We start from the raw sequence: 45,571 nt of genomic DNA, 5'->3' as shown, positions 1-45,571 counted from the left end.
GGCTGAAAACTATCTTGCCGCTCTCAAACTCGTCGCAGTCCGCCTCTGGTTACGCGATAATGAGTCTACGGCCTAGCGCCGCGACGGTGGGATCGCTCACCTGGCTCACCTCGCAGGTCTATTTTCAGGAGAAGAGGCTGATCCTGGTCGTCGGCCTAGTGGCTTTGATCGCGCTTGTCTTGCTGGATCGCCTCCAGGGGGCAAGGACGGATCAGCCAGGAAGCGGGTGGTTCAGAGCCTATTTATCGCTCGTTCCGTGCTTTTTCTTCCTTGTCTATGTCTACCTCGAAAATGTTTTCGGCTATTTCGATTGGGCAGCGATGTTCATGCATGTCGACGCCGGAGTTCTCACCCCCAGTGTCGTTCTTGAGTATTTGATGAATACTGGAAGCACGATCCTGATCATTGCCGCCGGTCTTTTCGGTCTTGGCGCACTGAAGGCGCGCGGCACGCTGACAAGAGGATTGGACGTTGCCTTGATGGCATTCTTCCTGGCGGCAAACCCGATGCTGACACGTCCGATCGCGGCAGCGATCCATCCCAACCCGCTGCATGATTTCCTGTCCAAGCAGTTCGTCGATGTCACTTCTTTGACAAAGCCGGCTGAAACAGCGTCGGCGACCGCCGCGCCAAAGAACCTCATTCATATTTTCATTGAGAGCGCCGAGCGCACCTACATGAACGAGGCGGAGTTCGGCGACGTCATGGGTCCGCTGCTCGAATTCGACAGGCGTGGCGTTTCGGCGACCAACATGGTGCAACTTGCCTATACCAACAACTCCATCTCAGGGATGGTCGCTGCGAACTGTGGAACGCCGCTGCTGATATCGTTCTTCACGACGCGCCAGTACCTGGAGGAGAATTCGCAATTCCTGCCAGGACTGACCTGCCTGGGCGACGTTCTGAAGGCGCGGGGCTATCAGCAGAACTTTATTACCGGTTGGCCGCTCAACTTCACCGGTCAGGGCACATTCTATTCCACCCATGGCTACTCATCGCTTTTTGGGGGATCCGAAGTGGTGGCCGCCATCGCGGGGCGCGGCAACGCTTTTGGCGCCGACGACGCCGAAGTTCTGGATATGAGCTTCGGCGTCTTGCGCCGAGTGCAGCGGGACGGCAAACCGTTCTCGCTCACGATCGCCGTCAGCGGCGGGCATGCGATGGACGGCTACCTGACCGACAAATGCATCGGCAAGACGGGACTTCCTCCGCAGACCCCCAACATTCTCCATGCCGTGAAATGCACGAACATGCTCATCGCGGACTTCATTCACAAAGCCGAAGCCGCGGGTCTGATGAGGAACACTGTCCTGGCCTTGCAAAGCGACCACCTCAGCGCGCCGAGCACGGTAACGGATCGCTTGAACAATTATGAACGCCGCAACTTCTTCTCGCTGTCGGGCGATGGCATTCCTTCCAAAACCTATACCGGGCTTGCGGGCACGATTGACATATTTCCCACCATTCTTGACGCGCTGGGGGTGCCGCTCTCGAATGACCAGGCTGCCCTTGGCGTTTCGCTGCTTGGGGATCGACCGACGCTGAGCCGGGCACTTGGACAGGACCAGTTCGATGACGCTATCTATGCCGAGGATGTGCTCGTCAGGTCATTCTGGCAGTTGAAACCGACACGGACCGCCGTGGCGTCCGAGGCTGAGTCGCGTTAATGCGCGCCTGCGTTTGTTCGCCGCTAGATAGCGCCTACCTGGCCGAGGCCTCAACCCGATCAAGGCGATCGCCGAGACAAGAGTTCTGCTCTGTCGCGCTTCTCGGATGTCTGTCAAAATCATGCTGTCCAAGAATCGGTAGAAAATAACCAATCCAATGAGCGAAGACCTTCCCATCCTCTCTCCCGCCGAAGCCCGCGTGCTCGGCTGCCTGATCGAGAAGAAGGAGCTGACGCCGGACGTCTATCCGCTGACGCTCAACGCGGCACTTGCCGCGGCCAACCAGAAGACGGCGCGCGAGCCTGTCATGGCGCTGGAACAGACGGAGGTGCACAGGGCGTTGAAGCTGCTGGAGCAGAAAGGACTGGTCCGGCAGATGTTCGGTTCGCGCGTCGAGCGCTACGAGCATCAGATGGCGCAGCGTTTCTCACTGACCACGCCGCAGACCGCGTTGCTCGGTCTGCTCTTGCTGCGCGGACCGCAGACGGCACATGAACTCCTGGCGCGAGCTGAGCGCATGGCGCGGTTTTCATCGATCGAAGACCTGCGCGGGGAACTCGACATGCTGATCGGCCGCCGGCCGCCATTGGTCCAGGAAATCCCACGCGGGCCGGGCCAGCGCGAGGACCGCTACGTGCATCTGCTCGCCGGTCCAGTGGATGTTGCCGCTCTCTCGGCTCAGCGCAGTGCGCCGGCCGCGCCTGCCTCCGATCTGGAAGCGAGGTTGGAGGCGCTGGAGCAGGAAGTCGCGGCCCTTCGCGCCCGGCTTGATGCGCTGGGCGGTTGAGGCCGCCAATCCGAGACCCCACGAGAGTCCCTTGAGGGGAGATTGGATGCTGCGACCACTTTCGCCAATCTCCGATGCAGAAACGCCGGCCCTGGAGCCGGCGTTTGTCACTTCAGGCCAAGCCCTTCAGCCAAGCCTGGCGTCGAGCGAAACCTTGATCGCGCCAAGCGCTTGAGAGACCGGGCATTCGGCCTTGGCCTTCTCGGCCAATTCCTTGAACTTCGCCGCATCGATGCCGGGCACTTTGCCGACCAGGGTGATGGCGCTGCCGGTGATGCCGGTGCCGGGAACCAGCGTGACCACGGCCTTGGCGTCGAGTTCTTGCGCCGGCGTGCCGTTTTCGGCGAGGAAATGCGAGAGCTGCATGGCGTAGCAGCCGGCATGGGCGGCCGCGATCAGTTCTTCCGGATTGGTGCCGGATTTGCCGCTTTCGTCCTCGAAGCGCGCCTTGAACGAATAGGGCGTACCCTTCAGGGTCCCGCTCTGCGTGTCGAGCGTGCCCTTGCCCTCTTTCAAATTGCCTTTCCAGACGGCGTTTGCGGTGCGGTCCATGAAGTCCTCCTGGGTTGTCGTGAACTTGTCCTGGGTGAGCCAGCGTCCGGCCAACTATAGCGCGCACGTGGGCGAAGACCACTGCGCTGTTTGGACCACGGCACGGTGACGGCCATTTCGGCCTAAAAAAATACCATGCAAAAATGTCGGCCTCCATGCGGGCCGGCCGTCCTGCGGGCGGCCACGGGATTTGTGGCCGGATGGAGGTTGACATGGACAATCTGTTTTTCGCGCTGTGGAAGAGGCCGGGCCACGGGCCTGAGCGACAGGAGGACTTCTGGCTGGACCCGCCGGCGTCCGGCCTCGGCAGGCTGCTGGCGGCGCTTGCCATCATCACGGTCGCGGCATGCCTTCTCGACCATGCGGCAACGGTCGCGGGCAAGGCTGACATGGTTGTCGCCGCAGCCTATGGTTTGTCACAAGAAGGGAGCTCGAAATGAAATATGTCTGCCTGGTCTATGGTGAGGAAAAAGACCTCCATGCGCTGACCGCCGAGGGTGCCGCCAAGCTCGATGCCGACTCGCTGGCCTATGACAGGTCATTGGATCAACAAGGCAAGCTGATCATCGCGCAGGCACTGCAATCGGTGAAGACGTCGAAGACCGTACGGCGGCGCAAGGGCAAGCAGCTGATCACCGACGGCCCGTTCGCAGAAACGAAGGAGCAGTTGCTCGGGTTCGTCATGATCGAAGCGAAGGATCTCGACGAGGCGCTGGACATCGCCGGCGAGATTCCGCTGGCCGAAATCGGCACGATCGAGGTGCGCGCGATCTACAACGTGCCGGGGTCATAATTCCCTGTCATGCGTTGCGCTCCCTTATAAACCTGGGCGTTCGGTTGAGCGAAGGTCCCGTCTTGCCGGGGCTCAATTCTTGCGTGTTGAAGCAAGCCACGAGTTCTCCTATCGTCGCCCAAGACTTTGGGGGATTTGGACATGCCTTTCCTGATTGCTGTCCTTGGCGTGCTCGGAGCGGCGGCATTGTGGTGGTACCGGATGAAGGCGATGAACGACGCCGCGCGCGAGGTCGCCGAAGTCGTCGGGCGCGTTCAAGGCAACATCCGGCGCAAGAAGCTGCGCAAGCAGGCCGCGCTTTCGCCGCTGACGGCGATCGATGATCCGGTGGTGGCGGCAGCGACGCTGATCACCGCGATCGTTTCGGAAGACGGCCCTGTTCTGCCGCGGCGCGAGGCCGTCATTCGCGAGGTGATTTCGCAGATCGCAGCCGGGCCGAAGAAGACCGACGAGGCGGTTGTCTATGCCAAGTGGGCCGCGACCCAGATAGACGACACCACCATCGTCATCGACAAGCTGGCGCCCTTCCTGCGCGAACGCCTCGACCCGAACGAACGGGACGATCTCTTGCAAATGCTGAACCGGGTGGCTCAGGGCGGAGAGCAGAGCCTGAAGATACCCGACCAGCGCATGCTGCGGCTGCGCCAGAAGCTTGGTTTTGAAGTGAACTGAGATCGCCAGCCTCGGCGATCGGCGCGAAACTCCCGCTGCATCCTCATCCCATGGCGGAGCAAGGAGCGAAGCGACGCGGCGCAGCCCACAGGCCGCGACGTCAAGTCAGCGAGACGATCAGATCGCCTCGCCCTTCAGCAGGCGCGGCGTGCCCGCGGATAGTCCCGATGCCTGGCGGATGAAGAACTCCTTCAGCCGCGGCATACGCTCGACGAGACCGAGGCCGATGTCGCGGACGGTGCGCAGCGGGGTGATGTCGTTGGAAAACAGCCGGTTCAGCACATCGGTCGTGATGCCCATCTGCACCGTGTCGAAACGGCGCCATTGCTGATAGCGTTCCAGCACGTCGAGCGCGCCGATGTCCTGGCCGAGCCGGTCGGCCTCGACGATCACCTCGGCAAGGGCGGCCACATCCTTGAAGCCGAGATTGAGCCCCTGGCCGGCGATCGGATGGATGCCGTGGGCGGCATCGCCGGCAAGCGCGATGCGCGGTGCCACGAAGGCGCGCGCGATGGTGAGACCAAGCGGCCAGGCGCGCGGCTTGTCGGCGACGCGGATTTCTCCAAGTTTCAGCCCAAAACGTTGTTCAAGTTCGTGTTCGAAGACGAGATCGTCGCCTTCGACGAGCGTTTTCGCATCTTCCGCCCGTTCGACCCAGACGATCGAAGAGCGGTTGGTGCCGTCCTCGTCGGGTATCAGCGGCAGCGTGGCGAACGGGCCGGCGGGCAGGAAATGCTCTTCGGCGCGGCCGTTGTGCGGGCGTTCATGGGCCACGGTGCAGACGATGCCGGACTGACCGTATTCCCACTTGACCGTCTTGATGCCGGCCATGTCGCGCAGTTTCGAATTGACACCATCGGCGGCAACCAGCAACCGCGCCGCCAACGTGGCGCCGTCCGCCAGATGCACTGACATGCCGGCTCCATTGGTCTCAAAACCTTGCACCGCCACGCCTTCGATGATGTCGATGCCGAGCTGTTCGGCTTTGGCCCGCAAGGCGCCGTTCAACGCCCTGTTGGCGACCATATGCGCGAAAGGCTCACCCGGCGCCACCTCGCCGCCGAAGGTCAGGAAGACCGGGCGCACCGGATCGGCGCTGCGTGAATCGGTGATGATCATCTCAGTGATCGCCTGCGCCTTCGGCGCGATCTCGGCCCAGACGCCGAGCTGGTCGAGCATGCGGCAGGCCGCCGCGGCGATGGCGGAAGCGCGGCCATCCCTTTGCCAGGAACCGGCGGGCGCCGCGTCGACCAGCGCCACGGCGAGGCCCGGGCGAGCCTGTTTCAGCGAGACCGCGGCGGCCAGGCCGACATAGCCGGCACCCGCGACGAGAACATCGATCCTGGATCTGGCCTTGGCGTCCGCCTTGCGTTCCATTGTCTTGGCTCCTTGCGCGCCTACGGGGCTTGCGCCCTTGACGGCTCGTTCTTCCTGTCGGAAACCGCCATAGCAATTTTGCGGCGAGGTCACAAAACATGACGGCGGCGATCGACGAGCTTCTGCGCATTCTCGACCTCGAGAAGCTGGAACACAATCTGTATCGTGGTCGCAGCCCCCAGGTGGAGTGGCAGCGCGTGTTCGGCGGCCAGACCATCGCGCAGGCGCTGGTGGCGGCGCAGCGAACGGTGGAGCCCGACCGTTTCGTGCATTCGCTGCATGGCTATTTCATGCGCCCGGGCGACATCAAGGTGCCGATCATCTACGAGGTCGATCGCATCCGCGACGGCGGTTCCTTCACCACGCGGAGGGTGCTGGCAATCCAGCACGGACAGGCGATCTTTTCGCTGGAAGCCTCGTTCCAGGTCGACGAGAAGGGGCTCGAGCACCAGTTCGCGCTACCTGACGACGTGCCGCCGCCGGAAGGGCTGAAGACGCAGCGCCAGCTGCTCGAAACGGCCGACCGGGTGCCGGAGGCGGTTCGCCGTTTCTGGGCGCGCGAGCGGCCGCTTGAGTTGCGGCCGGTCAACCTCCAGCACTATGAAAGCCGCGACAAGCTGCCGCCCCGGCAGAATGTCTGGATCCGCCTTGCCGGGCCGGTTCCCGACGACCGCGCGCTGCAGTCGGTGCTGCTCGCCTATCTCTCCGACATGACGCTGCTCGACACCTCGACCTTCGCCCATGGGCGCGGCCTGTTCGACCCCGACATCCAGGCCGCCAGCCTCGACCATTCGATGTGGTTCCATCGGCCGCATTCGCTCGACGGCTGGCTGCTTTATGCGCAGGACAGCCCCTCGAGTTCGGGATCGCGCGGTTTCAGCCGCGGCACGCTCTATGCCCGTGACGGCACGCTGATCGCCTCGATGGCACAGGAAGGGTTGATCCGGCTCAAGCGTTGAGCATTCGCGAGTCTTGTTTGAGCAAGATTCTTTGCGAAAGCCGATTCCATTTTTCCTGATCATGCTCAAAGCCGGCAAATTAGGCAATTTCACAAAATTGCTTAAATTTTAAGCATGCGGCATGCCGCACATGCATACAGCAATTGGCGGCGGGCGCTCCATTCCCTTTGTTTCCAATAGGTTAACGCCCTGCTTCGGCACTTGGCACGGAGCTTGAATCCTTGGGGGCACTCTCCGGCTCTTTGGGATCGGTGAAGTCGTGCAAACGCGGGGCACCGCAACAGCAAAGGGTGAACCTATGAAAATCGTGATGGCAATCATCAAGCCGTTCAAGCTGGACGAGGTACGCGAAGCGCTTACCGCCGTCGGCATCCAGGGCCTGACCGTCACCGAAGTCAAAGGCTACGGGCGTCAGAAGGGGCATACGGAAATCTATCGGGGGGCGGAATACGCGGTCTCTTTCCTGCCGAAGATCAAGATCGAGGTCGCGGTCGCGGCCGACATGGTCGACAAGGCCGTCGAAGCCATCACAGCCGCTGCCAAGACCGGCCAGATCGGCGACGGCAAGATCTTCGTTTTCGGCATCGACCAGGCGGTGCGCATCCGCACCGGCGAAACAGACAGCGACGCGCTCTGAGCGGCGAACACGTATTCCAATGGAGAGTTCAATGAATATTCCTTCCACCTTGAAGACGACGGGACGGGCGGCCCTTCTGGGCACGCTCGCTCTCGCAGCGCTGGGCAGCGTCGCCGCCTTCGCGCAGGAAGCCGCACCCGCTGCCGCTGCCGCGGCACCTGCCGCCGCGCCCACCCCGGTGCTCGATACCGGCAACACCGCCTGGATGCTGACCTCCACGGCGCTGGTGCTGATGATGACCATCCCGGGCCTAGCGCTGTTCTACGGCGGCATGGTGCGCAAGAAGAACGTGCTCGCCACCGTCATGCAGAGTTTCGCCATCACCTGCCTGGTGACGGTGCTATGGTTCATGTTCGGCTATTCGCTGGCCTTTTCCGACGGCGGCGGCATGAATGCCTATCTCGGCGGCACCTCGAAATTCTTCCACCACGGCATCACCACCGCCAGCCTGTGGCTGCCGGGTGTGGCCAACATCCCTGAATTCGTCTTCTCGATGTTTCAGATGACGTTCGCTATCATCACGCCGGCGCTGATTGCCGGCGCCTTCGCCGAACGCTTCAAGTTCTCGGCACTGCTGATCTTCATGGCACTGTGGCTGCTGATCGTCTATGTGCCGATCGCGCATTGGGTCTGGGGTGGCGGCTTCCTCGGTACGGCTGGCGTGCTCGACTTCGCCGGCGGCACGGTCGTTCACATCAATGCCGGTGTCGCGGGCCTCGTCTGTGCACTGGTTCTCGGCAAGCGCGAAGGCTATGGCACCACCAACATGGCGCCGCACAACCTCGTCTATTCGGTCATCGGCGCATCGCTGCTGTGGGTCGGCTGGTTCGGCTTCAACGCCGGTTCGGAACTGGCGGCCGACGGCCTTGCCGGTGCCGCCATGCTCAACACCCAGGTTGCCACCGCCGCCGCGGCACTGGCCTGGATGTTCGCCGAATGGATCATCGCCAAGAAGCCTTCCGTGCTCGGCATCATCTCGGGCGCCGTCGCGGGCCTCGTCGCGGTGACGCCGGCTTCCGGTTTCGTCAACCCGACCGGCGCCTTCATCGTCGGCATCGTCGCCGGCGTCGTCTGCTACCTCTCGGCGGTCAAGGTGAAGCACATGTTCGGCTATGACGACTCGCTCGATGCCTTCGGCGTGCATGGCGTCGGCGGCGTGGTCGGCGCCCTGCTGACCGGCGTGCTTGCTGACCCGGCGATCAACAGCCTCTCGTCGGGCGCTTCTCTCGGCAAGCAGATCTACGGTGTCGCCGTCACCATTGTCTGGACGGCGGTTGCCACCTTCGTCATCCTCTACGTCGTCAAGGCGCTGGTCGGCCTGCGTCCGACGACCCAGGAAGAAGTCGAAGGCCTCGACATCTCCCAGCATGGCGAAGTGGTGCCGTAAGGCATCCTTGCCAACGGGCCGGCGGAACCCTCCTCCCGCCGGCCCCATGTTTGCCGCGCAATTCCGGAGGGAAAACCGCGAAGCCCTTCTGCTGGAATTGCTTTGAAAGCATCCCGTCGTGATGCTCCCGCAAGGAGGTCACGCCTTGAGGCCCGGATCGCTCCGGGCCTCTTTTTTTGCAAATTCGTTCTCGCTTCGTCCGAGTCCGCGCAATCACGTTCGCGTGAAGAAGCTTTTCGAGGAAACATCGACCGCTCTGTCGCCGAACTCAGGAGGCGATCGTCGTTCTGACGCTCGTGATTTTGAAACAGGGAAGGAATTTTCTCATGAACCTCAAGAATATCTGCCTCGGGGCACTCGCACTTTCCATGGTCAGCGGCTTTGCATTTGCCGGCGCACTGGACGAGCCGGACAACATGGCGCCGTTCTTCACCGATTCCAGCATGAAGACCATGAAGCCGATGGAGGAATTCAAGGCGGCTTTCATGGCCATGCCGAAGGAGAAGCAGGACGCCATGATGAAGGAATGCCAGGACGCTGCGATGAGCAAGCCGCACGCCGAGTTCTGCGCCAATGTGAAGATGCTCGGCGGCGCCAGCAAGTAGCACGCTGCCCAGCCCAACGAATGGATGGCGGGCCAGGGCGCCCGCCATTTTTCTTATGGTGCGGTCACTGGTAGATGTCGGTGCCAAAAGGACGGCCCCCACGGTCTTATAGTTAATGCGCCCTTAACCTTCCCACGCCTAGTCTGGCATCCGAATCTGCCGGAGTGCGTCATGCGCTGCGGCCAGGCAATCACTGACGGGGAAGAGCATGCGTTCAGGGGCTTCAGCACCGCTCGCGCTGACCGATACGGGGCACGGCATCCAGGCATTCGCGCGGCGCCAGGTCGGCCGTCTGGTCGGCACCGGCCTGTTCGCGTTCACGGCCTTCGCCGTCGCCAGCCTCGCGACCTGGAACGTCGCCGATCCAAGCTTCTCGCATGCCACCGCCAACATCGTCACCAACGCCATGGGCTATGCCGGCGCGGTGTTCTCCGACCTCGCCATGCAGTTCTTCGGCCTTGCCGCGGTCGCCGCGCTGGTTCCGGCAGTGATCTGGGGATACCTCCTGTTTTCGGCGCGCGGCGTCGACCGGCTGCCCAGGCGCGGGCTGTGCTGGTTCGGTTTCGCGCTGCTCGCCGCCGCCATCGCCGGCTGCATCGTTCCGCCCAAGACCTGGCCGCTGCCCACCGGCCTCGGCGGCGTCTTCGGCGACATGGTGCTAAAGATCCCCGGTGTCCTAATCGGCGGCTATCCAACCGGGCTGGTGGCCAGCGTGCTCGCCATAGTGCTGGCTGCGCCCGCGCTCTGGCTGTTCGCCCATGGCGCGGCGCTGCTCGGGCGCAAGAACGGCTTCGCCGTGATGGAAGAACCGGCCGCCGCGGACCCGCGCGAGGACGAGCTTCTGTTCGACAATGACGAGGACGAGGGCGACGAGGGCATACTGGCGCTCGGCGCAATCACCCATTGGTGGCTTTCTTTCCGCGCGTGGATGCATCGCCGCGCGGTGCGCCGCAGGCAGGAGCGCGACGAGTTCGAACCGGAGATGGAGCCGCGCGCCAGCGCCTGGCGCCGGGCCGCCGAACGCGTCGAGTCGGCCGAGTTCGCCGAGCAGCGCATGAGCCATGACGGCCGCGCCCGTGTCGAACCGGAATTCTTCGCCGCCATGGTCAACGACCGCAGCGTCTCCGTCGACCCGGACGACGACGATGTCTTCGGCCGCGACGACGCGGATATGGATTTCGATGACGAGCCCGTCGCGCAGCGGCGTGCTCCCACGGCCAAGGTCCAGCAGTTCCGTTCCGATGCCGCCACCCGGGTGGAGGCGCCGGCGGCGCGACCGGTACCGGGCGCCCGCGTCCAGCGCGAGGCGCAAACCTCGCTGATCGGCTCCGACACGTTCGAAATGCCGTCGCTGCATTTCCTGTCCGAACCGAAGAATGTCGCGCGCGACCCAAGTCTTTCCAAGGACGCGCTGGAACAGAATGCGCGCCTGCTCGAAGGCGTGCTGGAGGATTTCGGCGTCAAGGGCGAGATCATTGCCGTTCGCCCGGGTCCGGTCGTCACCCTTTACGAACTCGAACCCGCACCGGGCATCAAGTCGTCGCGCGTCATCGGCCTTTCCGACGACATCGCCCGTTCGATGAGCGCGATCGCCTGCCGCGTCGCCGTGGTGCCGGGCCGCAACGCCATCGGCATCGAACTGCCCAACGCCAAGCGCGAAACGGTTTACCTCCGCGAGATCATGGCCAGCCGCGACTTCGAGACGACCAAGGCCAAGCTGGCGCTGGCACTGGGCAAGACCATCAATGGCGAAGCCGTCATCGTCGACATCGCCAAGATGCCGCACGTGCTGGTCGCCGGCACCACCGGTTCGGGCAAGTCGGTCGCCATCAACACCATGATCCTGTCGCTGCTCTACCGTCTCACCCCGCAGGAGTGCCGGCTGATCATGATCGATCCGAAAATGCTCGAACTCTCCGTCTATGACGGCATTCCACATCTGCTGACGCCCGTGGTCACCGACCCGAAGAAGGCGGTGGTGGCGCTGAAATGGACCGTGCGCGAGATGGAGGACCGCTACCGCAAGATGTCCAAGGTCGGCGTGCGCAACATCGACGGCTTCAACGCACGCGTGCAGCAGGCCGAGAAGAAGGGCGAAAAGATCTCGCGCACTGTGCAGACCGGCTTCGACCGCCAGACAGGCGAGGCGATCTACGAGACCGAGGATCTCGATCTCGAGCCGATGCCCTATATCGTCGTCATCATCGACGAAATGGCCGACCTGATGATGGTCGCCGGCAAGGACATCGAAGGCGCGGTGCAGCGCCTGGCGCAAATGGCGCGCGCCGCCGGCATCCACGTCATCATGGCCACGCAACGTCCCTCGGTCGACGTCATCACCGGCACCATCAAGGCCAACTTCCCGACCCGCATCTCCTTCCAGGTGACGTCCAAGATCGACAGCCGCACCATTTTGGGCGAGCAGGGCGCCGAGCAGCTGCTCGGCATGGGCGACATGCTCTACATGGCCGGCGGCGGCCGCATCCAGCGTGTGCACGGGCCGTTCGTCTCCGATGACGAGGTCGAGAAGATCGTCGGGCACCTGAAGCTGCAGGGCGTGCCGGAATATCTCGACGCCATCACCGAGGACGACGGCGAGGACGACGACGAGTCGTCCGGCAAGGGCGGTTCGGGCGGCGGCGGCGGCGGTGGCAATTTCGAGGATTCCGACGACCCTTACGATCAGGCGGTTTCGGTGGTGCTGCGCGACGGCAAGGCCTCGACCAGCTACATCCAGCGGCGTCTGGGCATCGGCTATAACAGAGCCGCCTCGATTATCGAGAAGATGGAAAAGGAAGGCATTGTCGGCCCGGCCAACCATGCCGGAAAACGCGAAATCCTGGTGCCGACAGAAGACGACAAGTTCTGATAGCGCAGAGTTCGCGGCAACTTTGAACCTTCTGGCGCGTTCACCGACTGAGCAGCGATCGCCTCGCCAAACTTCAGCCCAACTGGGGGTTCACGACAGCGACCAAATCAGGAACCGGACGAGAGTGACCGATATGAAAAACGATCTTTCAGCGCTCAGCAATTTTGCCCCGACACGCCGCCAGTTGCTTGGCCTCGGCCTGGTCTTCGCGGGTGCCGCCGCCCTTAACGTGGTGCCCGGATTCGAGTTGCTGGCCTCGGCGCAGGCGGCCGTGCCCGCGGCGGCACAGAAGATCGCCGACCATTTCTCGGCGGTCAAATCGATGAGCGGCGAATTCGTCCAGTTCGGCCCCAAGGGCGAGCAGACCGGCGGAAAATTCTTCCTGGAACGGCCAGGCAAGATCCGCTTCAACTATGACGGGTCCTCGAATTTCCGGGTGATTTCCGACGGCAGATCGGTCGCCATACTCAACAAGAAACTGAACACGTCGGACCTTTATCCGCTGTCGAAGACGCCGCTGAAACTGCTGCTCGACGATCGCATCGACCTCTCCGGCAACCGCGTCAAGAGCGTCAAGGAAGAAGACGACCTCACCACCATCCAGCTTTCCGACAAGTCGGTTTTCGGCAATGCGCGGATCACCATGATGTTCGACCCGAAAACCTATGATTTGCGGCAGTGGACGATCACCGACGCGCAAGGCAAGGACACGACGGTGATGATCTTCAACACCAAGGAAGGCGTCAGCTTCGCGCCCGATACCTTTGCCATCGACTATACGGCCAATCGCGAGCTGAACACCAAGACGCGGTAGGCCCGCCGATAGAGCCAGGCCCGTTAGCGGAGCGGGCTGGCTTGTTTTTGCGGCGCGCGGCTGGCAGTAGAATGGCGATCTCTTGCCGGACCCCTCCGCATGCCCTTTTCGATCGCCACCTGGAATATCAACTCCGTGCGCCTGCGCATGCCGATCGTCGAACGCCTGCTCGATGAGTACGCGCCCGATGTGCTCTGCCTGCAGGAAACCAAGGTCCCGGACGAGCTCTTTCCCGAAAAAGCCTTTCGCAAAGTCGGCTATCCCTACATCGCGTTCCATGGCCAGAAGGGCTATCACGGCGTGGCGACGGTGGCGCGGCGGCCGATCGAGGTGGTCGAAAAGCGCCGCTTCTGCGATATCGAGGACAGCCGCCACCTGTCGGTGACGGTACAGGCCGGCGGCAAGACCATCCTGGTGCACAATTTCTACGTGCCCGCAGGTGGCGACGAGCCGGATCCCGAGATCAACAGGAAGTTCAGGCATAAGCTCGATTTCGTCGCCGAGATGAACGCCATCCGGGCCGAGCATGGCGAGGTATCGGCGTCGGTGCTGGTCGGGGACCTCAATATCGCGCCGCTGGAGCATGATGTCTGGTCGCACAAGCAATTGCTCAACGTGGTCAGCCACACGCCGGTCGAGACCGAAAACTTCGAGGCGATGCGGCGCGCCGGCGGCTGGGTCGACCTGATGCGGCACAACGTGCCACCGGAACAGAAGCTCTATACCTGGTGGAGTTATCGCGCGCAGGATTGGGAGGCGTCCAATCGCGGCCGGCGGCTCGACCATGTCTGGTCGTCACCAAACCTGGTGCCCAGTTTTGCCGGCTATGAGATCCTTAGAGCCGCCCGTGGCTGGGACCGGCCGTCGGACCATGTGCCAGTGATTGCCCGGTTCGCCCTGGATTAAGTTTATGATATTCAGGTGAAGCCGGCCTGCAAACGGCGGCTTCCTGCGCTTCCCAGTTCTACTACGTCGCAGTAGAACTGTGCTCACGTACTTTAGTACGCTTCTCGGAGTCCGCCGTTTTCGCCTCGGCCTGACCTGAATCTCGACACCTGCGGCGTCAAATGCCAGGTCAACCCGAAAATCGTGGCGCCAATTCCTCGATGCGGCGGATCATGTCGTGGAATTCCTCGGAGATGCGCCGATGCAGCTTCACCGCCAATTCCGGGTATTCCTCCAGGATGCGCCGGAACATCTTGCGGCTCAGCCTTATCACTTCCGAGTCGATTTCGGCCGAGGCGCTGGTCAGCCGGTTGGTATCGGCGATCAGCGCCAGCTCGCTAAGCATCGTGCCTGGGCCGACCTTGCCGATCGGGATGCGCTCGCCATCCTGCTCGCGATAGAGCACGATGCGCCCGCTGACCACGACATAGGCCGAGTCGGCCACGTCGTCCTCGCGATAAAGCTTGTGGTCGGCCTGCACCAAAGTGGTCTCGGCACCGAAGGCGAGCAGGCGCAACTGTTCCTGCGTGAAGCCCTCGAAAAGCCTCACGGCGGACAGGATGCGGATGTCGTCATCCAGCGCCATCTAGCTGTGTCCCCGAACGGTCAGTCCAATCCCTCCTCTGCGGTACGATCCCAGAATCCCCCTCCAACAGGATCGTACCCGAAAGCGGCCCCGCCCGAACCGCTCATTTGAATGGTGAAATGTTTAAGGAACCAGCTTGTAGCCGCCGCTTTCTGTCACAAGAATTTCAGCATTGGAAGGATCGCGCTCGATCTTCTGGCGCAGACGGTAGACATGGGTTTCCAGGGTATGCGTGGTGACGCCGGAATTGTATCCCCACACTTCCTCCAGCAGCACGTCGCGGGTCACCACCTTCTGGTCGGCGCGATAGAGATACTTGATGATCGAGGCTTCCTTTTCCGTCAGCCGCACCTTGCCGCCGCGCTGGTCGATGAGCAGTTTCTGGCTGGGCTTGAAGGTGTAGGGGCCGACCGAGAAGGTCGCGTCCTCGCTCTGCTCATGCTGGCGCAGTTGCGCCCGGATACGGGCAAGCAGCACCGCGAAGCGGAACGGTTTGGTCACATAGTCGTTGGCGCCGGCCTCGAGACCCAGAATCGTGTCCGAATCGGTATCGTGGCCGGTCAGCATGATGATGGGCGCCTTGTAGCCGCCCTTGCGCAGGATCTTCACCGCCTCCCGGCCGTCCATGTCGGGCAGACCGACATCCATGATGAGCAGGTCGATGAGCCCGCCGCGCGCAGCGGTGACGCCTTTTGCCGCAGTCGCTTCCTGCAGCACATCGAATTCCTCGTAGAGGGACAGTTGCTCGACCAGTGTGCCGCGCAGGTCGTCATCGTCATCGACGATCAGGATGGTACGTGAGGTCATGGATCAATCCGTTGTTTTGAAAAGTGAATTCAGTTGACCGCTGCGTATTTATGCGGAAGCTGGCCGGCACAATAGCCGATCACAGTGATTTGTTCCGTGGCACGATCATACAAGAAAAAACGCGATCGCAATGCAGCCGGCGCAATTTTGGCAAAAGGGCTGCGCGTGCTGACCGTGCGGGCTCGCCCCGGCCATCCAAGCCAGGGCCTGCTGCAGGCCGGCAAAACAGTGTTTGCGTGCGCGCTGGGGCGTGGCGGCATCTCGGCCGGCAAGCGCGAAGGCGACGGCGCCACGCCGCTCGCTTCGATGCGCATACTGACGGGCTATTTCCGGGGAGATCAGTTTGCCGCCGGGCGCAGAACGCGGCTGGCGATGGCGCCGATCGGGCCGGACCTCGGCTGGTGCGAAGTGCCTGACGACCGCAACTATAACAGGCCGGTCAAGATTCCCTACGGCGCCAGCCACGAACGCATGCGGCGCGACGACCGGCTCTATGACGCCTGCCTGGTGCTCGACTGGAACGTCGCGCCGCGCCGGCGCGGGCGCGGCAGCGCCATCTTCTTCCATCTGGCGCGTCCCGGCTTCACGCCGACGGAAGGTTGCGTGGCGGTGACCGCGCGCACGATGGCGCGGCTCTTGCCGCTGCTGTCGGACCGGACGGTGGTAAGGGTGGTGAGATAGGGGGGGATAGGGAATAGGGAATAGGGAATAGGGAATAGGGAATAGGGAATAGGGAATAGGGAAGTCTTCAGCGGCAGCAGACACGCTCAAGCTGCATCATCCTACTCCCATGCTCGCTTATCCCTTCCTATTTCGCTGCCAGCCGATGTCGAGAAGGCCCAACCGGCCTGTCTCGCGGTCCACGGCCCGGGCGATGTCCCTGCGGCCGGCCCCGATATCGCGCAACTGGCGATCGGAGAGATCCTCGACGTTCTGGTGAGGAAGGTTGACGGCGACCTTGGCCTGCCGCAGCCAGGTACGGGCAGCCGACAGCCAGTCTGGCCGGGCGATGTATGCAGGGCGAAGAGCGATGTGAGACATGAGGTGATCCGTATTCCCCGGAGATCAAATCCGGTTTGATGGTGTCTTTGATGCTGCAATCATGCCGTATTGAAAAACAAACGGGAAACGAGTAGTTCTTGTCTCATCATCAAGTTCTATTTGAGGATTGAGGCTCCATGGACCGCTTCGATCAGGCCGCACGCTGATGGCAGCGCTCTTGCCGGGAACGCGGGCGCTCAGGACGCTGGAGGCGGCGGCCCGGCACCTCAATTTCACCCGCGCCGCCGACGAGCTCGGCCTGACGCCTGCCGCCGTCAGCCACCAGATCAAGGAAATCGAGGATCAGCTCGGCATCGTGCTGTTCACCCGCACCAGCCGCACCATCCGGCTGACGGAGGCGGGCACGGTGCTTTACGAGGCGGCGACCGACACGCTCGACCTGCTTGGCCGCGCCGTGATGCGGGCGCGCAAGATGGCGCGCGGCACCGAATTCCTGAAGGTGACGCTGGACGCGCAGTTCGCGGCGAAATGGCTGATGCGGCGCGTCGAGAATTTCCGCCAGCAGCGGCCGGGCATCGAACTCAGGTTTGACATCGCCTATGGCTTGCGCGATTTCGATCTCGACGACGTCGATGTCGGCATCCGCTTCGGCGCCGGCAAATATCCGGGGCTCAGCGCACACCGCCTGTTCGACAACATCATCATTCCAGTGTGCAGTCCGGGCCTCCTGACATCGGGGCCGCCCCTGCGCGAGCCGCGCGACCTGTTCAACCACACGCTTGCCCATATCGAATGGGCTCGCCAGGGCGTGACATGGCCGAACTGGCGCATGTGGATGGCGGCGGCCGGCATCAACGATTTCGACGACAGCCGCACCGTGGTCTTCGGCACATCGACGGATGCGGTGCAGGCAGCGCTCGACGGCAATGCCGTCGCGCTCGCCGATTTCGCCATGGTGGCAAACGACCTGTCCGAGGGCCGGCTGGTGCGGCCCTTCGAACTTAGCATCAGGGTTGCGCCGGAATATGCCTATTTCCTAGTTTATCCCCAGGCCATGGCCGACGATCCCCGCATTCTCGCCTTCCGCGAATGGATCCTCGAGGAAGTTTCCAGGACGCGAACGACGGACAAACTTTAGACCTTCAGGACCGGGCGTTGTGGCCGAAGATCATGCGTCGGTATTTCTTCACGTTCCATTTCAGCTTCTTGTAGAGCAGCGGCTGCATTTTTCCGGCGACGGAAGTCTGGAACGCGCCGTTTTCGCTGCCTTGCTCGACGATCGGCCGCTCGAACCACAGCATCTCAACGCCCAGCTTTTCGTCCATCTGCTCGATCTGGTGGTCGATCACGGTGTAGATCTTGTGTTGATCGATCCAGGCACAGCGCGCTTCGGCGACCGGACGGGTGATGAGATAGGAATCCGCGCACCTGGCATGCAGTGCCGGGTAGAGCCTCTGACCCCGGCGCAATTTCCAGCTCGGCGTGTAGTAGTTGCTGCCGTTGCCGAGATAGATGACGGCCTTGCGCATCGGGCTGCCGAGTTCGGCCAGCCCTTGCCGGAATTTGGCGACGAAGTCGCGCGCGAGGAAGACGTCATCCTCGAAGACCAGGCAATAGGGCAGGTCGGTTTCGAGGAAGTCGCGCCAGATGCCGACATGCTTCAGCGCCAGCGAGACCTGCGCCGGGTGGACAAAATCGGGAGCGACCAATTCAGCACGGATTTCCGGGGTGATATCCGCCCTGTCCCAGTCGGTGTAGAAGGTGACCGGCACGCCGCGCCGGTCGAACTCGCGCACGATGTGCCGGCGCCGGTCGTCGTAGCCCTGCTTGACGTGACAGATCCTGGTGAACACCAGGTCGCGGGGAAATCCGGACTCGTCCGCCATCGTCAACGCACCGTCAGCTTGCAGCGGCGCCGAACCAGCCGATCACCGCGCCGATGATCAACAGCACGCCAAGCCAGTGACCGCCGTCAATGACAGTCAGGTCCCAGCCGAAATTCTCGTAGCGATGGTTGACCGACAGCGTCGTGGCGACAAAACCCAGCCAAAGCACGAAACCGAAGATCAGTCCGGCCAGCCAGGTCGGCTCACCACCCGTCATCGCGCCGACGACCAGGGCCATGATGTAGGCCATCAGCAGTTCGGCGATGAAGGAGATGACGAAGGGCAGCGGCGATTTCTTCATCGTCGCCGGATCGAGCCTGGCGGCCTTCAGCCAGGGCTTGCTCAACGCCATGTACCAGGCGGCGCCGAACAGCCAGGCCAAGACGGCGGCGGCGATCACCGCCAGCCAATTCACTGCTGAAAAATCCATGAGTTCCCCCTCCTGTTCGGTTTTATGGAAACGCCTGTTCGGCGATTGCGTCAAGCAGTCGCCATACCGTGGTGCGCTTGACTTCGGCATCCTCGAGCGCCCTTGTCACCGGCACCTGATAGACGGCAAGCGGCTCCAGCCCCGATCGCGGCAGATAGGACCGGCCGGGATCGCCGACCAGAATGTCGGCGCCACGCCGTTTGAGCGTCGAAAACCACGGCATCAGCCGGTCGGCGAAGGGTTTGTCGTAGAAGACGTCGCCTGCCAGAACCACGTCCCAGCCCGCATCGGTGCCCACACAGTCCGTGCCGAGGAACGCGATGCCGACGCCGTTGGCCTCGCTGTTGAGGCGGATCGCGGTGGCGCAGAACGGGTCGATGTCGGCGGCGGTTACCTCGGCAGCGCCCGCCTTGGCGACGGCGATGGCGACGAGTCCGGAGCCCGAGGCGAAGTCGAGCACGCGCTTGCCTCGGACCATATCGGGATTGTCGATGACATGGCGGGCGAGGCCCTGGCCGCCCGCCCAGGCAAACGCCCAGAAGGGCGGCGGCAGGCCGATCTCGACCAGTTCGTCCTCTGTCCTCTGCCAGAGATCATGCGCTTCGTCGGCGAGGTGGAGACGAATCTCAGGCACATGCGGCGGCGCCATCAGCGCCGTGTTGTCGAGAATGAATTGCTTGGCGCTATCGGGTGTAAGTGCCGTCACGGCGCAGGCGTCAGGCCGCCCATGCGGCAGACTTCCTTCCATTCGGCCGGGGTCACCGGCTGCACGGAAAGCCGTCCGAGCCGCACCAGCGCCATCTCGGCCAGTTTCGGATTGGCTTTGACTTCTTCCAGCGTCGGCGGGTTCGGCATGTCCCTGACGGCGCGGATGTCGACACACTCCCAGCGCGGATCATCCGACGTGGTGTCGGGATGGGCCAGCGCGCAGACCTCGGCAATGCCGACCACGTTCAGCCCCTCGTTGGAATGGTAGAAGAAGCCGAGATCGCCGACCTGCATGGCCTTCATGTTGTTGCGGGCGGCGTAGTTGCGCACGCCGTCCCATTGGGTGCCGGCCTTGCCCTTGGCCTTCAACGCCTCGAAGGAGAAAACCGAGGGTTCGGATTTGAACAGCCAGTAGTTCATTTTCTCTCCTCCTTGCGGCCCAGTCGCGGGCGCCGCGAATTAACTAGCCGCCGGCTTGTTGAACGTCCAGTTCCACTGGCGGATTTCGACGCTTTCGAACAGGCCGGCCTTGGCATAGGGGTCGGCGGCCGACAGAGCCTGCGCGCTGGCCAGATCAGGCGCCTCGACCACCACGAGGCTGCCATTGGGCTTGCCGTCGGCGTCGAGGAACGGACCGGCAAAGGCCAATTTCTTGTCGCCGTTCAGCCCTTCGAGAAAGGCGACATGCTCGGGCCGCGTGTCGAGGCGCACCTGCAGGCCTCCGGGCTTGTCCTTGCAGATCAGAGCAAACAGCATGGTCTTTCTCCTGGGTGGTTGGATCAGAGTGTGGGATCAATCGTTGGTTTCGGTCTTCAGCGGCCGGGTCATCAGCGCCGTCACGGCCTGCCCGATGGTGATGGTGCCATCCAGTATGGCGGCGACCGCGGCGATGATCGGCGCATCGATTTCGCGCTCGGCGGCGATGCGGGCGGCGATCGCCGCGGTCGGCACGCCCTCCGCCAGCGGCAATCCGGAAAGTGCCTTGCCCTGTCCGAGCGCCAGCCCATAGGCGAAATTGCGCGACTGCGCCGACGAGCAGGTAAGCAGCAGGTCGCCAAGGCCGGAAAGCCCCATCAGGGTCTCGGGCCTGGCGCCGAAGGCGGCACCGATGCGGCGCAGTTCGACGAAGCCGCGCGTCACCATGGCCGCCTGTGCGCTGGCGCCGAGCCCGGCCCCGGTGACAGCGCCGGCGGCGATGGCGAAGACGTTCTTCAAGGCGCCGCCGATCTCGACGCCGATCAAGTCGTCGCTCGAATAGCAGCGCAGGTTTTCAGCCGAAAAACGGGCGGCAAGGTTGGCCGCAAGCGCCTCGTCGCCGGCGGCCACCACCACCGCCGTCGGCAGGCCGCGGGCGACATCGCTGGCAAAGCTCGGCCCCGACAGGGCTGCGACCGGGTTTGGCGGCAAGACTTCGGCAGCGATTGCCGACAGCAAGGCGCCGGTGTCGCGCTCGATGCCCTTGGCGCAAAGCACAAGCGGAATGCCGGCCGGCATATGATTCCTGGCGGCGGCCAGCGTGGCCCGCAACGCCTGAGCCGGCGTCACCGTCAGCACGCAATCGGCCCCAGTGAGGGCTGCCTCCATGTCGCTCGTCGCCTCGATGCCGGGCGCGATGGCGATGCCCGGGAGATAGCGTGGGTTCTCGCCCCGGCCGATCGCGGCCACGGTTTCAGGATCACGCGCGAACAGCCGCACCGTATGGCCGGCGCGCAGCATGGCCAGCGCCAGCGCCGTGCCCCAGGCGCCGCCGCCGAGCACGGCGACATGCCAGCCGCTTTTGCCCGGACCCTCGCTGTTCGTGGCTCGATCGGTCATGCCTTGGCTCCGCGACGGCCGGAGCCGACCATTGGCGCCGAGACGCTGTCCAGCGGCCAGCGCGAGCGCGGCACGAAATCGAAGCCGTTCTCCTGCGCCATGCCTTCTCGCAGACGTTCGATACCGGCCCAGGCGATCATCGCCGCGTTGTCGGTGCAAAGCTTCAGGGGTGGCGCGACGAAGCTGAAACCGGCGTCGGTGCAAAGCCGCTCCAGCGTTGTCTTGACCGTGCGGTTGGCGGCGACGCCGCCGGCGACGACCAGCGCCGGGTTTTTCGTGCCAGGGAATGTTTCGCGAAAGCGTTCCAGCGCGCGAGAAACACGGTCGGCGAGCACATCGGCGACGGCCGCCTGGAACGAGGCGCAGATGTCGGCGACATCCTGGTCGCTCAAGGGCTCGATCGCGGTCGCCGCCTGGCGCACCGCGGTCTTCAGGCCGGAGAAGGAGAAATCGGGCTGCGCCGAGCCTTTCATCGGCCGCGGGAAGGCAAAACGCGAGGCATTGCCCGACAGCGCTGCCTTCTCGACATTGGGACCGCCGGGATAGGGCAGGCCGAGCATTTTGGCGGTCTTGTCGAAGGCTTCGCCGAGCGCGTCATCGATGGTGGTGGCCCAGCGCTGGTAGTCGCCAACGCCGCGCACGGCCAAAATCTGCGTATGGCCGCCGGAGACCAGCAGCAAGAGATAAGGGAATTCGAGCCCGTCGGTCAGCCGCGCCGTCAAGGCGTGGCCTTCGAGGTGATTGACGGCGATCAGCGGCTTGCCGGCCGCCGCGGCGATCGCCTTGGCCGTCATCAACCCGACGATCAGTCCGCCGACGAGGCCTGGTCCGGCGGTCGCGGCGATCGCATCGAGCTCGGCCAGTGCCATGCCCGCATCGGCGAGTGCGGTCTCGATAATGCCGTCCAGTGCCTCGACGTGGGCGCGCGCGGCGATCTCCGGCACGACGCCGCCGAAGGCGGCATGTTCCTCGATCTGGGAGAGCACGATGTTGGACAGGATTTTCGGCGCGGCATCGCCCTCCAGCGCCACGACGCTGGCGGCGGTCTCATCGCAACTCGTCTCAATGCCCAGAACGCGGATCAATTCGTCGCTCTCTCCAGAGATTGTATGTCAGGGCGTTCCTCGTTAGGAGAGTGCCCGGAAACGCAAAGCCAGCCGGGGGTTATCACGGACCGCGCGCCATGCAAACAATCTTGAAAATCGGAACACGCGGCAGCCCGCTGGCATTGGCGCAGGCGCATGAAACACAGGCGCGGCTGATGGCCGCGCACGGCATGCCGGCGGAGGCGTTCGAGGTCGTCGTCATCTCGACCAGCGGCGACCGCATCCAGGACCGGCCGCTGTCGGAGGCTGGCGGCAAAGGCCTGTTCACCAAGGAAATCGAGGAAGCCCTGCTCGCCGGCGCGATCGACATCGCCGTGCACTCGTCAAAGGACATGCCGACGCAATTGCCGCCCGGCCTGGAACTCTCCGCCTTCCTGCCGCGCGAGGATGCGCGCGATGCCTTTGTCGGCAGGGCGGCAAGAACGATCGCGGAACTGCCCAAAGGGGCGAAAGTCGGCTCCTCGTCGCTGCGGCGGCAGGCGTTGATCCGCCGCATGCGGCCGGACCTCGACGTGGTGATGTTCCGCGGCAATGTGCAGACGCGGCTGCGCAAGCTGGACGAAGAAGTCGCGAGCGGCACCATCCTTGCCTATGCCGGCCTGAAGCGGCTGGGCCTGGAAGATGTTGCCACCGATTTGATGCCGCTGGACAGCTTCCCGCCGGCACCAGGCCAGGGTGCGATCGGCATCGAGACACGGATCGGCGACCGCGATGTCGAGAAGATGCTGGTGGCGATCCACGATGTGGCGACAGGGCAGGCACTCGCCTGCGAGCGCGCTTTCCTGGCGGCGCTCGATGGCTCCTGCCGCACGCCTATCGCCGGCTATGCCGCGATCAAGGCCGGAAAGCTCTCTTTCGCCGGGCTGATCATCTCGCCCGACGGCACGCAGTCGCACGCGGTCGAGCTACAAGGGCTGGCACAGGACGCCGCCCGCATCGGTAATGAAGCGGCGCGGACGGTGCGTGCCAAGGCCGGCGAAAAGTTCTTCCACGGCTGGCTCTGAAGATGCTCCGCGTGCTGGTCACCAGACCGGAGCCGGGTGCGTCGCGCACCGCGCGAAAGCTGGAGGAGATGGGTTTTGAGCCTCTTCTCCTGCCGTTGACGGAGACGAAGGCGTTGCCGGTCGATGCCAAGGCGGTTTCGGACGACGTGGCAGTCGTCGCCATCACCAGCGCTAATGCGGTGCGCCACGCCCCCAGAGATCTGATTGCGGTGCTGTCCAATCTGCCTTGTCATGCTGTCGGCAGGAGGACCGCGGAGGCCGCGCGCAAAGCCGGCTTTCTCTCGGTCAATGAGGGGCCCGGCGATGCCGAGGCGCTGGCCGACGGCATGGCAATCGCGTTTTCCGGCAAAACAATCGTCTATCTCTGCGGGCGCGTGCGGTTTCCCGCCTTCGAGCAGAAGCTGGAAGCAGCTCACGCCCAGGTCCATGCCGTCGAGACTTATGACACGCTTGCGGTGAGCTATTCGGACGAAGCGATCCTTCCTCTGATATCAGGCCAATCCGTCGATGCGGTGCTGCTCTATTCGGCCATGGCCGCTGCCGAAATGCAGATACTGGCCAGGCGACCTGCCCTGCGGCAGGCCTTTGAAAAGACCCGTTTTTTCGCTCTTTCCGCGCGCATTGCCGCCGCTTTCCGCGACAGCACCGGCAAAGCAATGCACGTTGCCGCGCGGCCCGACGAGGAGGCGCTGCTGGCACTTTTGCGGGCACGGCCCTGACCCGCGTCATCACACCGCCCCTTTTCACCGCTTGGTGATGTGCTAGACCCTTTCTGAACCATCACGCGCCGCCAGGCGTTGAGACGAAGCGAATTTGCGGAGCCCCTGCATGGTCAAGACGCCGAAGATGCGACACTCGAAAGGCCGCCGCGAGCCGGTGACCATCGATCTCGATCCGGGCGCCGTCTCACGCATCGTCGACGAGGATGCCGCCAAGAATACCGCCCAGACCGACGAGGCGAAGGCCGAGGAAGCGGCGAACGCCTCGCGGCCAGAGCAGCCGGACGAGCCGGTACATGCCGATCAGGCGGATCTCGAACCTTGGGAGCATGGCGATGCAGCCGCCGGGCAGCCTGGCACCGACGCGCCACCGCAAGCCGAGGCCAAATCCACTGAGCCGGAAATGCCTTATCCCGGTTCGGATACACCCCCCAACCGCGCCAAGGCTTCCGACTACAATTTCGAGGATGCAACCGCCAAAACCGCCGAGACCAAGGCGGCTTTCGGTAAAACCGACGCAGGGAGCGAACCGATGGTCACGCAGCCGAAGCGGGGCGGCCTCAACGGCATCGCCGCCGGCATCATCGGTGGTGTCATCGCCCTGGTCGGCGCCGGTAGCCTGCAATTTACCGGCCTGCTCGGTGCGCCGGGTGCCGCTCCCGGTGTCTCGCTCGACGGCGTCAATGGCGAGATCGCCTCGTTGAAAAGCGAAATCGCGGATATGAGGGAAGCCGGCGGCAGCGGCGGTGCATCGGCCAAGGTCGACGGCCTGTCGTCGGCGCTGGATCAGGTCAAGAGCGATGTCGCGGCGCTGAAATCAGCGGTCGAACAGGGTGGCGCGGGCGACAATGCCGGGCTTGCCGCGCTGGGCGACAAAGTCAAGCAGATCGAAACCTCGGTGGCGGCCCTCGGCAAGGCCGGCAGCGCGGCGCCTGTCGATCTCGGCCCGCTCAACGAAAAGCTGGCGGGTCTCGATGCGCTGGTGAAGTCGACGGGCGAGGCGGCGAAGGCACAGGAAGGCCGTCTCTCCGCGTTGGAGCAGTCGGTGTCGCAGCTTTCCGGCAAGGTCGATGCGCAGGCGTCGCAGCCAAAGATCGCACTCGCCATCGCGGCCTCGGCGCTGAAGGCGGCGCTCGACCGCGGCGCGCCGTTTTCAGCCGAACTCGATACGCTGGCCGCGATTTCGCCTAATGCACCTGAACTCGCGACCTTGCGGCCCTATGCCGAAAAGGGCGTGCCGACCCATACCGAGATCGCCTCGCAGATGGACGCCGCCGCCAATGCCATGGTCGCCGCCGCGACCCCGGTCGATCAGAATGCCGGCTTCCTTCAGACCCTGATGTCGAGCGCTGAATCGCTGGTCAAGGTCCGGCCGATCGGTGCCGTCGAAGGCCCCGGCGCACCGGAAACCGTGGCGCGCATGGAGGTTGCGGTCACGCAGGGCGACTATGCCAAGGCACTCAGCGAATATGACACGCTGCCGGAAGCCGCGAAGGCCGCGGGCGCCGACTTTGCCGGCAAACTGAAGGCGCGCATCGAGGCCGAAACCCAGGTCGACGCGCTGATCTCCGGCGCGATGAAGGCATGAGGGCAACACGATGATCCGCCTGCTCGCCTTCCTCATCGTCGTCTTCGCGCTCGGGCTGGGCTTTGCCTGGCTGGCCGATCGGCCGGGCGACATGGTCGTCACCTTCAACGGCTATCAGTACCAGGTGAGCCTCATGGTGGCGGCGGTTGCCGTCGTCGCTGTCGTCGCCGCGGTGATGATTGTCTGGTGGCTCATCAAGTCGCTGTGGAACAGTCCCTACACCATCTCCCGCTATTTTCGCGTGCGCCGCCGCGACCGTGGCTATCAGGCGCTGTCGACCGGCATGATCGCCGCCGGCGCCGGCGACGGGGCGCTGGCCCGCAAGAAGACCAAGGAAGCGGCCAAGCTGATCCGCTCCGACCAGGAGCCGCTGATCCATCTGCTCGAGGCACAGGCATCGCTGCTCGAAGGCGACCATGAAGGCGCGCGCCAAAAATTCGAGAGCATGCTCGACGATCCCGAAATGCGGCTGCTTGGCCTGCGTGGGCTTTACCTGGAAGCCGAACGACTGGGTGACCGCAACGCCGCCCGGCACTATGCCGGCCGTGCCGCCGCAGTGGCGCCGCAACTGGCCTGGGCGGCCGAATCGACGCTGGAGGAACTGACCGCGCGCGGCGACTGGGATGGCGCGCTGAAACTGGTCGACGCGCAGAAGTCGACGCGGCAGATCGAGCGTGACGCCGCCAACCGCCGCCGCGCGGTGCTGTTGACCGCCAAGGCGCAGTCGCTTGCGGACAGCGATCCCGCGGCTGCCAGGACAGCGGCGATCGAGGCCAACAGATTGCAGCCGGATTTTGCCCCCGCCGCCGTTGCCGCCGCCGCGGCGCTGTTCAGGCAGAACGACGTGCGCAAGGGCTCGAGGATCCTCGAAGCGGCATGGAAGGCCGAGCCGCATCCCGAGATTGCCGAGCTCTACACCCATGCAAGACCGGGTGACGCCGTGCTCGATCGGCTCAACCGGGCAAAGAAGCTGCAGGAGATGAAGAAGAACCACGCCGAATCGTCGATGACGGTGGCGCGTGCCGCGCTCGACGCGCAGGATTTTTCAACCGCCCGCCGCGAGGCGGAGGCCGCGATCCGCATGGACCGACGCGAGGGCGCCTATCTGCTGCTCGCCGACATTGAGGAGGCCGAGACCGGCGACCAGGGCAAGGTGCGGCAGCTGCTGTCCAAGGCGGTGCGAGCCCCGCGCGATCCGGCCTGGGTCGCCGACGGCGTCGTCTCCGAGCGCTGGGCGCCGGTCTCGCCAGTCACCGGCCGGCTCGACGCCTTCGAATGGCGCGCGCCGATGGAGCGGCTTGGCCAGCTGATCGACAGCCACGATGAGCCGGGCGCCCCGGCAGTGGCCATCGAGGCGCCGGGCAGGCCGGAAAGGCCGGTCGAGGTGATCGATCACGCCGCACCGGGCGACGAGGCGACGGGCAAAGACGCCGAAAGCCGCGAGGATCATGTCACCCCGGTCACGGCCGCCGCCTTTGCCGCGGTGCCCGCCGACGCCGAGGCCGTCGAGCCGGCGGAAGAACTGGCGCGGCTGCCGGACGATCCAGGCGTCGATCCGGACGACGAGGCGGAAAAGTCGCCCCGCCGGTTCCGGCTGTTTTGATTTTGGGCAGGCCGTTGGGCCGTTTGGGAATGAATTGATGTTCGAGCGCGTTCTGTCGTTTCTCAGGGATTTGCCGGCCGGCTCCGGCAGCCATGCCAGCACGGACGATCCGCGCGTCGCGGCCTCGGCGCTGCTCTATCACGTGATGAATGCCGACGGCGTGCGCCAGGATGTCGAATGGGAGCGGTTCAAGGCGGTGCTGGCGCAAAGCTATTCGATCAGCGGCGCCGAACTCGAAGCACTCGCCGCCGCCGGCGAGCGGGCCGACAACGAGGCAATCGACCTCTACGCCTTCACCAGCGTGCTCAAGCGCCACCTCGACGCGGAGGGGCGCAAGGCGTTCATCGGCCTGATGTGGGAGATCGTTTATGCCGATGGCGAGCTGCATGAGCTGGAGGACAACACGGTGTGGCGTGTCGCCGAGCTGATCGGCGTCGAACGCCACGACCGCGTCGAGGCGCGCCGCAAGGCGGCGGCGCACGCTCCGGGCGCCACTGGAACATCCTCGGACGAATAGGATTTTCGCCGTCCATGCCGCGCCAGACGAGGTCGAAACCAAAAGTCCTGATCGTGCTGCATCAGGAGAATTCGAGCCCCGGGCGCGTCGGCCACATGCTGCTCGAAGAGGGCTTCGATCTCGACATCCGCCGCCCGCCGCTCGGCGACGCCTTGCCGGAAACGCTGGATGGCCACGCCGGCACAGTCGTCTTCGGCGGTCCGATGAGCGCCAATGACGAGGACGAGTTCGTCCGTCGCGAGACCAACTGGCTGCAGATTCCACTCAGGGAGAACCGGCCACTGCTCGGCATCTGTCTTGGGGCGCAGATGCTGGCCAATCATCTCGGCGGCAAGGTCGAGGGCCATGGCGAAGGGCTGGTCGAGATCGGCTGGTATCCCCTGAAAGCGACCGAGGCCGGCAAGAAACTGATGCACTGGCCAGAGATGGTCTACCAGTTCCATCGTGAAGGCTTTTCGCTGCCGAGCGACGCGACGCTGCTGGCCACGAACGAGACCTATCCCAACCAGGCCTTCCGCTATGGCGATAATGCCTGGGGCATCCAGTTCCACGGCGAACTGACCCGAGTGATGATGCAGCGCTGGGTGGTGCGCGGCGCCCATCGCTTCGAGCTGCCCGGTGCGCAGCCCGGCCGCGACCATCTCGGCGGCCGGCTGATCTGGGACATGCATTTGAAGCGCTGGCTCGACGAGTTTTTGCGCGCGATTTTTGGCGAGCCTGTGGCGCGTTAGAGCCTGGCCGGTGCTCCGACCCGCCGGCTTCTGACGACCGGCTTTCGGAGCCTAAAAACTAGTCCGAAAACGTCACGCTCACGCCGCGCTGCCGAAAATAAGCCTGCATCAACTTGCGGCCCGAGCGGTTGCTCTGCGCCAATCTGGCAGGATCGAACACCGCCTGTTTTATCCCCTCTCGCGCCAGCGCTGCCTTGAGCGTCGCGATATGGGCATCGATGTCGGCATTGTCCGCCCGCAGCGACGCGTAGATATTTTCGGTCGCTTCGGCCACGGTCGGTTCACTCACTTGTGTCGTCCTTTGGTTGGTTCGGCGGCGGCTTAGCATAGATTCGCTGCCCCGTCAGTTTCGTCCTTTGAGGTGCCTCACCTTGCGCAGCGCCGGGAACAGATAGGCCCACAGGCCGGCAACCGCGACGGCGCCGATGCCGCCGATGACCACCGCCGGAACCGTGCCGATCAGCGCCGCCATGGTGCCGGCGCGAAATTCGCCGACCTCGTTGGAGGCGCCGACGAAGACCTGATTGACGGCGTTGACGCGGCCGCGCACCTCGTCGGGCGTCCACAGCTGGATCAGCGTCTCCCTGATGTAGACACTGAACATGTCGGTGGCTCCGAGCAGGGCAAGTGCTACGATCGAGAGCCAGGTGAGCGTCGACAGGCCGAACAGCACGGTGCAGGCGCCGAACGCCGCCACGAAACTCAGCATGATCTTGCCAGCACGGTCGCGGATCGGATGGCCCGCAAGCCAGACGGCGACGCAGATGGCGCCGATCCCCGGTGCCGAGCGCAGCAAGCCGAGGCCCCAAGGTCCAAGCTGCAGAATGTCACGCGCATAGACCGGCAGCAGCGCCGAGGCGCCGGACAGAAGCACGGCGAAGAGGTCGAGCGAGATGGCGCCAAGCACGATCTTCTCGCTCCAGATGTAGCGGAAGCCGGCAAACAGCGTCTCCATTGTCGGCTTGTCGGTGGCGGTCTGTTGCGCGGGCTTGGGAATGGTGAAGATCAGCAACGCGGCGGCGAGCATCAGGACTGCGGCCGTCGCATAGGCCACTTCCGCCGACACGCCATAGAGCAAGCCGCCGGCGACCGGGCCGACAATCGTCGCGGTCTGCCAGGCGGAGGAGTTCCAGGCGATGGCATTGGCGAAATCGCGCTGCGGCACGAGATTGGCGAACAGGGAGGACGAAGCCGGCCCGTAGAAGGCGCGGGCAATGCCGAACATGACCAGCACGGCGAAGATCGGCAGCGGGGTTGTAAGGCCGCGCAGGGTCAGAAACAGCAGAGCCAGCGCGCAGGCGCCTTCGACCAAGGTCGCCAAGGTCATGATCAGCCGGCGGCCGAAACGGTCGGCGACGACACCTGTAACCAGCACCAGAAGCAGCGACGGCAGGAACTGGACGATGCCGACAATGCCAAGATCGAACGGATCGCGCGTCAGATCATAGACCTGCCAGGCGACGGCCACCGAAACGATCATGGTCGCGAAAGTGGTGAGAAAGCGCGCCGTCCAGTAGCTGAGGAAGGCTCTGTGCCGGAAAGCGGCATAGCGCTGCTCCGGCAAGGTTTGTTCTGGTATCATGAAGTGAGGCCCCGTTGCGGTGGGCATCGGCTCGCGGGGCACTTCCCGAATGGGCGCTGTTCGACCAATGGAACTTGGTAAAGTTCGGGGCGGATATGCTTTAAAATCAGATCCGGATCAAGGGACTTTCGATCCGCACCACCGATAGCACGCGGAAGTTACTGCCGCAGCGCAGCTGAAATCGCGTCCAGCCCGCCTTTCAACTCGGCCTCCCTCGGCCAGCCGAAGCCGACGCGGAAGAAGCGCTTTTCCATTTCGAACCAGTGGCCGGGCCCGACATAGGTGCCGTGATCTTCCAGCAGCCTGACATAGAAGCGATCGAGGTCGAAGCCGGGTTCGACATCGAGGCGCGGGAAACCGACGACACCGCCTTCGGGCCGCACCCAGTCGACCAGCGGCTCGCGGTCGATCCAGGCCTGGACGATGTCCCGGCGCCTGGCCATTTCGGGCAGCAGCTTTGCCAGGAAAGCGTCCCGGCCCTCCAGCGCGCCGCGCGCTATGCCTTCGTCGATGACGCTGCCGCAGATGCCGATCTGCTCCTTGGCGGCCAGAAATGTCTCCTGAAGGGCCGCATCCCTGGTGATCAGCCAGCCGATGCGGATGCCGGGAATGCCGAAGGCTTTCGACAGCGACGAGACGCTGATGGCCTTTTTGCTCAGCGTGGCCGTGGAAGGCAGGCGCCTGCCATAGGAGAGATCGCGATAGGTTTCGTCGACCAGCAGATAGCAGCTGCTGGTCTCGGCGAGCGCGACCAGCGCGTCCAATTCGGCACGGCTCATCATGGTGCCGGTCGGATTGTGCGGGCAAGTAACGCTGATCAGCTTCGTGTTCGGCCGCATCGCGGCCCTGACGCGCTCGACGTCGATGGCGAAGCCTTCGTCGAAGGCGAGGTCGACAAAGCTGATGGCGCAGCCGATCGCCCGCGGCGTTTCGATGTTGGTGGCGTAGTTGGGCCTGATGACGACGAGGTGATCGCTGGCCGAGAGCAGCGAGGTGGAGATGATGAACAACGCGCCGGCCGCACCGGCCGTGACCAGCACGTCGTCGGGCGCGATGCCGGCATCCTGCGCGGCGATCAGCGCGCGCAATTCCCTGTCGCCGCGATGCTCGCCATAGAAGAGGGTCAGATCAGGCAGCGAGAGGCCAATGTCGGAGAGTTTCTGATCGGCGATCGAACTTTCGGAGAGGTTGTAACGGATGCGGTCGTAACCGTACTCCTCCGGCGCTTCTTTCTCGATCACCATCCTGGTGTAGTTCATGGCTTCCCCCAGATCGTCTTGTCCCAGGTTATCCAAGCCACAAAAGCACGAAGCCTGCCAAGGCGAATTCGCCGGCAGGCTTCTATTCCAGTCGTCCTAACAATTGGCTCAGCGTCCAAATCGCCTCAGGCCGGGACTTTGGCCTTCCGGCCCTTGCCTTTGACGGGGGCGACCACGGCGGCCTTGCGGCCGAGGCCGATCGACTTCGCCAGTTCGGAGCGCGAAGCCGCGTAGTTGGGGGCAACCATCGGATAGTCGGAAGGCAGGCCCCATTTGGCGCGATAGGCGTCCGGCGTCAGGCCGAAATGGACGCCGAGATGACGCTTCAGCGATTTGAATTTCTTGCCGTCCTCGAGGCAGATGATGAAATCCGGCGTCACCGACTTCTTCGGGTTGACGGCCGGGACCAGCGGTGCCGCCACCGGGGCGACCGGCTGGCCGAGCCCGCTGATCGAGGCGCTGACGCTGGCGATCAGCTCGGGAAGGCCGGACGCAGGCAGGCGATTCTTCTCGACATAGGCCGATACGATATGGGCCGTCAGCTCGAGAAGGTCGAGTGTCTTGCTGGCGTGGCTGTTTTCGTCGGTCAATCTATTTCCTCCATCCATGGCGCATAACCTCGAAAATGGGGCCGTTTTCAAAAAGGATGATGCGCAAAATTAAAGTGGGTCGTCTTCGTGTGTCGCGCGCGACGCGATGTAGTGGGGCTGACTTCCTAGTCGGCAAATCTGCACAATGCAATCTATCGCCGGGACATAACACGGCATTTTGAACAACTATACTAAGTTGTAACAATATCAGACGATCAGGGCCTTGTCGCGCCACAGACGAAATCCGCCTTCAAAGGCGCGTGTGTTGTCACCGCGCCTGGAGTCGGGGGGCAATTCGTCCAGCTTGTCGACATTGCCGCCGCCGATGACGACATAGTCTGGCTGCAGGGCGGCGCGCAGCCGGTTGACGACGTCGAAGACATGACCGCGCCACTTCTTCTTGCCGCGCTTTACGAGGCCACGTTCACCGACATAGTCCTCGAAACTCTGGCCTTTTCTGTAGGGAAGGTGGGCGAGTTCCATCGGCTGGCCGACATTGTCGAGGACCATCGCGGCACCGAGGCCGGTTCCGAGGCCGAGGAACAGCATGCGCCCGCCCTCATAGCTGCCGAGGGCCTGCATCAGCGCGTCATTGACCACCTTGACCGGCTTGCCGAACTCAGCGGTGAAATCGAAGCCGGCCCAGCCCTTGCCGAGATTCATGGGATCGAGCACCGGCTTGTTTTGACGCACGGGGCCTGGATAGCCCATCGAGATGACGTCGTAGGACAAGCCGTCGGCGAGCTTCTTCACCTTGTCGATCATCTGCCTTGGCGTCAGGTCAGGCCCGGAATCCGTCCGGCGCTCGGTGCCACCGTCGCTGGTCAGGATCTTGACGTGCGACCCGCCAATGTCGATCGAAAGGACTACCTGCCCGGTGTCCGACGCAGCCTTCTTAACCACCTTGGCCATCTCGTCCCCTCCACTCATGCGACCGGGTCGATCCAGCCATTGGGCGGCCCGAAGCCGGCCATGGCGTCCGCTGGCCCCCACGTCCTCGGTTCGTAAAGATGCGGCGGCGTGGTGTCGCCGAGCACCGGACCGACGATGCGCCAGGCGAGTTCGGCGGCGTCCTGGCGGGTGAAGAGCTGGCCGTTGCCGTTCATGGCGTCGCCGATCAGCCGTTCATAGGGCGGCATGTCGCCCTTGGAATCGTCGAGCGCGGTGAGTTCCACCTGCTCGCCGATCATGTCGTCGCCGGGCGCCTTGCGCTGGGCGCCGATGGCGATCATCACCTGCGGGTCGATGCGGAAGCGGACGTAATTCTGGTCGGCGGGCTTGATCGGGTCGAAGACGTCGAGCGGCGGCCGTTTCAGCCGCACCACCACCTCGGTGACATGCACCGGCATGTTCTTGCCGGCGCGGATGAAGAACGGCACGTCCTGCCAGCGCCAGGTGTCGACGAAAAAGCGCACCGCCGCGAAGGTCTCGACCGGCGAGTTCGGCGCCACGCCGGGCTCGGCGAGATAGCCGGTGAACTGGCCGCGCACGACATCGTCTTTCGTCAATGTCCGGATGGCGCGCAACACCTGCACCTTCTCGTCGATCAGGTCGTCGGCGGAGCGGCCGACGGGCGGCTCCATGGCGAGGAGCAGCAGGATGTTGAGCAGATGGTTCTCGATGACGTCGCGGATGGCGCCGACATCGTCGTAGAACCGCCCGCGCCCCTCGACGCCGAAATCCTCGGCCATGGTGATCTGCACGCTCTCGACGTAATTGCGGTTCCAGATCGGCTCCAGCAGGGAGTTGGCGAAGCGGAAATAGAGCAGGTTCTGGATCGCCTCCTTGCCGAGATAGTGGTCGATGCGGAAGATCGACTGTTCGTCGAACACCAGGTGCAGCACCCGGTTCAGCCAGCGTGCCGACTGCAGATCGTGGCCGAACGGCTTTTCGACCATCAGCCGTGCGCCATGCGCGGTACCGGATTGCTCCAGCCCTTGCACGACGGTCTCGAACATGGACGGCGGCACCGCCATGTAATGGAGCGGCCGCTGGGCGCTGCCGAGTGCCGTCTTCAGCTTCTCGAAGGTCGTGGGATCGCGATAGTCGCCGCTGACATAGCGCAGCAGCGACGCGAACTTGGCGAAGACCTTCTCATCGACGGCGCCGAGGGCATGGACGATGCCGTCGCGGGCGCGGTCCTGCAACTGCTTCAAATCCCAGGCGTCGAAGGCGACGCCGATCACCGGTTCGGTGAGCGTGCCCTTGGCGACCATCTGGTAAAGCGCTGGAAATATCTTCTTGTGGGCGAGGTCGCCGGTCGCTCCGAAGAGCACCAGCGTATCGGACCGTTCCTGGCTCATGCGTGCGTCTCCCCTGTCGCCGTCACTTGCCGCCCTTCGGCTTTTCGATATGCCCGCCAAAGGCATAGCGCATGGCAGACAACAGCTTGTCGGCGAATTCGGATTCGCCTTGCGAGGAGAAGCGGTCGAACAGCGCCGACGACAGCACCGGTGCCGGCACGCCGGTGTCGATCGCCGCCTTCAGCGTCCAGCGGCCCTCGCCGGAATCCGAGACCCGGCCGCCGAATTGCGCCAGACCCGGATCGCTCTTCAGCGCACCGGCGGTGAGATCGAGCAGCCAGGAGCCGATGACGCTGCCATGCCGCCACACCTCGGCCACCTGCGGAAGGTCGATGTCGAACTGGTAGTATTGCGGGTTTTCCAGCGGGCTTGTCTCGGCGTCCGCCGTCCGCTGCCGTTTGCCGGCATTGGCCGACTTCAGGATGTTCATGCCTTCGGCATAGGCGGCCATGACGCCGTATTCGATGCCGTTGTGCACCATCTTGACGAAATGGCCGGCGCCGCTCGGTCCGCAATGCAGGTAGCCATAAGGCGCGGTGCCGGCGGTCTTGTCCGGGGTGGGCGCGCCGGCATCAGCGCCAGGCGCCAGCGTGGCAAAGACCGAATCGAGGTGCTGCACCGCCACGTCGGGACCGCCGATCATCAGGCAGTAGCCGCGCTCCAGCCCCCAGACGCCGCCACTGGTGCCGACATCGACAAGATGCATGCCCTTGGTGGCCAGTTTCGCGGCCTGGTCGACGGCGTCGTGATAGTAGGAATTGCCGCCGTCGATGACGATGTCGCCGGGCTCCATCAGCGCCGCGACCTGATCGATGATCCTGCCGGTGATCGCCGCCGGCAGCATCAGCCAGACACAGCGCGGCTTGGCCAGCTTGCCGACGAATTCCTCCAGGGATGCCGCCCCCAAGGCGCCGTCGCTCACAAGCGCCGCGACGCTGGCCGGGTTGATGTCATAGACGACGCATTCGTGGCCGTCGCGCATCAGCCGCCGCACCATGTTGGCGCCCATCCGGCCCAGTCCCATCATTCCGATCTGCATGGTTTCGTCCCTGTTTCCTAGAGATTTTCTGGGGTTGTCGAGGAAGGATCTACTGGCTGTCCTGCGCGCCTGACATGATGGAGAAGTCGACATTCTCCCAATCGCCGGTTCCGGGCCAGAAAAAAGTGAAGATCAGCGTGCTTCCGTTGGGGAGGCTGGCCGTGGGCAGATCGACAAGATGAAGGCCGAAAGCGTTTTCCGCTGTCCGGCTGTCGTGGGCGGTTGCCCAATTGTCCGTGCTCCAGTGGATGGTGGCCGCCGTCAGCAGCTCGACGCGCAATGTCTTGCCCTCGGGCAGTGCGCGGATCTTGTTGTTGAAGCGCCATGCCCTGAACGACGATACGGTCTTGTCCTGGATGTAGCGCTTCACGCCTTGCGGCGGCATGTCGAAGACGGCGCCGTCGCGTAGCGAGCGCACCAGCTTGATGTGTTCGGAATGCGCCCAGACCAGTGGCATGGCGCTGCCCGATGGCTTGCCATGCAGCAGCTCGCGCTCGGGAATATCGGCGCCGTCCCACACCTGTTCGGGCAGCAGGCCGCCAGGCCCGGCCGACCGCTCCAGTGCATCGAGCAAGCTGGCCGCCTTGTCCTTGCGCCCGGCGGCCAGCTCGTAATGCGCCCTTTCGCCGGCCAGCAGGGGCCACGGCCGGCCCTGGCCGGTGCCGTCGAAGGGCGTGCCATCCTCGTGCTCGCCATAGCCGTCGCTGTTATAGCGGTACCAGAGCGGCCCTTGCGGCAGTTCGCAGCGCAGCTGCGCGTCGATGATCTTGACGGTGTCGACGATGCGCGGATCGTCGGCGGCTCTCAGGCCAAAGCGCACCAGGGCCAGCGCGTCAGGGCTGACGATTTCCTCGGCCGGTCGGTCGGTGTCGCCTGGTGGCCGGTTCTTGATCGGGACATAGCCGTCCTTCGGCGAGCCGGCTTCGGGGTCGTCTGGCGGCGCAATGCGGACGTAATAGCCGCCGACGCCGACGGCCTTGCAGATGGCGGTGCCGCTGACATAGGTCCAGCGCTCGACCTGGTCGTTCCAGCAGTCGGCTGTTTCGCGCAGGTAGGCCGCCTCCGCCGCTTTGCCGCAGGCATCGAGCAGGTCGGCGCCGGCAAGCAGTGCCGCGATCTCGACGGCCATCGTGAACGGGCTGTAGCCGGCGTCTTCTTCCCAGCGGTCCTCGCCAGTGACCGGACCATTGCGCACGACATAGGAGGCGGCGCGCTCGATCATCGGCAGGAAGGCCTTCAGCCTGGCACGCGGCAAGTGGCCAGCGCGATGCAGGGCATCCACCAGCAGCAAGGGAAAGGCGCATTCGTCCATCTGGATGCCGGGCCAATAGGCGGAGCCGTCGAGCCAGGCGTTCTGCGGCCAATGGCCGTCCGGCTGCTGGATGGAGCGGAGATATTCCAGGATCCGCAGTGCCGAGGCGGCATCGCCGGCGGCGAGAAAGCCGCCCGCTGTTTCGACCAGGTCGCGTGGCCAGACAAGATGATAGCCGCCGAGATCATCGTCGCCCTTGTTGAATCCCCATGGGATCGACAGGCTGGCCACCGCCGCGCCGGGCATTGCCGACGACCGGTGGGTGGCCAGCACCGCGGTGGAGACGCGGTAGCTGTTCACTCCGGGGACCGCGTGGCGGTCCAGTGGCAGCAGCCCCGCCTGCCATTCGCGCCATTGTTCGACGTAGGATTTCGCCGCCGGTTCAAAACCCCGCTTCAGGCTGGCGAAGGCGTTTTCGGCGGCTTCGTCCGGTGTCGTCCCAAAACCCAGCGCCAGCATGGTTTTTGTGTTGGCGGCGGTGAAGCCGATCTCGCCGGTCAGCGCGACATTGCCGTCCTCGGCACGCCGGCAAGCCGTATCGAGCTTGCCGGCGCTGTTGAGTTGCTGCCAGCCGTCGGAGAAGCCGACATAGCCGGCCGAGCAATCCCGCCAGGGCAGGGACGAGGCCAGCGCCAGGCAGGTGCCGCGCCCCGAGGCAAACAGGACGGGTTTTCCCTGGTACTCGCCGATCCAGGCGGTGTTGCCCATGCCGGCATTGACCAGATGCGGCGCCAGAAGCGCGTAGACGCGGTAGTCGGCCGCGGAGCCCTTGAGCGGACTGAAGGTGATTTCCTGCAGCAAGGTCGGTCGCGCCGGATCGGCCACGATGCGCTTCTCGATCCGGTAGGCGCCGTCGTCGGCTGTATTGACCAGCCTGTAGGCGGGCACGCCGTCCTCGAACGGCTCTATGCCGTGCGAGGCATCGCGCTTCTCCTCGGAGAAATAGCCATCCATGCCGGTGACGATCAGGCCGAGGTCGCGCGTGCAGGCGCTGTCGACGCGCGGATAGTACACCTCGTTCAGGATGCCGTGGCTGGTGGTGAACCAGACGCGGCTGGACGGCGAAAGCGCCGAGCCGACTCCGCTCTTGGCGCTTGAGGTCCAGCGCGCGGGAATTCCCGGCGCGCCCGGCGGCACAATCGGCGTCACTGCCATGCTTGTTCGCTCTCCTGGCCCGCATGCCTAGCCATCAAACGAAGCCATTTCAATCAGCGCACCGCAAGTTGATCGGCGGCGCACATCGGATTGCAGTTGACAGCCCGCCGGCCTTCTGCACTTTTGTCTGACAATAGATAAAAAACAGGATCGCAATCGCGAAATTCGTCGACAATCAAACTGATCAGCAACTCTCGGGAGGAGTATCCATGAAGAAACTATTGGTTCTCAGCACGCTTGCGGCGGTGCTCGCGGCCGGTACGGCTTTTGCCGACACCAGCGGCAAGAAGATCGCGTTCTCCAACAATTATGCCGGCAATTCGTGGCGGCAGGCGATGCTCGACAGCTATGGCATCGTCACCAAGAAGGCCGTCGACGACAAGATCGTCGGCGCGGCTGATGTCTTCACCACTGCCGACAAGGAGGTGCCGACCCAGGCCGCCCAGGTGCAGAACCTGATCCTGCAGGGCTATGACGCCATCGTCATCAACGCCGCCTCGCCGGATGCGCTCAACGGTGCCATCAAGCAGGCCTGCGATGCCGGCATCACCGTCGTCTCCTTCGACGGCACCGTCACCGAGCCCTGCGCCTACCGCGTCGTCGTCGACTTCAAGGACATGGGCAAGCAGGAAGTCGAGCAGATGGCCAAGTTCCAGCCCAAGGGCGGCAATCTGCTTGAAATCCGGGGGCTTGCCGGCACCTCGATCGATGATGCCATCCATGCAGGCATCCTCGAAGGCGTGGCCGCGCATCCCGAATTCAAGATCGTCGGTTCTGTCACCGGCGACTGGGACCAGACCACGGCTCAGAAGGCGGTGGCGACCATCCTGCCGTCGCTGCCCGACGTCGTCGGCATCGTCGACCAGGGCGGTGACGGCTATGGCGCCGCGCAAGCCTTCGCCGCCGCCGGCAAGCCGCGCCCGACCATCATCATGGGCAACCGGCAGGACGAATTGAAGTGGTGGAAGGAACAGAAGGACAAGGACGGCTACCAGACCTGGTCGGCTTCGATCGCGCCGGGCGTATCGACGCTCGCCTTCTGGGTGGCGCAGCAAGTGCTCGATGGCCGCAAGGACATTCCGCACGATCTGCTGGTGCCGTATCTGGCCTTCACCCAGGACGATTTCGAGGCGGCCCTGCCCAAGATCAAGGAGGGCGGTGTCGCCACCCACGAATACACGCAGGAAGATGCCATCGCGGCGATCAAAGCCAATATCAAGTGAAAGTCGCAGACGCGTTGCCGCGGGCATCACCGAGCGGATATCGTTGAGCATGGCTGCAGGCGACACGGACATCATCAGACTGGGCGGCGCCGAAAACCAATTCGGCGCCGCCAGTGTTGATATCGTAAGACTTGACGGTGCCGAAAAGCATTTTGGCGCCGTCAGGGCGCTGGGCGGGGTGGATTTCCATGTCGGGCCCGGCGAATGCGTCGGCCTCGTCGGCCATAACGGCGCCGGCAAGTCGACGCTGATGCACATGGTGGCCGGGACCTCGACGCCCGACAGCGGCACGATCACCGTGCATGGCGGCATCGAGGACAACTACTCGGTGTCGCGGGCGCAGCAGCTCGGCATACGCTGCGTGTTCCAGGAACTGTCGCTGTGCCCCAATCTCAGCGTCGCCGAAAACACGCGTATCAACCATGCGTCGCTTTCCGGCTTCGGCTGGCGGCGCAAGGCGGCAGAGCTGATCGCCGCCAAGCTGGACGAAATCTTTCCGGACCATGGCATCTCGGCCTGGGACATTGTCGGCGATCTGTCGATCGGCCGGCGCCAGATGGTCGAGGTGGCGCGTGCCTTCACCGTGACGCACGACCGGCTCGACCTGGTTATCCTCGACGAACCGACCTCGTCGCTCGACGCGCACACATCGGGCCAGTTGCTGGCCTTCGTGCGCCGCTTCGTCGCTGGTGGCAAAAGCTGCATCCTGATCTCGCACGTGCTGGGCGAGGTGCTGCGGAACGCCGACCGGATCGTGGTGATGCGCGACGGCAAGGTGGTGGCGTCGGACGCGGCTGGTGCCTTTGATCGCGACCGGCTGGTAGCCGTGATGGGCGGAGCCGAGGCGCGTGCGAAGACCGCCGCGCAGGCCGCCGCCGCCAAGACAGGCGCCAATCCGCTGCGCGTGCGGGCGCGGCCGGCCGGACAGGCGGATGGCAAGGACCTCGTCGCGCGCGCGGGCGAGATCATCGGCCTTGCCGGCCTGGCCGGTCACGGACAGACCGACTTGCTGCTGCGCATCTTTGATGCCGCCGCACGCGCCAAGACCGGCTTCGAGGTGACGGCGCCGGTGGCCCTGGTGGCAGGCGACCGCCAGTCCGATGGCATTTTCCCGCAATGGTCGATTGCCGAAAACATTGGCATCCGCTCGCTGGCGCGCTTGCGCAACGGGCTGTTGATTTCACCCCAGCGTGAGGCCGAATTGGCCGCGTTCTGGCAGAAGAAGATCGGCATCCGCACGCCTGACATGAACAACAATATTTTCTCGCTGTCGGGCGGCAACCAGCAGAAAGCGCTGTTCGCCAGGGCGCTCGGCTCCGATGCCCAGATCGTGCTGATGGACGACCCGATGCGCGGCGTCGACATCGGTACCAAGCTGGAGGTCTACGATCTCGTGCGCGAGGAGGCGGGCCGCGGACGCACCTTCCTCTGGTACACGACCGAAACCGAAGAGCTCGACAATTGCGACCACATCTATGTCTTCAAGAACGGCCGCATCGTCGCCAATCTGACGCGCGACGAGCTGACCGAAGAGAAGATCATCCAGTCCTCCTTCGGCGATGCGGCCTGAGATGACGGCGACGCCAATCGACAATGGCTTCAAGGGATCGGCGGCACGCAATGCGGCGGCGCGGGCGCGGCTGTTGCGCGGCCTGCTGCCCGCGCTATCGCTGGCGCTGGTGTTGCTCGCGATCGCCTGGCTCAATCCGCGCGCCATCAGCTATTTCGGCTTCAGCCTGATGTTGAACCTGGCGATTCCGATCGCGCTGGCGACGATCGCGCAGATGTTCGTCATCGCCGGCAACGAGCTTGATCTCTCGATCGGCACCTTTGTCGGTTTTGTCGGTTGCGTCACCGCGACCTGGCTTAAGGATGCGCCGCTCATCGGCATCCTCATTCTCGCCGGATCGATCGGCATTTATGCGCTGCTCGGCGCGCTGATCCATCTGCGCAACCTGCCCTCCATCGTGGTGACGCTCGGCATGAGCTTCGTCTGGCAGGGCCTCGCCATTCTCGTCCTGCCAAAACCGGGCGGCAAGGCGCCGGACTGGCTGCTGGCGATCATGTCGTTCAAGCCGCCTTTCATTCCGTTTCCGATCATCGCCGCGCTGCTGATCGCGGCGGTCGTGCATTTCGGCCTGATGCGTACCTCCTACGGGGTGATCCTGCGCGGCTCGGGCGGCAATCCCGCGGCGCTCAAGCGCGCCGGCTGGTCGCTGCTCAAGACCAAGATCGTGCTGTTTGCGCTGGCCGGCCTGTTCGGCGTTCTGTCGGGCATGGCGCTGATCGGCATCACCACCTCGGCCGATGCCAATATCGGCAATGGTTACACGCTGCTGGCCATCGCCGGCGTCATCCTCGGCGGCGGCGAGTTCGTCGGCGGCCGGGTCTCGCCGATCGGCGCCGTCATCGGCGCGCTGACGCTGGCGCTGGCCGCCTCGCCGCTGCTCACCTTCATGCACATTCCGCCCGACTGGCAGGTGGCCGCCAACGGCGCCATCCTGATCATCGTGCTTGCGGCGCGGGTGCTGATCAGCCGCAGGAAAGGTGAGCGATGGCTTCGCTGAAAACCCTGCTCACAAAACCCTGGATCTGGTCGTTTGTCGGTGCGCTGCTGGTGTGGTTGGCGACGATCGCCTTCACCGGGGGCTATGGCGGCGGCGGCATGGTCACGGCGGCATTGTCGCTTGCCGTGTTTACCGTCATCGTCGGCGTCGGCCAGATGTTCGTCATTACGCTTGGACCCGGCAATGTCGACCTGTCGCTGCCGGCCAATATCGGCCTCGCCAGCGCGGTCGCCATGAAGGTGATGGGCGGCAGCGATGCCATGATCCTGGTCGGATTGCTGGCGGCGCTCGCCTGTGGCGCAGCGATCGGCGCCATCAACTATCTCTTGATCTGGGCGCTGCGCATTCCGCCGATCATCGCCACGCTGTCGGCGAGCTTCATCATCCAGTCGGTCGACATCAGCTATGGGCGCGGACTGCAGATCAAGCCGCCGCCTGGCTTCGCCGATTTCACCAACTGGCAGGTGCTGGGCGTGCCCGTGCTGGCGATCCTCACCGTGCTGTTCACCATCGCAGCGGCCATCGCCTTGCAGCGCATGATCTATGGCCGCTCGGTGCTGGCGATCGGCCAGAACATCCGCGCCGCCTGGCTCGCCGGCGTCAATGTCGGGCGCATCCGTTTTCTCACCTATACGCTGTCGGGCGCGCTCGGCGGCATCGACGGCGCGCTGCTCGCCGGTTATTTCCGCGGCGCCAATGTCGACATCGGCAACGAATACCTGCTCGCTTCGATCGCCGTGGTCGTTATCGGCGGCACGTCGGTGGCGGGCGGCAAGGCGAATGTGCCCGGCGTCTGGGGCGCGGCGCTGTTCCTGGTTCTGCTGCTCACCATGCTTAACACATTCGGCGTCAGCGCCGGGGTGCGTCTCCTGCTGACCGGGCTTATCATCGTAGGGGTGATCACGGCTGCGGGCGGCGAGAAGGCGGTGCGCTGACCGCAACGTCTCCGGCGTGACCGCAGCCTGTCCGCCAACCATTGGACCAGCCGGTTCCCATTCGCGGCGTGGCCTTGTAAACCGGTCCCCAATCTCAGCCGGTCTTGGGAGGCCTCCACTTGTCCAGTTCTGTCAGCGTCGCGAACGAGGGTGGCGTCGCCATCGTCACCATCGACAATCCGCCGGTAAACGCGCTGAGTTTCCACGTCCGCGAACCGCTGATGCAGGCTCTGGTCGCTTTGCGCGATGACGCATCGGTCGCCGCCATCGTCATTGCTTGCGCCGGCCGGACCTTCGTTGCCGGTGCCGACATCACCGAATTCGGCAAGCCGATGCGACAGCCGGAATTGCGTTCCATCGTGGCGGTGCTGGAAGCCATTGCCAAGCCGACGGTCGCTGCCATCCACGGTACCGCGCTCGGCGGTGGGCTGGAATTGGCGCTCGGCTGCCATTTCCGGGTTGCCGATCAAGGCGCCAGGCTCGGCCTGCCCGAGGTGAAGCTCGGCATCCTGCCCGGTGGCGGCGGCACGGTACGGCTGCCGCGCCTAGTTGGCGCCGCCAAGGCATTGAAGATGATCGTTTCCGGTGCACCGATCGGTGCCGATGAGGCTTACGGCGCCGGCCTGGTGGATGCCGTTTTCGAAGGCGATCTGACCACCCACGCCGTGAATTTCGCCCGCGAAATGGCCCGCAAGGGCGGTCCGTTCACGCCGGTGCGCGACCGCGACGACGTCCTGAAGGAAACCGACCTTGCCGCCTTCGATGCGGAGGCCGCGGATATTGCCCGCAAAGCGCGTGGCCTCGAAGCGCCAATCGCCTGTGCGCAGGCGGTGCGCAATGCCGTCACGCTGCCCTTCGACGAGGCGCTGGCGGAGGAGCGGGCGCTGTTCGTCAAGCTTGTCGCCAGCGACCAATCGCGCGCCCAACGGCATCTGTTTTTCGCCGAACGCGAGGCGGCCAAGCTTCCCGGCAAGGATGTCGTCAAGCGCAGGATCGCCCGCGTCGGCGTCATCGGCGCCGGCACGATGGGCGGCGGCATTGCCGTGGCCTTCGCCAATGGCGGCTTTCCCGTCACCTTGCTGGAAACCAGCCAGGAGGCGCTGCGGCGCGGGCTGGCGACGATCGAGAAGAATTACACCGTCTCGGTTGCACGCGGCTCCTTGAGCGAGGATGCCAAGCGGCAGCGGCTCGCCCAGTTCAAAGGCACGATCGACCATGCCGATCTCGCCGAGTGCGACCTGATCGTCGAGGCGGCGTTCGAGGACATGGCGGTCAAGAAAGAAATCTTCGGGAAGCTCGACGCAGCGGCGAGGCCGGGCGCCATCCTCGCCACCAACACCTCTTATCTCGACATCGACGAAATCGCCGCCTCGACCTCGCGGCCGCAGGATGTGCTCGGCCTGCATTTCTTCTCGCCGGCCAACGTCATGAAACTGCTGGAGATCGTGCGCGCCGAAAAAACGGCGCCTGATGCGCTGGCGACCGTGATCGACCTTGCGCGCCGGATCGGCAAGGTGGCTGTCGTCGTCGGCGTCTGCCACGGCTTCGTCGGCAACCGCATGCTGGCCGCGCGCGGCTCGGAATCCGAAGCGCTGCTGCTCGAAGGCGCAACCCCCAGCCAGATCGACAAGGCGTTCACCGATTTTGGCTGGCCGATGGGTCCGTTCCAGATGGGCGACCTTGCCGGTCTCGACATCGGCTGGCGTAACCGCAAGGCGCGGGGCCTCACGGCCCCCATCGCCGACACGCTCTGCCAACAGGGGCGTTTCGGCCAGAAAACCGGCCGCGGCTTCTATCTCTACGAGAACGGCTCGCGCACGCCGGTGCCCGATCCAGAGGTCGAGGCGCTGATCCGCGACAAGGCGGCGGAAAAGGGCATCGTGCCGCGCACGATAGGCGCCGACGAAATCATCGAGCGCACACTCTATCCCCTGGTCAACGAAGGCGCGAAGATTCTGGAGGAGGGCATCGCGGCCCGTGCGTCCGACATCGATGTCGTCTGGGTCAATGGCTACGGCTTTCCCATCGGCAAGGGCGGCCCGATGTTCTGGGCCGGCCTCGAAGGCGCGGCCAGGATCGTCGGGCGACTCAGGTATTGGCATGAGCGGACGGGCAAGGATGTCTTCAAACCGGCGCCCTTGCTCGGGCGGATGGCCGAAACCGGCTCATGGGAAGCCTGATCCAGCGTAGTCAGCGGCCTGTGGGAATCACCGGATCCGCGCGTCGATGATCTCGACAAAGCGGGCGAAAAGGCCGGCCTGCGACTTGATGTTGAGCTTGCGGTAGATGTTGCGGCGATGAACCTTCACGGTTCCCGGCACGATGCGCATGGCCCTGGCGATCGATTCGGTCGAATGGCCCTGCAGCACCAGATCGACGACGTGTTTTTCGCGCGGCGTCAGCGACAGGCTTTTCCAGATATGGGCGCGGTCGAACTCGTTGACCTCGGTGATTTCCTCGTCCTGCTTCGTCTCGGCCGGTTCCTCGGTGGAAAGGGTTGGCCAGCGCAGCCTGATGAAGCTGATCACCGCCGCCGCCATGTCGCGCAGCAGCCTGGCATCGGCGGTGCCGAACGGACCGGAAGCGCTGAGCCGCATCAGCGACAGCACCAGCGCGTCCTTGCCCGGCAGCGGCACGAAGAAGCCGACTTCCTCGGCCAGCCTGGTCTGGCTGTAATAGGAGCGAAAATATTCGCTGGCGTAGAAGCGATCAGGAGCCAGTTCGCGCATGCGCCAGAACCCTTCCTTGCGTTCGACCGCCGCGTGATGGAAGGGGTCGAGCAGATAGGGGCCTTCCTGATAGAGCGCGACGAAGACGTGGCTTTCGGCCGGCGTGAAGGTCTCGAACAGCAGAGGCGGGCGCGCGGCACCCCGATAGCCGAAGATCACGCAATGGTCGAAGCCGACATGCTGCCGCAGCCAATCGACCATCGCTTGGCCGAAGACATCCCCGCTCGTCTCCCGCGTCCCCGCGACAAGCGTGGCGAGCCGGCGGTATTCGTCGCTGCGGGAAGCGCTCAATCCAATACCCCCTTAAACGG

46 protein-coding genes are annotated in these 45,571 nt (G+C 64.2%); 25 read left to right on the top strand and 21 right to left on the bottom strand.

The window, feature by feature from the left end; translation table 11 throughout:
• Positions 1–59: 59 nt before the first annotated feature.
• The gene (locus LB554_RS20125; RefSeq protein ID WP_224586463.1) at positions 60–1,667 is read left to right on the top strand and encodes a sulfatase-like hydrolase/transferase; all 1,608 of its coding nucleotides are present in this window, start codon (positions 60–62) and stop codon (positions 1,665–1,667) included.
• 157 nt (positions 1,668–1,824) lie between these two features.
• Positions 1,825–2,454 (top strand): YceH family protein, encoded by a 630-nt coding sequence (locus LB554_RS20120; protein WP_224586452.1) that lies wholly within the window; start codon positions 1,825–1,827, stop codon positions 2,452–2,454.
• Between the two features lie 126 nt (positions 2,455–2,580).
• Here the strand turns inward: LB554_RS20120 and LB554_RS20115 are convergent, their stop codons facing one another.
• Positions 2,581–3,006, bottom strand: coding sequence for an OsmC family protein (locus LB554_RS20115; RefSeq protein WP_023771884.1), 426 nt, complete (start codon positions 3,004–3,006; stop codon positions 2,581–2,583).
• A 212-nt stretch (positions 3,007–3,218) separates the two neighbouring features.
• Between LB554_RS20115 and LB554_RS20110 the strand changes: the two genes are divergently transcribed.
• The 3 genes from LB554_RS20110 (at position 3,219) to LB554_RS20100 (ending at position 4,471) form a co-directional block, all read left to right on the top strand.
• Positions 3,219–3,446, top strand: coding sequence for a hypothetical protein (locus LB554_RS20110; protein ID WP_224586450.1), 228 nt, complete (start codon positions 3,219–3,221; stop codon positions 3,444–3,446).
• On the top strand, positions 3,443–3,799 hold the full coding sequence (locus LB554_RS20105; protein WP_140618362.1) for a YciI family protein: 357 nt from the start codon (positions 3,443–3,445) through the stop codon (positions 3,797–3,799). Before LB554_RS20110 ends, LB554_RS20105 begins: the two co-directional genes overlap by 4 nt.
• Before the next feature lie 141 nt (positions 3,800–3,940).
• Positions 3,941–4,471: a hypothetical protein gene (locus LB554_RS20100; RefSeq protein ID WP_015315046.1), complete on the top strand. Its 531-nt coding sequence runs from the start codon at positions 3,941–3,943 to the stop codon at positions 4,469–4,471.
• 117 nt (positions 4,472–4,588) lie between these two features.
• Here LB554_RS20100 and LB554_RS20095 read toward each other — a convergent pair whose 3' ends face one another.
• Positions 4,589–5,848 (bottom strand): ubiquinone biosynthesis hydroxylase, encoded by a 1,260-nt coding sequence (locus LB554_RS20095; RefSeq protein WP_224586447.1) that lies wholly within the window; start codon positions 5,846–5,848, stop codon positions 4,589–4,591.
• A 98-nt stretch (positions 5,849–5,946) separates the two neighbouring features.
• Here LB554_RS20095 and tesB point away from each other — a divergent pair, with 98 nt between their 5' ends.
• The 7 genes from tesB (at position 5,947) to LB554_RS20060 (ending at position 14,025) form a co-directional block, all read left to right on the top strand.
• A complete protein-coding gene (gene tesB, locus LB554_RS20090; RefSeq protein ID WP_015315048.1) occupies positions 5,947–6,807 on the top strand; it encodes an acyl-CoA thioesterase II in 861 nt (286 codons plus the stop codon).
• A gap of 298 nt (positions 6,808–7,105) precedes the next feature.
• Positions 7,106–7,444, top strand: coding sequence for a P-II family nitrogen regulator (locus LB554_RS20085; protein ID WP_015315049.1), 339 nt, complete (start codon positions 7,106–7,108; stop codon positions 7,442–7,444).
• Between the two features lie 31 nt (positions 7,445–7,475).
• Entirely contained in the window at positions 7,476–8,831 is a 1,356-nt protein-coding gene (locus LB554_RS20080) for an ammonium transporter (protein WP_015315050.1), read from the top strand.
• A 326-nt stretch (positions 8,832–9,157) separates the two neighbouring features.
• Complete coding sequence (locus LB554_RS20075; RefSeq protein WP_015315051.1) at positions 9,158–9,436, top strand: hypothetical protein; 279 nt, start codon at positions 9,158–9,160, stop codon at positions 9,434–9,436.
• A 208-nt stretch (positions 9,437–9,644) separates the two neighbouring features.
• A complete protein-coding gene (locus tag LB554_RS20070) occupies positions 9,645–12,305 on the top strand; it encodes a DNA translocase FtsK (RefSeq protein WP_224586445.1) in 2,661 nt (886 codons plus the stop codon).
• Between the two features lie 133 nt (positions 12,306–12,438).
• Entirely contained in the window at positions 12,439–13,119 is a 681-nt protein-coding gene (locus LB554_RS20065) for an outer-membrane lipoprotein carrier protein LolA (RefSeq protein WP_015315053.1), read from the top strand.
• A 99-nt stretch (positions 13,120–13,218) separates the two neighbouring features.
• A complete protein-coding gene (locus LB554_RS20060) occupies positions 13,219–14,025 on the top strand; it encodes an exodeoxyribonuclease III (protein ID WP_015315054.1) in 807 nt (268 codons plus the stop codon).
• 169 nt (positions 14,026–14,194) lie between these two features.
• Here the strand turns inward: LB554_RS20060 and LB554_RS20055 are convergent, their stop codons facing one another.
• Positions 14,195–14,650: a Crp/Fnr family transcriptional regulator gene (locus LB554_RS20055; protein WP_224586443.1), complete on the bottom strand. Its 456-nt coding sequence runs from the start codon at positions 14,648–14,650 to the stop codon at positions 14,195–14,197.
• Positions 14,651–14,773: 123 nt separating this feature from the next.
• Positions 14,774–15,457: a response regulator transcription factor gene (locus LB554_RS20050; RefSeq protein WP_015315056.1), complete on the bottom strand. Its 684-nt coding sequence runs from the start codon at positions 15,455–15,457 to the stop codon at positions 14,774–14,776.
• Between the two features lie 144 nt (positions 15,458–15,601).
• Here LB554_RS20050 and LB554_RS20045 point away from each other — a divergent pair, with 144 nt between their 5' ends.
• Positions 15,602–16,138: a L,D-transpeptidase gene (locus LB554_RS20045; RefSeq protein WP_224586461.1), complete on the top strand. Its 537-nt coding sequence runs from the start codon at positions 15,602–15,604 to the stop codon at positions 16,136–16,138.
• A 117-nt stretch (positions 16,139–16,255) separates the two neighbouring features.
• On the opposite strand, the gene LB554_RS20040 is transcribed toward LB554_RS20045, so the two are convergent.
• Positions 16,256–16,498 (bottom strand): hypothetical protein, encoded by a 243-nt coding sequence (locus tag LB554_RS20040; protein WP_224586441.1) that lies wholly within the window; start codon positions 16,496–16,498, stop codon positions 16,256–16,258.
• Positions 16,499–16,664: 166 nt separating this feature from the next.
• Between LB554_RS20040 and gcvA the strand changes: the two genes are divergently transcribed.
• Positions 16,665–17,597 (top strand): transcriptional regulator GcvA, encoded by a 933-nt coding sequence (gene gcvA / locus LB554_RS20035; RefSeq protein ID WP_224586440.1) that lies wholly within the window; start codon positions 16,665–16,667, stop codon positions 17,595–17,597.
• Positions 17,598–17,601: 4 nt separating this feature from the next.
• Here gcvA and LB554_RS20030 read toward each other — a convergent pair whose 3' ends face one another.
• Genes LB554_RS20030 through tsaD form a run of 7 tightly spaced genes read right to left on the bottom strand, consistent with a single transcriptional unit; the run spans position 17,602 to position 22,380 of the window.
• Positions 17,602–18,345: a glycosyltransferase family 25 protein gene (locus LB554_RS20030; protein WP_140822791.1), complete on the bottom strand. Its 744-nt coding sequence runs from the start codon at positions 18,343–18,345 to the stop codon at positions 17,602–17,604.
• Positions 18,346–18,358: 13 nt separating this feature from the next.
• Positions 18,359–18,775, bottom strand: a complete 417-nt coding sequence (locus tag LB554_RS20025) for a DUF1761 domain-containing protein (RefSeq protein WP_224586438.1) — start codon at positions 18,773–18,775, stop codon at positions 18,359–18,361.
• 22 nt (positions 18,776–18,797) lie between these two features.
• Positions 18,798–19,523: a class I SAM-dependent methyltransferase gene (locus LB554_RS20020; RefSeq protein ID WP_224586436.1), complete on the bottom strand. Its 726-nt coding sequence runs from the start codon at positions 19,521–19,523 to the stop codon at positions 18,798–18,800.
• Positions 19,478–19,903: an EVE domain-containing protein gene (locus LB554_RS20015; protein WP_140822785.1), complete on the bottom strand. Its 426-nt coding sequence runs from the start codon at positions 19,901–19,903 to the stop codon at positions 19,478–19,480. The genes LB554_RS20020 and LB554_RS20015 overlap by 46 nt, the downstream gene beginning before the upstream one ends.
• Before the next feature lie 39 nt (positions 19,904–19,942).
• Complete coding sequence (locus LB554_RS20010; protein WP_140719774.1) at positions 19,943–20,239, bottom strand: YciI-like protein; 297 nt, start codon at positions 20,237–20,239, stop codon at positions 19,943–19,945.
• 36 nt (positions 20,240–20,275) lie between these two features.
• A complete protein-coding gene (locus LB554_RS20005; RefSeq protein WP_224586434.1) occupies positions 20,276–21,298 on the bottom strand; it encodes an NAD(P)H-dependent glycerol-3-phosphate dehydrogenase in 1,023 nt (340 codons plus the stop codon).
• Positions 21,295–22,380: a tRNA (adenosine(37)-N6)-threonylcarbamoyltransferase complex transferase subunit TsaD gene (gene tsaD, locus LB554_RS20000; RefSeq protein ID WP_224586459.1), complete on the bottom strand. Its 1,086-nt coding sequence runs from the start codon at positions 22,378–22,380 to the stop codon at positions 21,295–21,297. Before tsaD ends, LB554_RS20005 begins: the two co-directional genes overlap by 4 nt.
• Positions 22,381–22,481: 101 nt before the next feature.
• Between tsaD and hemC the strand changes: the two genes are divergently transcribed.
• The 6 genes from hemC (at position 22,482) to LB554_RS19970 (ending at position 28,566) form a co-directional block, all read left to right on the top strand.
• The gene (hemC, locus tag LB554_RS19995) at positions 22,482–23,408 is read left to right on the top strand and encodes a hydroxymethylbilane synthase (protein WP_224586432.1); all 927 of its coding nucleotides are present in this window, start codon (positions 22,482–22,484) and stop codon (positions 23,406–23,408) included.
• A gap of 2 nt (positions 23,409–23,410) precedes the next feature.
• Positions 23,411–24,127 (top strand): uroporphyrinogen-III synthase, encoded by a 717-nt coding sequence (locus tag LB554_RS19990; RefSeq protein WP_224586429.1) that lies wholly within the window; start codon positions 23,411–23,413, stop codon positions 24,125–24,127.
• A gap of 109 nt (positions 24,128–24,236) precedes the next feature.
• Positions 24,237–25,715 (top strand): COG4223 family protein, encoded by a 1,479-nt coding sequence (locus LB554_RS19985; RefSeq protein ID WP_224586427.1) that lies wholly within the window; start codon positions 24,237–24,239, stop codon positions 25,713–25,715.
• Between the two features lie 10 nt (positions 25,716–25,725).
• Positions 25,726–27,318 (top strand): heme biosynthesis protein HemY, encoded by a 1,593-nt coding sequence (locus tag LB554_RS19980; protein ID WP_224586425.1) that lies wholly within the window; start codon positions 25,726–25,728, stop codon positions 27,316–27,318.
• A 37-nt stretch (positions 27,319–27,355) separates the two neighbouring features.
• Positions 27,356–27,835: a TerB family tellurite resistance protein gene (locus tag LB554_RS19975; RefSeq protein WP_015315071.1), complete on the top strand. Its 480-nt coding sequence runs from the start codon at positions 27,356–27,358 to the stop codon at positions 27,833–27,835.
• Between the two features lie 14 nt (positions 27,836–27,849).
• A complete protein-coding gene (locus LB554_RS19970) occupies positions 27,850–28,566 on the top strand; it encodes a glutamine amidotransferase (RefSeq protein ID WP_140719786.1) in 717 nt (238 codons plus the stop codon).
• Positions 28,567–28,624: 58 nt separating this feature from the next.
• On the opposite strand, the gene LB554_RS19965 is transcribed toward LB554_RS19970, so the two are convergent.
• The 8 genes from LB554_RS19965 to LB554_RS19930 all read right to left on the bottom strand — a co-directional run bounded on the left by LB554_RS19965 (position 28,625) and on the right by LB554_RS19930 (position 37,806).
• Positions 28,625–28,894 (bottom strand): hypothetical protein, encoded by a 270-nt coding sequence (locus LB554_RS19965; RefSeq protein ID WP_224586424.1) that lies wholly within the window; start codon positions 28,892–28,894, stop codon positions 28,625–28,627.
• A gap of 15 nt (positions 28,895–28,909) precedes the next feature.
• Positions 28,910–30,148: an MFS transporter gene (locus tag LB554_RS19960; RefSeq protein ID WP_224586422.1), complete on the bottom strand. Its 1,239-nt coding sequence runs from the start codon at positions 30,146–30,148 to the stop codon at positions 28,910–28,912.
• 158 nt (positions 30,149–30,306) lie between these two features.
• Complete coding sequence (locus tag LB554_RS19955) at positions 30,307–31,407, bottom strand: aminotransferase class I/II-fold pyridoxal phosphate-dependent enzyme (protein ID WP_224586420.1); 1,101 nt, start codon at positions 31,405–31,407, stop codon at positions 30,307–30,309.
• A gap of 125 nt (positions 31,408–31,532) precedes the next feature.
• Positions 31,533–32,015 (bottom strand): MucR family transcriptional regulator, encoded by a 483-nt coding sequence (locus LB554_RS19950; RefSeq protein ID WP_210241249.1) that lies wholly within the window; start codon positions 32,013–32,015, stop codon positions 31,533–31,535.
• Positions 32,016–32,204: 189 nt separating this feature from the next.
• A complete protein-coding gene (locus tag LB554_RS19945; protein WP_015315077.1) occupies positions 32,205–32,909 on the bottom strand; it encodes an ROK family protein in 705 nt (234 codons plus the stop codon).
• Positions 32,910–32,923: 14 nt separating this feature from the next.
• The gene (gene zwf / locus LB554_RS19940; protein ID WP_140618399.1) at positions 32,924–34,300 is read right to left on the bottom strand and encodes a glucose-6-phosphate dehydrogenase; all 1,377 of its coding nucleotides are present in this window, start codon (positions 34,298–34,300) and stop codon (positions 32,924–32,926) included.
• A 22-nt stretch (positions 34,301–34,322) separates the two neighbouring features.
• Positions 34,323–35,339: a phosphogluconate dehydrogenase (NAD(+)-dependent, decarboxylating) gene (gene gnd / locus LB554_RS19935; protein ID WP_140618400.1), complete on the bottom strand. Its 1,017-nt coding sequence runs from the start codon at positions 35,337–35,339 to the stop codon at positions 34,323–34,325.
• Between the two features lie 49 nt (positions 35,340–35,388).
• Positions 35,389–37,806, bottom strand: coding sequence for a glucan 1,4-alpha-glucosidase (locus LB554_RS19930; RefSeq protein ID WP_224586418.1), 2,418 nt, complete (start codon positions 37,804–37,806; stop codon positions 35,389–35,391).
• A gap of 209 nt (positions 37,807–38,015) precedes the next feature.
• Here LB554_RS19930 and LB554_RS19925 point away from each other — a divergent pair, with 209 nt between their 5' ends.
• The 5 genes from LB554_RS19925 (at position 38,016) to LB554_RS19905 (ending at position 44,711) form a co-directional block, all read left to right on the top strand.
• Positions 38,016–39,029 carry an ABC transporter substrate-binding protein gene (locus LB554_RS19925; RefSeq protein ID WP_015315081.1) on the top strand — a complete coding sequence of 338 codons (1,014 nt, stop codon included), beginning with the start codon at positions 38,016–38,018 and terminating at the stop codon, positions 39,027–39,029.
• Positions 39,030–39,078: 49 nt separating this feature from the next.
• The gene (locus tag LB554_RS19920) at positions 39,079–40,599 is read left to right on the top strand and encodes a sugar ABC transporter ATP-binding protein (protein ID WP_224586416.1); all 1,521 of its coding nucleotides are present in this window, start codon (positions 39,079–39,081) and stop codon (positions 40,597–40,599) included.
• A gap of 1 nt (position 40,600) precedes the next feature.
• Positions 40,601–41,596 carry an ABC transporter permease gene (locus tag LB554_RS19915; RefSeq protein ID WP_224586415.1) on the top strand — a complete coding sequence of 332 codons (996 nt, stop codon included), beginning with the start codon at positions 40,601–40,603 and terminating at the stop codon, positions 41,594–41,596.
• A complete protein-coding gene (locus LB554_RS19910; protein ID WP_023771850.1) occupies positions 41,584–42,531 on the top strand; it encodes an ABC transporter permease in 948 nt (315 codons plus the stop codon). The genes LB554_RS19915 and LB554_RS19910 overlap by 13 nt, the downstream gene beginning before the upstream one ends.
• 119 nt (positions 42,532–42,650) lie before the next feature.
• The gene (locus LB554_RS19905) at positions 42,651–44,711 is read left to right on the top strand and encodes a 3-hydroxyacyl-CoA dehydrogenase NAD-binding domain-containing protein (protein WP_224586413.1); all 2,061 of its coding nucleotides are present in this window, start codon (positions 42,651–42,653) and stop codon (positions 44,709–44,711) included.
• Between the two features lie 27 nt (positions 44,712–44,738).
• Here LB554_RS19905 and LB554_RS19900 read toward each other — a convergent pair whose 3' ends face one another.
• Positions 44,739–45,551, bottom strand: a complete 813-nt coding sequence (locus tag LB554_RS19900) for a helix-turn-helix transcriptional regulator (RefSeq protein WP_224586411.1) — start codon at positions 45,549–45,551, stop codon at positions 44,739–44,741.
• Between the last annotated feature and the right edge of the window lie 20 nt (positions 45,552–45,571).

Origin of the sequence: Mesorhizobium sp. CO1-1-11, assembly GCF_020164995.1 — a bacterium.
Taxonomy (GTDB): Bacteria; Pseudomonadota; Alphaproteobacteria; order Rhizobiales; family Rhizobiaceae; genus Mesorhizobium; species Mesorhizobium australicum.
The sequence above is the reverse complement of the archived record's forward strand: the minus strand, read 5'-3'. Positions and strand labels throughout refer to the sequence as shown.

What these genes read in the sequence shown, in the direction of transcription:
- LB554_RS20125 (WP_224586463.1), top strand. Translation starts at nt 60, where the DNA reads ATGAGTCTACGGCCTAGCGCCGCGACGGTGGGATCGCTCACCTGGCTC.
- LB554_RS20120 (WP_224586452.1), top strand. Translation starts at nt 1,825, where the DNA reads ATGAGCGAAGACCTTCCCATCCTCTCTCCCGCCGAAGCCCGCGTGCTC.
- LB554_RS20115 (WP_023771884.1), bottom strand. Translation starts at nt 3,006, where the DNA reads ATGGACCGCACCGCAAACGCCGTCTGGAAAGGCAATTTGAAAGAGGGC.
- LB554_RS20110 (WP_224586450.1), top strand. Translation starts at nt 3,219, where the DNA reads ATGGACAATCTGTTTTTCGCGCTGTGGAAGAGGCCGGGCCACGGGCCT.
- LB554_RS20105 (WP_140618362.1), top strand. Translation starts at nt 3,443, where the DNA reads ATGAAATATGTCTGCCTGGTCTATGGTGAGGAAAAAGACCTCCATGCG.
- LB554_RS20100 (WP_015315046.1), top strand. Translation starts at nt 3,941, where the DNA reads ATGCCTTTCCTGATTGCTGTCCTTGGCGTGCTCGGAGCGGCGGCATTG.
- LB554_RS20095 (WP_224586447.1), bottom strand. Translation starts at nt 5,848, where the DNA reads ATGGAACGCAAGGCGGACGCCAAGGCCAGATCCAGGATCGATGTTCTC.
- tesB (WP_015315048.1), top strand. Translation starts at nt 5,947, where the DNA reads ATGACGGCGGCGATCGACGAGCTTCTGCGCATTCTCGACCTCGAGAAG.
- LB554_RS20085 (WP_015315049.1), top strand. Translation starts at nt 7,106, where the DNA reads ATGAAAATCGTGATGGCAATCATCAAGCCGTTCAAGCTGGACGAGGTA.
- LB554_RS20080 (WP_015315050.1), top strand. Translation starts at nt 7,476, where the DNA reads ATGAATATTCCTTCCACCTTGAAGACGACGGGACGGGCGGCCCTTCTG.
- LB554_RS20075 (WP_015315051.1), top strand. Translation starts at nt 9,158, where the DNA reads ATGAACCTCAAGAATATCTGCCTCGGGGCACTCGCACTTTCCATGGTC.
- LB554_RS20070 (WP_224586445.1), top strand. Translation starts at nt 9,645, where the DNA reads ATGCGTTCAGGGGCTTCAGCACCGCTCGCGCTGACCGATACGGGGCAC.
- LB554_RS20065 (WP_015315053.1), top strand. Translation starts at nt 12,439, where the DNA reads ATGAAAAACGATCTTTCAGCGCTCAGCAATTTTGCCCCGACACGCCGC.
- LB554_RS20060 (WP_015315054.1), top strand. Translation starts at nt 13,219, where the DNA reads ATGCCCTTTTCGATCGCCACCTGGAATATCAACTCCGTGCGCCTGCGC.
- LB554_RS20055 (WP_224586443.1), bottom strand. Translation starts at nt 14,650, where the DNA reads ATGGCGCTGGATGACGACATCCGCATCCTGTCCGCCGTGAGGCTTTTC.
- LB554_RS20050 (WP_015315056.1), bottom strand. Translation starts at nt 15,457, where the DNA reads ATGACCTCACGTACCATCCTGATCGTCGATGACGATGACGACCTGCGC.
- LB554_RS20040 (WP_224586441.1), bottom strand. Translation starts at nt 16,498, where the DNA reads ATGTCTCACATCGCTCTTCGCCCTGCATACATCGCCCGGCCAGACTGG.
- gcvA (WP_224586440.1), top strand. Translation starts at nt 16,665, where the DNA reads ATGGCAGCGCTCTTGCCGGGAACGCGGGCGCTCAGGACGCTGGAGGCG.
- LB554_RS20030 (WP_140822791.1), bottom strand. Translation starts at nt 18,345, where the DNA reads ATGGCGGACGAGTCCGGATTTCCCCGCGACCTGGTGTTCACCAGGATC.
- LB554_RS20025 (WP_224586438.1), bottom strand. Translation starts at nt 18,775, where the DNA reads ATGGATTTTTCAGCAGTGAATTGGCTGGCGGTGATCGCCGCCGCCGTC.
- LB554_RS20020 (WP_224586436.1), bottom strand. Translation starts at nt 19,523, where the DNA reads ATGGAAGGAAGTCTGCCGCATGGGCGGCCTGACGCCTGCGCCGTGACG.
- LB554_RS20015 (WP_140822785.1), bottom strand. Translation starts at nt 19,903, where the DNA reads ATGAACTACTGGCTGTTCAAATCCGAACCCTCGGTTTTCTCCTTCGAG.
- LB554_RS20010 (WP_140719774.1), bottom strand. Translation starts at nt 20,239, where the DNA reads ATGCTGTTTGCTCTGATCTGCAAGGACAAGCCCGGAGGCCTGCAGGTG.
- LB554_RS20005 (WP_224586434.1), bottom strand. Translation starts at nt 21,298, where the DNA reads ATGACCGATCGAGCCACGAACAGCGAGGGTCCGGGCAAAAGCGGCTGG.
- hemC (WP_224586432.1), top strand. Translation starts at nt 22,482, where the DNA reads ATGCAAACAATCTTGAAAATCGGAACACGCGGCAGCCCGCTGGCATTG.
- LB554_RS19990 (WP_224586429.1), top strand. Translation starts at nt 23,411, where the DNA reads ATGCTCCGCGTGCTGGTCACCAGACCGGAGCCGGGTGCGTCGCGCACC.
- LB554_RS19985 (WP_224586427.1), top strand. Translation starts at nt 24,237, where the DNA reads ATGGTCAAGACGCCGAAGATGCGACACTCGAAAGGCCGCCGCGAGCCG.
- LB554_RS19980 (WP_224586425.1), top strand. Translation starts at nt 25,726, where the DNA reads ATGATCCGCCTGCTCGCCTTCCTCATCGTCGTCTTCGCGCTCGGGCTG.
- LB554_RS19975 (WP_015315071.1), top strand. Translation starts at nt 27,356, where the DNA reads ATGTTCGAGCGCGTTCTGTCGTTTCTCAGGGATTTGCCGGCCGGCTCC.
- LB554_RS19970 (WP_140719786.1), top strand. Translation starts at nt 27,850, where the DNA reads ATGCCGCGCCAGACGAGGTCGAAACCAAAAGTCCTGATCGTGCTGCAT.
- LB554_RS19965 (WP_224586424.1), bottom strand. Translation starts at nt 28,894, where the DNA reads ATGCTAAGCCGCCGCCGAACCAACCAAAGGACGACACAAGTGAGTGAA.
- LB554_RS19960 (WP_224586422.1), bottom strand. Translation starts at nt 30,148, where the DNA reads ATGATACCAGAACAAACCTTGCCGGAGCAGCGCTATGCCGCTTTCCGG.
- LB554_RS19955 (WP_224586420.1), bottom strand. Translation starts at nt 31,407, where the DNA reads ATGAACTACACCAGGATGGTGATCGAGAAAGAAGCGCCGGAGGAGTAC.
- LB554_RS19950 (WP_210241249.1), bottom strand. Translation starts at nt 32,015, where the DNA reads ATGGATGGAGGAAATAGATTGACCGACGAAAACAGCCACGCCAGCAAG.
- LB554_RS19945 (WP_015315077.1), bottom strand. Translation starts at nt 32,909, where the DNA reads ATGGCCAAGGTGGTTAAGAAGGCTGCGTCGGACACCGGGCAGGTAGTC.
- zwf (WP_140618399.1), bottom strand. Translation starts at nt 34,300, where the DNA reads ATGAGCCAGGAACGGTCCGATACGCTGGTGCTCTTCGGAGCGACCGGC.
- gnd (WP_140618400.1), bottom strand. Translation starts at nt 35,339, where the DNA reads ATGCAGATCGGAATGATGGGACTGGGCCGGATGGGCGCCAACATGGTG.
- LB554_RS19930 (WP_224586418.1), bottom strand. Translation starts at nt 37,806, where the DNA reads ATGGCAGTGACGCCGATTGTGCCGCCGGGCGCGCCGGGAATTCCCGCG.
- LB554_RS19925 (WP_015315081.1), top strand. Translation starts at nt 38,016, where the DNA reads ATGAAGAAACTATTGGTTCTCAGCACGCTTGCGGCGGTGCTCGCGGCC.
- LB554_RS19920 (WP_224586416.1), top strand. Translation starts at nt 39,079, where the DNA reads ATGGCTGCAGGCGACACGGACATCATCAGACTGGGCGGCGCCGAAAAC.
- LB554_RS19915 (WP_224586415.1), top strand. Translation starts at nt 40,601, where the DNA reads ATGACGGCGACGCCAATCGACAATGGCTTCAAGGGATCGGCGGCACGC.
- LB554_RS19910 (WP_023771850.1), top strand. Translation starts at nt 41,584, where the DNA reads ATGGCTTCGCTGAAAACCCTGCTCACAAAACCCTGGATCTGGTCGTTT.